This is a genomic window from Polycladidibacter stylochi (genome assembly GCF_001562055.1).
Classification (GTDB): domain Bacteria; phylum Pseudomonadota; class Alphaproteobacteria; order Rhizobiales; family Stappiaceae; genus Pseudovibrio; species Pseudovibrio stylochi.
The window spans coordinates 1-57671 of record NZ_LLWE01000041.1 but is presented as its reverse complement, the minus strand read 5'-3'; the positions used below and the strand labels follow the sequence as shown (position 1 = coordinate 57671).

Annotated in this window: 49 protein-coding genes (1 of these 49 running past the window's edge); 28 read left to right on the top strand and 21 right to left on the bottom strand. The window is 46.0% G+C overall.

All coding sequences use genetic code 11. The features are described 5' to 3' along the window. Positions 1-267, top strand: the end of a protein-coding gene (locus AYK67_RS15445) for a glycoside hydrolase 64/thaumatin family protein (protein WP_068088886.1). Its footprint begins 846 nt before the window's first position; 267 of the gene's 1113 nt are visible here — the last part of the coding sequence; its start codon lies off the left edge, out of view; it ends in the stop codon at positions 265-267. Between the two features lie 261 nt (positions 268-528). On the opposite strand, the gene AYK67_RS15435 is transcribed toward AYK67_RS15445, so the two are convergent. The 3 genes from AYK67_RS15435 to AYK67_RS15425 form a co-directional block, all read right to left on the bottom strand. Beyond that, entirely contained in the window at positions 529-2343 is a 1815-nt protein-coding gene (locus AYK67_RS15435) for an ABC transporter ATP-binding protein (protein ID WP_208976317.1), read from the bottom strand. A gap of 47 nt (positions 2344-2390) precedes the next feature. Further along, positions 2391-3413, bottom strand: coding sequence for a glycosyltransferase family 4 protein (locus tag AYK67_RS15430; protein ID WP_068088880.1), 1023 nt, complete (start codon positions 3411-3413; stop codon positions 2391-2393). A 278-nt stretch (positions 3414-3691) separates the two neighbouring features. Beyond that, entirely contained in the window at positions 3692-5152 is a 1461-nt protein-coding gene (locus AYK67_RS15425; protein ID WP_068088878.1) for an NAD-dependent succinate-semialdehyde dehydrogenase, read from the bottom strand. A gap of 432 nt (positions 5153-5584) precedes the next feature. On the opposite strand from AYK67_RS15425, the gene AYK67_RS15420 reads away from it, so the two are divergent. From AYK67_RS15420 to AYK67_RS15390, 7 genes are all read left to right on the top strand, one after another. Then, entirely contained in the window at positions 5585-6568 is a 984-nt protein-coding gene (locus AYK67_RS15420) for a TRAP transporter substrate-binding protein (RefSeq protein ID WP_068088875.1), read from the top strand. A 385-nt stretch (positions 6569-6953) separates the two neighbouring features. Then, positions 6954-8054: an efflux RND transporter periplasmic adaptor subunit gene (locus AYK67_RS15415; protein ID WP_068088872.1), complete on the top strand. Its 1101-nt coding sequence runs from the start codon at positions 6954-6956 to the stop codon at positions 8052-8054. A 36-nt stretch (positions 8055-8090) separates the two neighbouring features. Further along, positions 8091-8792, top strand: coding sequence for an ABC transporter ATP-binding protein (locus AYK67_RS15410; protein WP_068088869.1), 702 nt, complete (start codon positions 8091-8093; stop codon positions 8790-8792). After that, positions 8789-9943 carry an ABC transporter permease gene (locus tag AYK67_RS15405; RefSeq protein ID WP_068088866.1) on the top strand — a complete coding sequence of 385 codons (1155 nt, stop codon included), beginning with the start codon at positions 8789-8791 and terminating at the stop codon, positions 9941-9943. The genes AYK67_RS15410 and AYK67_RS15405 overlap by 4 nt, the downstream gene beginning before the upstream one ends. Positions 9944-9955: 12 nt before the next feature. Next, a complete protein-coding gene (locus tag AYK67_RS15400) occupies positions 9956-11146 on the top strand; it encodes an ABC transporter permease (protein WP_068088863.1) in 1191 nt (396 codons plus the stop codon). A 173-nt stretch (positions 11147-11319) separates the two neighbouring features. Further along, positions 11320-11562 carry a transposase gene (locus tag AYK67_RS15395; protein WP_068088860.1) on the top strand — a complete coding sequence of 81 codons (243 nt, stop codon included), beginning with the start codon at positions 11320-11322 and terminating at the stop codon, positions 11560-11562. 180 nt (positions 11563-11742) lie between these two features. Continuing rightward, on the top strand, positions 11743-12801 hold the full coding sequence (locus AYK67_RS15390; protein WP_068088859.1) for a helix-turn-helix domain-containing protein: 1059 nt from the start codon (positions 11743-11745) through the stop codon (positions 12799-12801). Between the two features lie 132 nt (positions 12802-12933). On the opposite strand, the gene AYK67_RS15385 is transcribed toward AYK67_RS15390, so the two are convergent. From AYK67_RS15385 to AYK67_RS15355, 7 genes are all read right to left on the bottom strand, one after another. Then, positions 12934-14079: an iron-containing alcohol dehydrogenase gene (locus tag AYK67_RS15385; RefSeq protein WP_068088856.1), complete on the bottom strand. Its 1146-nt coding sequence runs from the start codon at positions 14077-14079 to the stop codon at positions 12934-12936. Between the two features lie 2 nt (positions 14080-14081). Further along, on the bottom strand, positions 14082-15458 hold the full coding sequence (locus AYK67_RS15380; protein ID WP_068088852.1) for an aldehyde dehydrogenase family protein: 1377 nt from the start codon (positions 15456-15458) through the stop codon (positions 14082-14084). A gap of 9 nt (positions 15459-15467) precedes the next feature. Next, the gene (locus tag AYK67_RS15375; protein WP_068088850.1) at positions 15468-16904 is read right to left on the bottom strand and encodes an amidase; all 1437 of its coding nucleotides are present in this window, start codon (positions 16902-16904) and stop codon (positions 15468-15470) included. A 42-nt stretch (positions 16905-16946) separates the two neighbouring features. Next, complete coding sequence (locus AYK67_RS15370) at positions 16947-17732, bottom strand: ABC transporter permease (protein WP_068088849.1); 786 nt, start codon at positions 17730-17732, stop codon at positions 16947-16949. Between the two features lie 3 nt (positions 17733-17735). Then, entirely contained in the window at positions 17736-18623 is an 888-nt protein-coding gene (locus AYK67_RS15365; protein ID WP_082735870.1) for an ABC transporter permease, read from the bottom strand. Then, complete coding sequence (locus AYK67_RS15360; protein WP_068088848.1) at positions 18620-19705, bottom strand: ABC transporter ATP-binding protein; 1086 nt, start codon at positions 19703-19705, stop codon at positions 18620-18622. The genes AYK67_RS15365 and AYK67_RS15360 overlap by 4 nt, the downstream gene beginning before the upstream one ends. An 85-nt stretch (positions 19706-19790) precedes the next feature. Beyond that, the gene (locus AYK67_RS15355) at positions 19791-20882 is read right to left on the bottom strand and encodes an ABC transporter substrate-binding protein (protein ID WP_068088847.1); all 1092 of its coding nucleotides are present in this window, start codon (positions 20880-20882) and stop codon (positions 19791-19793) included. A 115-nt stretch (positions 20883-20997) separates the two neighbouring features. Here AYK67_RS15355 and AYK67_RS15350 point away from each other — a divergent pair, with 115 nt between their 5' ends. Then, positions 20998-21804: an IclR family transcriptional regulator gene (locus tag AYK67_RS15350; protein ID WP_068088844.1), complete on the top strand. Its 807-nt coding sequence runs from the start codon at positions 20998-21000 to the stop codon at positions 21802-21804. Positions 21805-21819: 15 nt separating this feature from the next. Here AYK67_RS15350 and AYK67_RS15345 read toward each other — a convergent pair whose 3' ends face one another. Then, on the bottom strand, positions 21820-22593 hold the full coding sequence (locus AYK67_RS15345; protein ID WP_068088841.1) for an IclR family transcriptional regulator: 774 nt from the start codon (positions 22591-22593) through the stop codon (positions 21820-21822). Positions 22594-22815: 222 nt separating this feature from the next. Between AYK67_RS15345 and AYK67_RS15340 the strand changes: the two genes are divergently transcribed. The 5 genes from AYK67_RS15340 (at position 22816) to AYK67_RS15320 (ending at position 28541) form a co-directional block, all read left to right on the top strand. After that, positions 22816-23703, top strand: coding sequence for a dihydrodipicolinate synthase family protein (locus tag AYK67_RS15340; RefSeq protein ID WP_068088839.1), 888 nt, complete (start codon positions 22816-22818; stop codon positions 23701-23703). Between the two features lie 259 nt (positions 23704-23962). Then, positions 23963-25537 (top strand): BCCT family transporter, encoded by a 1575-nt coding sequence (locus tag AYK67_RS15335; protein WP_068088838.1) that lies wholly within the window; start codon positions 23963-23965, stop codon positions 25535-25537. A 50-nt stretch (positions 25538-25587) separates the two neighbouring features. Next, positions 25588-26853, top strand: coding sequence for an aconitase X catalytic domain-containing protein (locus tag AYK67_RS15330; RefSeq protein ID WP_068088835.1), 1266 nt, complete (start codon positions 25588-25590; stop codon positions 26851-26853). Next, complete coding sequence (locus AYK67_RS15325; RefSeq protein ID WP_068088832.1) at positions 26841-27257, top strand: aconitase X swivel domain-containing protein; 417 nt, start codon at positions 26841-26843, stop codon at positions 27255-27257. The genes AYK67_RS15330 and AYK67_RS15325 overlap by 13 nt, the downstream gene beginning before the upstream one ends. A gap of 114 nt (positions 27258-27371) precedes the next feature. Further along, positions 27372-28541, top strand: a complete 1170-nt coding sequence (locus AYK67_RS15320) for an iron-containing alcohol dehydrogenase (protein ID WP_206597552.1) — start codon at positions 27372-27374, stop codon at positions 28539-28541. Between the two features lie 214 nt (positions 28542-28755). Here the strand turns inward: AYK67_RS15320 and AYK67_RS15315 are convergent, their stop codons facing one another. The 5 genes from AYK67_RS15315 to AYK67_RS15295 all read right to left on the bottom strand — a co-directional run bounded on the left by AYK67_RS15315 (position 28756) and on the right by AYK67_RS15295 (position 33559). Then, positions 28756-29358: a copper chaperone PCu(A)C gene (locus AYK67_RS15315; protein ID WP_068088829.1), complete on the bottom strand. Its 603-nt coding sequence runs from the start codon at positions 29356-29358 to the stop codon at positions 28756-28758. 70 nt (positions 29359-29428) lie between these two features. Then, the gene (locus AYK67_RS15310; protein WP_068088826.1) at positions 29429-30766 is read right to left on the bottom strand and encodes an FtsX-like permease family protein; all 1338 of its coding nucleotides are present in this window, start codon (positions 30764-30766) and stop codon (positions 29429-29431) included. Further along, positions 30763-31536 carry an ABC transporter ATP-binding protein gene (locus AYK67_RS15305; protein WP_082735869.1) on the bottom strand — a complete coding sequence of 258 codons (774 nt, stop codon included), beginning with the start codon at positions 31534-31536 and terminating at the stop codon, positions 30763-30765. Before AYK67_RS15305 ends, AYK67_RS15310 begins: the two co-directional genes overlap by 4 nt. A 2-nt stretch (positions 31537-31538) precedes the next feature. Next, the gene (locus AYK67_RS15300) at positions 31539-31982 is read right to left on the bottom strand and encodes a hypothetical protein (protein ID WP_068088822.1); all 444 of its coding nucleotides are present in this window, start codon (positions 31980-31982) and stop codon (positions 31539-31541) included. Between the two features lie 89 nt (positions 31983-32071). Further along, positions 32072-33559 carry an alkaline phosphatase gene (locus AYK67_RS15295; protein ID WP_068088820.1) on the bottom strand — a complete coding sequence of 496 codons (1488 nt, stop codon included), beginning with the start codon at positions 33557-33559 and terminating at the stop codon, positions 32072-32074. 315 nt (positions 33560-33874) lie between these two features. Here AYK67_RS15295 and repA point away from each other — a divergent pair, with 315 nt between their 5' ends. Beyond that, complete coding sequence (repA, locus tag AYK67_RS15290) at positions 33875-35095, top strand: plasmid partitioning protein RepA (RefSeq protein WP_068088817.1); 1221 nt, start codon at positions 33875-33877, stop codon at positions 35093-35095. Further along, positions 35092-36156, top strand: a complete 1065-nt coding sequence (repB, locus tag AYK67_RS15285; protein ID WP_068088814.1) for a plasmid partitioning protein RepB — start codon at positions 35092-35094, stop codon at positions 36154-36156. The genes repA and repB overlap by 4 nt, the downstream gene beginning before the upstream one ends. 422 nt (positions 36157-36578) lie before the next feature. Here repB and AYK67_RS15280 read toward each other — a convergent pair whose 3' ends face one another. Beyond that, positions 36579-37523 (bottom strand): LysR family transcriptional regulator, encoded by a 945-nt coding sequence (locus tag AYK67_RS15280; protein ID WP_068088811.1) that lies wholly within the window; start codon positions 37521-37523, stop codon positions 36579-36581. Positions 37524-37570: 47 nt separating this feature from the next. On the opposite strand from AYK67_RS15280, the gene AYK67_RS15275 reads away from it, so the two are divergent. Genes AYK67_RS15275 through AYK67_RS15265 form a run of 3 tightly spaced genes read left to right on the top strand, consistent with a single transcriptional unit; the run spans position 37571 to position 40144 of the window. After that, positions 37571-38554 carry an aldo/keto reductase gene (locus AYK67_RS15275; protein WP_068088806.1) on the top strand — a complete coding sequence of 328 codons (984 nt, stop codon included), beginning with the start codon at positions 37571-37573 and terminating at the stop codon, positions 38552-38554. After that, entirely contained in the window at positions 38551-38940 is a 390-nt protein-coding gene (locus AYK67_RS15270) for a carboxymuconolactone decarboxylase family protein (RefSeq protein WP_068088801.1), read from the top strand. The genes AYK67_RS15275 and AYK67_RS15270 overlap by 4 nt, the downstream gene beginning before the upstream one ends. A gap of 19 nt (positions 38941-38959) precedes the next feature. Further along, entirely contained in the window at positions 38960-40144 is a 1185-nt protein-coding gene (locus tag AYK67_RS15265) for an MFS transporter (protein WP_068088799.1), read from the top strand. A gap of 395 nt (positions 40145-40539) precedes the next feature. Here the strand turns inward: AYK67_RS15265 and AYK67_RS15260 are convergent, their stop codons facing one another. Together AYK67_RS15260 and AYK67_RS15255 are read right to left on the bottom strand one after the other, a co-directional pair. Next, complete coding sequence (locus AYK67_RS15260; protein ID WP_082735868.1) at positions 40540-41865, bottom strand: type II toxin-antitoxin system HipA family toxin; 1326 nt, start codon at positions 41863-41865, stop codon at positions 40540-40542. Continuing rightward, entirely contained in the window at positions 41862-42158 is a 297-nt protein-coding gene (locus AYK67_RS15255) for a helix-turn-helix domain-containing protein (protein ID WP_068088797.1), read from the bottom strand. The genes AYK67_RS15260 and AYK67_RS15255 overlap by 4 nt, the downstream gene beginning before the upstream one ends. 1208 nt (positions 42159-43366) lie before the next feature. On the opposite strand from AYK67_RS15255, the gene AYK67_RS15245 reads away from it, so the two are divergent. The 5 genes from AYK67_RS15245 to AYK67_RS15225 all read left to right on the top strand — a co-directional run bounded on the left by AYK67_RS15245 (position 43367) and on the right by AYK67_RS15225 (position 48158). Continuing rightward, on the top strand, positions 43367-44422 hold the full coding sequence (locus AYK67_RS15245) for a mandelate racemase/muconate lactonizing enzyme family protein (protein ID WP_068088793.1): 1056 nt from the start codon (positions 43367-43369) through the stop codon (positions 44420-44422). A gap of 56 nt (positions 44423-44478) precedes the next feature. After that, complete coding sequence (locus tag AYK67_RS15240) at positions 44479-45477, top strand: TRAP transporter substrate-binding protein (RefSeq protein ID WP_068088790.1); 999 nt, start codon at positions 44479-44481, stop codon at positions 45475-45477. Positions 45478-45501: 24 nt separating this feature from the next. Continuing rightward, entirely contained in the window at positions 45502-46077 is a 576-nt protein-coding gene (locus AYK67_RS15235) for a TRAP transporter small permease (RefSeq protein ID WP_068088788.1), read from the top strand. Further along, positions 46074-47360 (top strand): TRAP transporter large permease, encoded by a 1287-nt coding sequence (locus AYK67_RS15230; protein ID WP_068088786.1) that lies wholly within the window; start codon positions 46074-46076, stop codon positions 47358-47360. The genes AYK67_RS15235 and AYK67_RS15230 overlap by 4 nt, the downstream gene beginning before the upstream one ends. A 75-nt stretch (positions 47361-47435) precedes the next feature. Then, positions 47436-48158 carry a FadR/GntR family transcriptional regulator gene (locus tag AYK67_RS15225; protein ID WP_068088783.1) on the top strand — a complete coding sequence of 241 codons (723 nt, stop codon included), beginning with the start codon at positions 47436-47438 and terminating at the stop codon, positions 48156-48158. 478 nt (positions 48159-48636) lie between these two features. Here the strand turns inward: AYK67_RS15225 and AYK67_RS15220 are convergent, their stop codons facing one another. Both AYK67_RS15220 and AYK67_RS15215 read right to left on the bottom strand, forming a co-directional pair. Next, positions 48637-49347, bottom strand: a complete 711-nt coding sequence (locus AYK67_RS15220; RefSeq protein WP_068088776.1) for a GntR family transcriptional regulator — start codon at positions 49345-49347, stop codon at positions 48637-48639. A 903-nt stretch (positions 49348-50250) separates the two neighbouring features. After that, complete coding sequence (locus AYK67_RS15215) at positions 50251-50970, bottom strand: FCD domain-containing protein (protein ID WP_068088774.1); 720 nt, start codon at positions 50968-50970, stop codon at positions 50251-50253. Between the two features lie 434 nt (positions 50971-51404). Here AYK67_RS15215 and AYK67_RS15210 point away from each other — a divergent pair, with 434 nt between their 5' ends. From AYK67_RS15210 to AYK67_RS15195, 4 genes are all read left to right on the top strand, one after another. Then, entirely contained in the window at positions 51405-52322 is a 918-nt protein-coding gene (locus tag AYK67_RS15210; RefSeq protein ID WP_068088772.1) for an ROK family protein, read from the top strand. A gap of 1180 nt (positions 52323-53502) precedes the next feature. After that, the gene (locus AYK67_RS15205) at positions 53503-54423 is read left to right on the top strand and encodes an N-acetylneuraminate synthase family protein (protein WP_068088770.1); all 921 of its coding nucleotides are present in this window, start codon (positions 53503-53505) and stop codon (positions 54421-54423) included. After that, positions 54424-55578: an acylneuraminate cytidylyltransferase gene (locus tag AYK67_RS15200; protein ID WP_068088768.1), complete on the top strand. Its 1155-nt coding sequence runs from the start codon at positions 54424-54426 to the stop codon at positions 55576-55578. A 120-nt stretch (positions 55579-55698) separates the two neighbouring features. After that, positions 55699-56886, top strand: coding sequence for a DUF6716 putative glycosyltransferase (locus tag AYK67_RS15195; protein WP_068088762.1), 1188 nt, complete (start codon positions 55699-55701; stop codon positions 56884-56886). Positions 56887-57671 lie beyond the last annotated feature (785 nt).

Below are 57671 nucleotides of genomic sequence, written 5' to 3'. Positions count from 1 at the left end.
AATTCGGTGCTGCGCAATATATTCCTTGGTTTTAACGAGGGCTATTTTAGTAGGAACGGCCCGAACGACAGCAGCAATTTTGTGAAGCAAAAACCTTTTGAGAATGGCGGCAACGGGTATGCCAAGGTCATTCACGAAAACTCCAACTCCTATGGATATCCCTATGCAGACGCCAATTTGAAAACGCAATTGGTTGCAAACCCGGAGCTGGCCACCACGATCCACATTCTGGGAGATCAAGAAACCGGCTATTATACAGCCCCCTAATGAGGGCGGTTAAAGACACGCCAAACAACGGCCGGCTGAACCAAAAAAAACAGCCCGCCAACTTTGAAGCGCATGCTGCTTGATTGGCTGAAACCAGACGAAAGGGCCGTGCATCACATAGTAAAGTGAGGTGTGGTGAGGCGAGGTTTGAATGCAAATGAGCGCATCATTCTTAAAAGAGCAACCGGCTTTGGCGTTGAACAGAAAGAGCCACGGCATATAACCGTCAACTACTGTGGCCAAACGCAACCGGCTTAAGCCCTATGACAGTTTGCGCTGCAGTACTGCCGCCTCCTCGCGTGAAAACTGCATGCCGTAAAGCGCCGCATAAGGCCCATTGTTGGCCATAAGCGTGCTATGATTACCTGCTTCAACCAGACTGCCGTTTTTAATCAGGCAAATGGTGTCGGCATGACGAATGGTGGAAAGCCTGTGGGCGATAACCAGCGTTGTGCGCCCGCGCATGAGATGCTCCAAAGCCTTTTGCAGCTTGGCTTCGGTTTCATTATCAAGCGCAGATGTGGCCTCATCCAGCAAAAGGATTGGCGCATTTTTCAAAATCGCCCGCGCAATCGCCAATCGTTGGCGCTGCCCGCCCGAAAGGCTGATACCCGCCTCGCCAATTCGCGTTTCATAACCGTTTGCAAATGATTCAATAAACTCGTCTGCCAATGCGCTTTTCGCGGCCTGCTTGATTTGCTCAAAACTGGCATCAGGGCGGCCAAATGCAATATTGTCTTTGATGGTACCCGTAAACAAAACCGTATCTTGCGTGACCAGTGATATGGCTTCATGCAAAGAAGAGAGCTGAACGTCTTTAACGTTTTGCCCATCAATTGAAACACTGCCGCTATTCACATCATAAAGCCGTTGCACCAGCGCTAATATGGTTGATTTCCCGCCGCCAGAGGGGCCGACAAGGGCCGTAACCTCACCCGCTTTCACATGCAAATCAAGCTCATGCAAAACAGGATAGCCCGAAATATAGCAAAACCCGGTATTGTGAAGCACAATTTCACCCCTACCCACTTTGAGTTGGGGGGCCTTTTCCTGATCTACAACATTGGGCTTTTTCTCAAGGATTTCATAGATCATTCGACCACCAATCAGCCCTGTTTCCAAATGGACTTGCAACCGGCTGATACGTTTTGCAGGCTCGTAGGCCAGTAATAAGGCAGTGAGGAACGAAATAAACTCGCCCGGACTTTTGCCAAGCAAAATACTTTGCCAGCCACTATACAAAATAACCGTTGCAAACGCACAGCCTCCCAAGGTTTCCATTAGGGGGCTGGAGCGCGCGCCCAACTCGGAAATCTTGTTGGCTCTGGCCTCAACGTCACCAATTGCCTTGTTCATTTCCCGCTTCATGTGGGGCTGTATGCCAAAACTTTGGATGATGCGGATACCGATAGCGGTTTCTTGCATGACCTGCACAATACGGGCCAGCGATAGCACCTCGGCACGTGCCAGTGCGCGCACCCGGCGCACCAGATAGGCGATGCCCAATATGGCCGGTGGGGCAATAACCATCGATATGAGCGAGAGCAACGGGTCTTGAAGTACCATGACCGTAACCAGACCGATAAGCGAGAGCAAATCACGGCCGATACTGGTTACCAGCAAATTGATAACCTCGCGGACAGCATTGGCACTATGGGAAATTCGGGTAATTAAATCGCTCGCACCATGTTGCTGGAAAAAGGCCGCATCACAGATGAGCAAATGAGCATAGAGCCGCTTTTGATTTTTAGCCACAATGGCATTGCCCACCCGGCTTAGGGTGACCATTTGCCCATAGCTGGCAACCCCTTTAACGGCAAAAATTGTGATAATGGCCAGCGTGACTTGTAATAGGCGGCTAAAATCTTTTGCAACGAATATCTCATTCACAACGTCGCGCATAATCCAGGCACTTAGCGATGTTGTTGCTGCCACAGCCGCCATAAAAGCAAACGCTATGGCGTATTTGGGGGCGAATTCCAAGAAGTTATCGGCAAAAATACGAGCAATGATACCGCGGGTTGTCGAGCGATCTGCACCAGCTTTATCCAGCTTTGCCTGAATCCAGTGTTTCAATTCGGCCCCCTTGCGCTGGCTTGACGTTTGCACAACAACACATTTGATTATGCAACGCAGCCTTCAATAATCACATCTAATTTTTCACTTAGTGATTTTATCGGGTAATGCTTGAGTGCATGGTTGCGCCCCGCTTGGGCAAGACCGACTCGCACCTGATCATTTTCCATTAAAATCAATGTATTACGCGCTATGGTTTCCGGTTCGAGGTTTTCTAGATACAATACATTGTCTCCGCAGACTTCACGCAGCCCCCCCGTGCCTGAGGTGATAAGGGCCGCACCACCGGCAAAGGCCTCGATGGCCGTACGCCCGAAAGGCTCTTCAAATTTTGACGGGACCAACGCAATGGCCGCTTGCTCATATGCCTGCTTAACCTTTTCGAATGGCAGGTTTTCCTGATAATCGACCTGATCCTTAACAGGCTCAAGCGCGGTAAAAACGCGCTCGCGATACTCCCTATCTTTTTCTTGACAAGCACAGATCAGCCGCAGTGTCCAATCTGGGTGCTGGGGTAGGAATAACGATGCCGCTTGAGCCAGCTCTAAAACCCCTTTATCTGGCGACATACGCCCGGCGAACAGCACGGATTTTTGCTTTTGCGATTGTGCTTGCCATTGTGAAAAATCCAGACCGTTATGCACGACATATCGCGGGGTTTTAATTTGCGGCCAGTGCTTTTCAAAGTGGTCTTTACAAGCATTACTGACAAAAACAACCGCCGCCAAATTGCGGTATCTTACCCCCACCAGAAACCGCTTGAGCCACATGCGTTTGGGTTTTACAAAATTATGCCGATGCACAATAACAGGAGTGTCAGGCAATTTACGCGCCAAATAGGCGGCCAAGGCGACCCTTTGGTGCACCACAATCACATCCGGCTGCGCTTTTTTAAGTTGCACTGCCAACTGTGCACGTTTGCCAACCGGATAGGGAATGCAATTGAAGCCGGCAAAATACTGCGCTTCTGCGCCACAAAAAACAGTGGTTGTATCTTTATAATTGCTGTTCTGGATAAAATCACGGGCACATAGATCGATAGAGGTGGCTCCCTCTTCGGTAAAATGCATGCCTTTACTCATCACAGTGGCTATATGATAGTGCATCTAAAAAAGTACCATTTTGTTTGTAGCAACCGGTACATTTCGCCACACAAATGAACCTTTGGCACCTCGCGTAATGTAGGTAGTGAAAAAGCATCTTATATTATTAATAGAAATAATTCTTAGGGCGCTGAGATGGACAGCGCACTATATCTTAAAACAACTTTATCTATGAATAGAACGACAATAAAATTACATTCAGTTATTATTATGTAAGAATGAAGCTACCTAAAAAGCAAAAGGTTTCAAATTCCGCCCATACACACATACTTAAGCTCTTCAAACTCCTCTAGGCCAGTGCTTGCCCCTTCACGCCCAATGCCGGAGAGCTTGACCCCGCCAAATGGGGCAACTTCAGTAGAAATAATTCCGCTATTAACTCCGACCATACCATAGTCAAGCGCTTCACTCACCCGAAAGCATCGCGCGAGATCTTTTGAATAAAAGTAGGAAGCCAAGCCGTATTCGCTATCATTCGCCCGCTTTATAACTTCCTCTTCACTTTCAAAGCGGAAGATAGGCGCAACAGGACCAAATGTTTCTTCACGCGCAATCAGCATCGTATCCAGACTGTTTGAAAGCACTGTTGGCTCAAAGAAAGTACCGCCGAGTTGGTGGCGCTTTCCGCCCAGTTCTACCTTTGCTCCTTTGGCCACTGCATCGGCAATATGCTCTTCAACCTTTTCCAGGGCTGCTTGATCTATCAAGGGTCCAAAGGCAACCCCCGCTTCAAAGCCATTACCAGTTTTTTCTTTTGCCAAGCGCGCGGTCAACTTTTGCAAGAACGCATCATAAATGCCCGCTTGGACATAAATCCGGTTTGCACAAACGCAGGTTTGTCCATTATTACGAAATTTAGCAATCAACCCGCCCTCAACCGCTGCGTCTATATCTGCATCATCAAAAACGATGAAGGGGGCATTGCCGCCCAACTCCAGACTCACTTTTTTAATTGTTGGTGCGCAAGCGGCGTATAACTTGGCCCCCACAGCGGTGGAGCCGGTAAATGTGAGCTTGCGGACGATAGGATTGGAGGTGAGCTCATTACCAATGGGAGCTGCATCACCCGTGACAACCGAAAAAAGCCCTGCCGGTAAGCCTGCCTGTTGTGCCAGTACAGCAAGAGCTAGGGCAGAATAGGGTGTTTGCGCGGCTGGTTTTAATACCACAGCACAACCTGCAGCAAGCGCAGGGGCAACCTTGCGGGTTATCATCGCATTGGGGAAATTCCATGGTGTTATGGCACCAACAACACCAATGGGCTGCCTCATGACGAGCAAACGTTTATCATTTTGAAATGTCGGTATAATTTGACCAGATGCGCGGCGGCACTCTTCAGCAAACCAACGAATAAAGCTGGCACCATAGGCAATTTCGCCGCGTGCTTCGGGCAATGGTTTTCCCTGTTCTGCGGTTAGCAAGCATGCAAGGTCTTCTTGCGCTGACATGATAAGATCATACCAGTTTAATAAAATATTGGCGCGCTCAATTGCTGCTCTTTTTGCCCAGTGTTTTTGTGCCTGTTGTGCACTATCAATGGCTTGGCGGGTTTCATGCGCATCGCAATTGGGCACAAAGCCTATGAGCTCATCATTCGCAGGGTTTCGTACCTCTATGTTTTTGCATGAGGCTGCTTGTACAAAGGCACCATCAATAAACGCAGCTTGCTGAAAGAGCTCTGTATTCGCTAATTGCGTGTTTAACATGGTGCCCCCTTGGAATGCCTTTGTATGCTGTTGAAGCTGTGATCATAGCATATAGGGGATATAGCCAATTTTAAATTATACCATACTATAGTTTAGCAAGATCACCTTCATTGATGAAAATTACCTTGTGTTTTGAATGGGGTACACATGATTTCAATATCGAGTAATTTCAAATTACTTTGGCCGGCCAATATTATGGATGCCAAAAGGCATAAATCAGGTGAACACAAAGCAGGTGATTGTTAGCATTGTTGGCAGGACAAAAGTTTTCAGTTAACCAATTTTGGAGGGTTGGCCTATGTGTCAATACATAATCCGTAATTTTTGGTTGACCAATTTATTTTTTGGTTCATTATCCAGATACGCAGGCCCTGCAAATTTGGTCCTGCACACCAATAATTGGCAGAACAATCTGTAGTCTGGGAGAATATTATGTTCCGTAATAAACATATGTTAGGCGCATTGTTAACGTCGGCACTCATGGTGGGAGCAACAGTGGCCGAAGCGAAGTCATTGCGTTTAAGTCATAACTTGCCAACCGATAACCCTGCCCATATCTCTCTAGAGTTCATGGCCAAACGGGTGAAAGAAATCACCGATGGCAAATTGCGCATAAGAGTTTTCCCAAATGCACAACTTGGCTCACAGCGTGAGTCGGTAGAGCTGATGCAAAACGGCCTACTAGATATGGCCCGCTCGAACGCAAGTGAAATGGAAGCCTTTGACAGTGCTTATTCGGCTCTCACACTGCCCTACATCTTTACCAGTGAGCCACATTATTACAAAGTTCTCACCAGCGACATTGCCGAGGATATTTATCAATCAAGCTACAAAAAAGGCTTTATTGGTCTGGCATTCATGGTGGATGGATCGCGCTCCTTCTATGCCAACAAAGCAATCAATACACCCGCTGATCTGAAAGGCATGAAAATCCGCGTCCAACCAAGCCCATCAGCCATTAAAATGGTCGAGCTGCTGGGTGGTAACCCAACACCTATCGCCTTTGGCGAGCTGTACTCGGCATTACAACAAGGTGTTGTTGATGGCGCAGAAAATAACCCGCAAGCACTTGTCGATGTGCGCCATGGTGAAGTGGCAAAAATCTACTCTAAAGATGAGCACACTATGATACCGGGTGTGCTCATGATATCGGCTCAAAGTTGGGACGCATTGCCAGAAGACCAACAGAAAGCTTTGAAAACCGCTGCCCGTGAAATGATGGACTTCCACCGTAAGCTCTACAATGAGCAAACACTGGAAGCCATTGAAACAGCGAAGACGACTCTTGGTGTTAAGTTTATTGATGTCAAAAAAGAACCTTTCATTGAAAAAGTAATGCCGATGCATGAAGAAGCGGCAAAAGCAGACCCCAAAGTGGCTGATTTGATTAAACGCATTAAAGCAATAGCTGACTAACCAGCCCCATCACCTTTAAGGCGGCAAAGAAACGCCAATGAATGCCAAAGGCCCCAATCCGGGGCCTTTGGTTTAGGTTGTGTTACTATGTGTTTGATAGCTGTAGGCATAGGGAACATAAACTCAGCAGCTTCGCTTTTTTGGTTTTGGCTTTTTCAAGAAGACTCGAAAACTAAATTACATAACTGTTTTTACTCATCAAATTTCTCACCACTGTTCATCAATATACCACCTATCTGAATTAAAGTTGGTCCCAAAAGTAACCAACTAATCTCCCTAGATTGCAATCAAGGACGACCTGTAACGCAATATGGGTCGCACAAAAGGTCATTCGTTTCCATAGTTTGTAAATGCTTTCAAAGAGCCCCGAACTTGGAAAAACACCGTGTTACACAAAGCAGAACTTTCAGATAAGCTGAAAAGCTTACAGATAGATAGAAATGAAGCGCCGCAGCCGTCAGCACGAAAACAAGGTGCAAAATGGCATTCACCAGTGGTAAGCGCTGTCATTGTTATGTGCTTGGCAGGTATTTCCTATGCCTATTTTGATGGAGCAAAGTACTTCTTCCCAGCAGAGCAACCCGAGCAAGCAGTCGTTTCTATTAGGGCACCAGCCGATAGGACACAAACTGAAAGAACTGCAAAGTCGCTCCACAACACATCAGTATCCGACGTACTCAATGATAATGAAGAGATGGCAATTACGTCACAAACCATAGTTGGCTCCGGTTATGTGGTAGCGGATCATGTGGTGACAATAAAGCCCGAAATTAGCGGACGCATTATCCTCTTCGAGGTTGAGCCGGGCGATATTGTCAAGAAGGGACAAATGCTGGCTCAATTTGATAGCACATTACTTGTAATGTCTTTGAATATTGCCAGATCGAAAGTGAATAAGGCTGCAGCTGAGGTTATAGAAGCTCAAGCAGCTCTTGCCGAAGCGCAAGAGCCTGTAGAGCGTCTTTCGATTTTGCATCAAAAAGGCGTAGTGAGCAAAGCAATGTTCAATGCGGCGTTACTAAAAAAAGAGCGTATGCATAGCGCTCTTGTTCGTGCTCGACGGGCCTTAGCTACTGAAGAACTTGAAGTTGAAAAGCTTTCGCAACAGCTACACTATTATACAATCCGCGCTCCGTTTGATGGGGTTGTTGTTACAAGATTGAGCGAAGTTGGCGAAGTTTTACAGTCTGGACTTGACGGTGGACCGGCTAACGCAGGGCTTGTACAGGTTATTGATCCGCAACAACTGCGTATTGATATTGATATTGCTGAAGTAAATATAGCTCAACTTCAGCAAGGCCAAAAGGGTATAGCCCGACTGGATGCTTATCCTGAAATGCAAATACCAGTCACCGTTAGCGCTATTATACCTTTTGCCTCTAGGCAGAAGGGCACTGTTGCTGTCCGGCTTGCCATTGCAAAGCCGCTACCCAGTATGTTCCCTAATATGTCGGCAAAAGTCACTTTTAAACTGCCTGCAAATTAATAACTGTAACGCTTTATTAAAAAAGAGACTGTTCACATGACGTTAGATACAAGCATTCATCTTAAAGAAATTTCGAAATGCTATCAGCTCGGGAAAAATGAAATAACTATTTTTGATGAGGTCACACTGAATATTCCAACGGGTGATTTCTTGGCAATTATGGGACCATCCGGCTCTGGCAAGTCTACAATCTTGAATTTGATTGGCGGTATAGATCGTATTTCCAGTGGTCAAATTACAGTGGGTTCTTTGCGCATCGACCAAATGTCCGAGGCTAAGCTGAGCCAATGGCGCTCTACGCATATTGGCTTTGTGTTCCAGTTCTATAACTTGTTGCCAATGCTTACAGCTGCGCAAAATATTGAACTGCCATTGCTGTTAACATCGTTGAGCCGTTATGAAAGGGCCGAACGGGTTAAAACCATTCTCGATATAGTTGGACTGTCCAAACGGGGCAAGCATTTACCTTCAGAACTATCTGGAGGCCAGCAGCAGCGCGTTGGCATCGCGCGTGCAATCGCAATGGATCCGCAGGTACTGCTTTGCGATGAACCAACTGGAGATTTAGATCGCCAATCGGCTGAGGAAATCCTAGATATCCTAAAAATCCTGAACACTGAAATGGGCAAAACAATCGTCATGGTCACCCATGACCCCAGCGCCACAGCATACGCAAAGCGGACCCTTCATTTGGATAAGGGCCAATTTGTGCGTAAAGAGCTGGAGGCAGCCCAATGAGCTATGCTTCTTTGATATTTAAAAATCTTAGTCGTAAAATGCTTCGCAGCGTATTGCTTGTCCTTTGTATTATGAATGCCTTTCTTATTTACGGCGTTCTTTCCAGCTTTCAAAAAAGTTTCGAAGGAGCTGAAGCTATTGCCGAACGCTTGGTTGTAACCAATAAGATTGGTAGTAATGAAGTACTTCCGCTTAGCTATTGGAATAAAATTAGGCAAATTGAAGGGGTGCAGGAGGCCACGCACATGACGCGCCTGCGCGCCTATTATAAGAACGAATATAATATTCTTGGCGCCAATGCTGTCGATATTCCCAGCTACTATCGTATTTTTCTAAACACGTACAGTATCACAGAGAACTTAGTGCGCATGATGGGGCAAAAGCGTGATGGGGCTTTAGTCGGCCGTACATTGGCGATGAAAGAAGGCTGGCAAGTTGGACAGAAAATAACGCTCACCAGCTTCCGTCACTTTAATCAAGATGGTACGCATGATTGGTCGTTTGAGGTGGCTGGTATTTTTGATGGGCTGAAACCCAATGTTGATACTGCCTTCTTGGTGGTAAACTATGATTATTTCAACGAAGCATTAGTGCATGGTCAGGATACTGTCTCACTATTGGGCGTGCTGCCGAATGATACAGAATCAATCGATGTGGTTGCAAAACGTATTGATGAAGGCTTTGCAAATTCAAGTCATGAAACGCGTAGTCAATCTGAAATCGCTTTTATGAAAGCCTTCATGAACCAATTTGCCAATGTGGAACTACTCGTCGGAGTTATTGTTTCAGCATCATTCATTACAATTTTGATGATTGTTGCTAACACGATGACTTTCGCCATACGTGAACGCATTTCTGAAATAGGTATCTTAAAAGTACTTGGGTTTTCGGGCACTATTATTATGCTCAGTATTTTTGCAGAAACCTTGATTATTTTTGCAATGGGAACATTGGCTGCCGTTGGATTAACCGCTTTACTAATGCCTGTTTTGAATGAGCTACTTTCCAGTGTTGTTCCTGGTATAAGTTTATCATTACAAACTGTTCTACAGCTTCTAGGTTTTGCGCTCCTGTTGAGTTTTCTTACCGGCTTTCTACCCGCGTACCGCGCTTTTCGCCAACCAATTGCCAATGCTCTCAAGCATAGTTAAATAGGTGATTTTATGAATTTACTTCGTCAATGTGTTGCTATCACAAACGCAAATTTGCGTAGTCTTGGCCGGCGTCAATGGATTTCCATATCTCTTGTATTTTCTGTGACTCTGGTAACTATGATATTGCTTGGCTTTCTTGCAATGGCAAATGGATTTAACAAAACCCTAACACAAATGGGGAGCGAAGACGTAGCAATTGTTATGGGGCTGGGTGCGCGATCTGAGCTCGGAAGCAGCATTGCTCCACCGCACATCCATTTACTGGAAGAAGCGCCAGGCCTTGTCAAAAATCCTCAGGGAACAACTGTATTATCTGCAGAAACAATTGTTCCAGTTGATGTGTTAGGCAAACAGGATCACCTGCCCGCAACAGTTTCGCTACGTGGTATCGGGGCTCATGGGTTGACGTTGCGTCCATCTATAAAACTTGTTTCTGGTAGACTATTTACACTAGGTGCTAATGAGTTGATCGTCGGCCAGCGCCTCTCTCAAGAGTACGAGGGGCTAACTTTGAATGATACAATAGAGTTTGGCCGCTCACGTTGGAAAATTGTTGGTATTTTTGAAGCAAATGGATCGGTCTTCGAGTCTGAATTACTTAGCGATGTGAAAGTAGTTCAAATATTATTTAATCGTCCGAACCAAGTTCAAAGCTTGCGTGCACAATTAGCTGGACCAAATAGCTTAGAACAGCTTACTTCTTATATCGATGCCAACCCACGTCTACCGGTTCGAGTACTTTCAGAAAAGCAGTATTTTTCAGCACAATCAGAACGGGTCAGCCAAATAATTTTATGGCTTGGATGGCCAATATCACTGGTAATGGCACTGGGGGCAATTATTGGCGCTCTAACAACATTGTACAGCTCTGTTTCTGATCGGCAGGTAGAAATAGCTACGGTGCGTGCATTAGGGTTTAGCCGGATTTCAGCTTTTGTGGGCACGTGGCTGGAAGGACTGCTCCTCACATTGGTCGGCTGTTTTATAGGCTTATGTGCCGCACTATTGCTACTAGATGGTTGGGCCGCTTCAACAGTTGGTACAGATAACACACAAATTGCATTTGAACTTAAGCTATCATTTTCTATGGCCGCCAACGCTGTTTTATTGGCCTTACTGGTGGGTGCTATTGGCGGAGGACTGCCTGCTCTACATGCAACACGAATTCCACTCCGCCTAGCTATGACAAGGCGAAGTTAAGTCTCCGTATTGGATCTAATACGGCGGAGACACGAAGCCTGTTTGCAGAACGTTTGGAGCTCAAACAGTCTTTCCTCTTATCGGCTCTAATGTTGGCTAGGCAGCAATGAAGTATTTATGCAAACAATGAAAATCTGGAGAGCTTTGAGGTAAACTAATTATGGGAGAGTTTTATGTGTCAACCAATAGATGCAGAAGTGTTTAAGAGAGAAGCTGTGCGGCTGGTTGAAGTGAGCGGGCGCAAAGTCGACGAAATAGCCGGAGAGTTAGGTATTGCAACCGTAATTTTAGAGTCCTGGCAACGAGAATTGCAAGGTGGGGGGGTAACAGAAGTTACACATAAGGCTACAGTAATAGAGTTGCCCCGTAGCCTGCGGTTGTTAGCCTTTGCATCAAGTGAACATTTTATAGAATGAATTTTAAAAAATCAGTAAATCTTAACTCAGGGTGGAAGTGGTAACTCAAACATGAAGTGGAAATGTTGAAATATTCCACCTTATTGAATGTTTACAGTCTACTAATATTCAACTGATAATTGTTATCTATATCTGATAGTATTAATAGTTATTAATTAATAGATCATTCAGGAAAGTTGAATGCTTACAATTCCGCTCCCCTTTGTTGTTACATTGATGCTATTATTGCTGTTTGTGAAAATATTGCGGGCAGGTGATCAAAAACTTACTGAAAAAATATTTTTTCTGCTTCTATTTATTGTTTGTATCACACAAACGATTTTGAGTGGCTTACGTTGGAATTATCATTTAACAGAGGCCAAGTATTTACAGCCATTGGTAGCAGCAAGCTTACCTGTTTTAACTTGGGCTGCATTTACACATATTCGCCCGCAATCCGTGCAGATTAAAGACTGGAAAGTCTGGCTCCATCTTTTACCAGTTCCGCTTATTGGTCTCTTATTAGTTGTTGATGCAAATTTGATAGATTATGTACTCATAGCTTTGAGTTTTGGTTATAGCATTGCATTATTTCACACTGTTCGAATTGGACCCTCTGCATTACACAGAGTTTCTTTAAATGGTGTTTTACCCGCTTACACAGCTTTAAAAGTCGCTGCCTACTTGTTGTTAAGTACTGGGATTATAGATGCTCTGGTACTCCTTGACTTCATACAGTGGCAAGGAGCTCATGTTGCTACTATTCTATCCGCTTCCAATCTACTGATTTTACTTTGCCTTTGTATTGCTGCAACAACAGCCGGAGAGAATACAGATACTTCGAGCAATGATGAGATAGAGATAGAAACAAAAGAGGCAAGTAACATCTTGAGTGCAGATGATGTTATACTTGACACTGAGATTTTGAGTGCAATTGACACCTTGCTACAAAATAAAGGGCTTTTTAAAGACCCGAATTTAAGTTTAAGCAGATTGGCAAGGCGTGCAGGTGTACCTTCCCGACAAATATCGATTGCAGTAAACCGCAGTCGTTCTATGAACGTTTCACAATATGTCAACCAGTTTCGTATTGAAGAGGCTTGTCGGTTACTTGCTACTACAGAGTATTCAGTGACCCGAATAATAGATGAAACCGGTTTTCAAAGTAAATCAAACTTCAATAGAGAATTTCTTCGCATTACCGGAAAAAACCCAACAGAATGGCGAGCAACTAACCAATACAGGGGTGAAGTTGCCTAGGCTTTATCAATTAATTGGCTAAGAGCGCTGGTTACAACACAATCTCGCTCTTTCCATGCGTAGATTTTTCATAGTTATAAAAAGGCGAGGTTATGAAAAGGCGAGAGTGCCCGCCTTTTCATTTGCAGGCTTTTACAAAGAGTTTTCAATCAATTGGCGGACATTATCATGCGTCAGTTCAACCGGGTTACCTTCGCAACAAGGGTCGGCAAGAACCATTTCAATGAGTTTATCCATTTCAACATCTTTCACGCCCAAGTCGGTTAATGACTTTGGAATACTGAAATGATCGTTAAACTCTTGCACAAACTGGCAGAAGCCATCGAAACCACCGTCAATACCCAAGTAACGCGCTGCAGTGTCGAAACGCTCTCTGATCACAGGCTCATTGAGGCGCAGAACAGGCAACATAACAACGGCATTGGTCGTGCCATGATGCGTGTTGTAGAGTGCACCAACCGGGTGGCTAAGTGCATGAATAGCGCCAAGACCCTTTTGGAAAGCTGTTGCTCCCATCGCTGCCGCACTCATCATATGCGCGCGTGCTTCGATATCTGTTCCATCTGCATAAGCACGTGGAAGATAATCTTTAACCAGACGCATACCCTCCAAGGCCACACCCTGGCTCATTGGATGATAGAAAGGTGAGGAGAACGCTTCGACACAATGCGCAAAGGCATCCAACCCTGTACCAGCTGTGATGAATTTTGGCATGCCCACTGTCAATACCGGATCACAAATCACAATTTTTGGAAGAACATCAGGATGGAAGATAATTTTCTTCTCGTGCGTCTGCGAATTGGTAATAACAGAAGCGCGGCCAACTTCAGAGCCGGTGCCTGCGGTTGTTGGTACCGCAATAATTGGCGCAATACCTGTCGGGTCTGCACGCATCCAGCGGTCTTCACCTTCTTCAAAGTCCCATACAGGCCGTGATTGGCCAGACATAAAGGCGACCATCTTACCCAAATCGAGGCCAGAACCACCACCAAAGGCAATGACACCATCGTGACCACCTTGATTAAATGCCTGTACACCTGCTGTCAGGTTGATGTCTGTCGGATTTGGGTCAACCTCACCAAATAAACCACACTCAATCCCGGCATCTGCAAGAATTGCGAGTGTTTGTTCCGTGATCGGCAGTTTAGCGAGCCCACGATCTGTGACTAGCAAAGGTTTCTTAATTCCAGCTGCTTGGCAAACCTCGGGTAATTCTGAGATACGCCCCTCGCCAAAACGAATTTTTGTTGGATAGTTCCAGTTGCCGTTGAGTTGCATTATTAGACTTTCTTTAGATAGTAGGATTTTGGACGTGTCAGGTTTTGAAAACCGATTGCAGAAAGTGCGCCACCGCGACCGGTATCTTTACTGCCCGTCCAGCACAGTGCAGGGTCAACATGATCTGCGCGGTTGATAAGAACAGTCCCGGTTTCCAGCTGGTCGCCAATCGCCTCGGCCTGTTTCATGTCATTGGTCCAGACAGAACAGGTAAGACCAAACTCGCTATCATTCATCAGCGTAATGGCTTCCTGGTCATCTCGGACTTTCATGATGCCGACCACCGGACCAAAGCTTTCTTCTTGCATGATCCGCATGTCATGGGTGACATCTGTCAATACCTGAGGCGACAAATAGGTTTTGCCATCATCTTCGGGGAATGTATCTATATGTGCGGTTGCGCCCGTTTCCAGTGCATCAGTTATTTGTTCGCGCACTTCATGCGCAAAGCGTTCATGTGCCATCGGCCCTAAAGTGGTGGCTTCATCAAGTGGATTTCCAAGCTGGTACTGCTTGACCAGATCAACAATTTTCTCAACTGCTTCGTCATAGCGGCTTTCGTGCACGTAAATACGCTCGATACCACAGCAACACTGACCGGAGTTGAACATAGCGCCATCGACCAAGCTCGCCACAGCGGCATCCAAATCGGCATTTTGGGTAATGTAGCCCGGGTCTTTACCGCCGAGTTCCAAGCCGATCGCGGTGAAAGTTCCTGCAGCTGCTTTTTCCATTGCCCGGCCGCCACCAACAGAACCGGTGAAGTTGACCAGGTTAAATGCGCCCTCAGCAATCAATGTAGAAGTGGTATCATGATCAAGGAAAACATTTTGGAAAACACCAGCGGGAATGCCGGCAGCATCAAACGCTTGTTGGAACCGTTCCCCAACCAGCAAGGTTTGTGAAGCGTGCTTGAGCACAACCGTGTTACCGGCAATCAGGCCAGGCACGATAGTGTTTATGGCCGTGAGATACGGATAGTTCCACGGGGCAACTACCAGCAATGTACCAAGAGGAACACGCTTGATTTTTCGGTCTGCTCCATCGTCCAAGTCGATGATTTGATCCGCAAGCGCGTCCTTTGCAATACCTGCCATATACACAGAGCGGCTTTTAACTCCGGCATACTCGCCGCCAAAACGCACGGGACGCCCCATCATAACCGCAAGTTCTTTGACGATTTCATCATCGTAATCGGCAAGTTTATCGACAGCAGCTAGAACCATCGAAATACGCTCTTCAAGCGTACGCGCCTGCCATTCTATCTGGGCCTTTTGTGCAGCTTTAACAACTTGGCGGGCATCTTCAAGGCTACTGCATGTTCTCTCCACACACACCGACTGATCTATCGGAGAAATGCATTTAAGTGTTTCTACCATTTTATTGTCCTAGGAGTTTAAAACAAGGTCTGGTGCCCGATGGGCCCATGGCTGTGCTTGTTCCAGCTGAGCTGCCAAGAGCAGCAGAGTTTTTTCATCGCCATATCTTCCGGCAAACTGCACACCAACCGGTAAGCCACCATCATTCCAGTGCATTGGAACAGACATGGCCGGCTGACCGCTCATGTTGTAGGGCCAGCAGAATGGAGAGTGATCGAAGATTCTTCGGAAATATGCTGCAACATCATCGCAGCCTGCTTCATAGGTTCCCAGTTTCCAGGCAGGACGGGACAGTACTGGCGACAATACAACGTCGTAAGTTTCAAACAGGGCAGCTATCTTGCGGCTGGTACGGTGCATTTTCTGAACCGCCTGAATGTAATCGGTCCCACTGGTTGCGAGCCCTAACTCGACCATATTCCAAGTGTTTTTCTCCATGTACTGCGGTGATGGCGCTATGCCTTTTGCCGCAAACAAGGACTTGGCCGTATTGGCCAGATTTACACTCCACAGAACGCTATTGACGGCCATTTCTTCATCGCCGTTAATATCTGGCTGCCCCTCCTCAACAATATGCCCCAGACTCTCGCAAAGCTTGGCAGTTTGTTGCACTGCCTCAATGCAAGAGTGATCAATTGCAACATTGTGATAAGGTTCGGTATGCACTGCGATACGTAGTTTCCGCGTGAGCGGCGAGGCAAGAGCCTTTAAAAAACCATTTGTACCCGGTGCCGTATATGCATCACCTGTTGCGGGGCCGGCAGATGCATCTAGAAACGCAGCGCTATCGCGTACACTTCTTGTGATCACATGCTGAATGGACAAGCCTCCACTACCTTCGGAGATGAGAGGGCCCAACGGCGTGCGGGCACGCGTGGTTTTAAGGCCAAAGACGCCGCAAACCGAAGAGGGGTTACGAATGGAGCCGCCGGCGTCAGATGCATGGGCCACCGGCGTCAACCTTGCAGCAACTGCTGCGGCTGCCCCGCCGCTGGAGCCGCCTGCACTGCGGCTCGTATCCCATGGGTTTTTGCAGGGGCCTAGTAGCTCCGACTCTGTGGAGCCGGATACCCCGAATTCGGGGCTATTGCTTTTTCCAAGAATAACAGCGCCAGCTTGCATATACCTTTGCGTCAGCGTGCTGTGATGATCTGCAACCGCATCTGCACATAAGCGACTACCCGCAGATGTAACAACACCCTTATATTGAATAGCTAAATCTTTCAGAAGCAGTGGCACACCGGCTAATGGGCCATCGCCAAGTCCTTTGGCAATTTGTGCTCTCGCTTCATCATAGGTTTTAGTAGTTACGGCGTTGATAGCTGGGTTTCTTGTTTCAATTGTCTCAATCGCACTTTCTAACAGCTCTGTCGGGCTGATAGCCTTGGCGTGCACAAGCTCAGACATCTCCACCGCGTCCCACTGATCATACTCGCGGAACTTCATGGTTGTTTTCCTATTATTATTTATGAAAGCCAATTGGCGTTATTAATGGGTTTTCTCTTCCGATTCCCTGCTGAAGAACTGGTAGAGCAGCATCAGAGCGACAGTCAGAGCGATCACTATTGTTGAAGCCGCGTGGATTTTCGGGCTTACCTCGAAACGCAGCATCGAATAGATCTTGATCGGAATCGTGACGGTTCCCGAACCTGCTGTCATGTAGGTAACCAAGAAGTTGTCGAATGAGATCGTAAAGGCAAGAACAAGCCCTGCTATGACGCCCGGCATTGCCAAAGGCAATGTCACCTTAAAAAAGGTTTGTACCTCATTCGCACCCAAGTCCATTGCGGCTTCTTCGACGTCCACACCAAGACCATGCAACCTTGCCGAGACAACTGTGAGCACAAATGGTAGGCCGATAAGAACATGACCGGCGATGACAATTGGCAGGCCGCCTTGCAAGTTCAAGTTGGCAGACAATGCTAACAATGCCACTGCAATCACCACCTCGGGTATAATCAGCGGGGCCATGAATGTGGCACGAAAGAACTCGTGTAGGCGGAAAGAATAGCGGGAAATCGCCACCGCTGCCAAAGTACCAATAATGGTTGCAAGACTAGCAGCAACAATTGCAATAAAGGCACTGGTCAAGATTGCCTGTACAATCGCCGGGTCTTCAAATGCATCTACATACCAATCCAGTGTATACCCGGTAGGCGGGTATTTGGAAAAGCGAGAGGCATTAAACGACATCAACGTTACTGCCAAAATAGGAGCAAACAAGAACAGGTAAACCAGCATTGACCAGGTTTTTTGTGTTACGCGTCCAAGCATGGTCTAGCCTTTCTGTTCGCGGTTAAAAAACTTGTTGTAGACCGCTACGAAAAGTAACGAGAACAACAAGAAGCTGATGGCAAGTGCACTACCGAATGGCCAGTTAAAGGTGCCGAAAAACTCAGACTGAATGATGTTTGAGATCATGGCATTTCCTGCTCCGCCCAAAAGATCCGGCGTGAGGAATGAGCTAACGGTCATAATGAAAACAAGCATACAACCGGTGGTAACGCCGGGGAGCGTGAGAGGGAGTGTTACCTTGAAGAAGGTCTGGACAGCATTTGCACCGAGGTCCTGCGAGGCTTCTTCAAGACTGGCATCAAGCTTTTCAATCGATGCATAAAGCGGCAAGATCATAAATGGCAAAAACACATGAACCAAGCCAACAACAACAGCACCTGTTGTGAATAGCATGCGCAATGGCGTATCGATAATACCCAATTGCATAAGGTGATAGTTCACGACACCGTTGGTCCCCAGCAGTAGTTTCCATGCATACGTGCGTACAACCAGACTGGTCCAAAACGGGATCACCAGGCCGATAAGCAGGAGATTACGTTTTTTGCCCGTGCTTCGCGCAATTAAGTGCGCCACTGGATAGCCGATAACCAGGCACGAGACAGTCACGAACAAACCCGTCAACAAGCTTTTAAACAAAACTTGAATATAAAGGGGTTCGGTGAATATTCTCGCATAGTTTTGCAAAGTGAAATCGGAGGTCATGACGCCGCCGGCAAAACTATCAAAACTACTACGCAGTACAAAGAACATTGGCAGCGCAAAGAACACTAAGAGCCACAATAAGCCCGGGCTCAATAACATCGCTATACGTTTGCGAAGCTGTATCGCCTCTGAATTGTACTCAGGGCGCATGGGCATAGCACCACTCATTGTACTTCTCCAGGCAATAGAACCCCAAGGTCTGCAGACCAAGCAATGTGTACGCTTTCGCCAATTGATTTGCGCTCGCAATGGGTTGCGTTTTGCACATCAATTCCAAGCTTAAGGCCTTGGCCAAGATGCATTTGATAGTGCGTGTAGTTACCCATGTAGATGGCGTTATCAATTACCGCTTCAAAGTGGTTGCAGCTATCGGCATCAATTGCATCGAAGATGATTTTCTCAGGGCGTACAGAAACATGAGCTTTTTGGCCAACATGGGCACCAGCTACCGATTTTACCTTGATTGGCACGCCTTCAACGACAACAACAGTTGCATCACCGTTGATTGAAGCAATTTCGCCCTCAAGCAGGTTGGTCTCACCAATAAAGTTGGCGACGAAGGCAGACTGGGGTTTTTCATAGATGGTGGTTGCATCCGCCATCTGCTCAATCTTACCCTTATTTACTACGGCGATTACATCGGACATGGTAATCGCTTCGCTTTGGTCATGGGTTACATAAATGAAAGTGGTACCAATTTCACTTTGAATGCGCTTCAATTCCAACTGCATTTGTTCACGCAGTTTAAGATCAAGTGCTGCAAGTGGCTCGTCTAGCAATAGAACAGCCGGTCTGTTTACCAATGCGCGGGCAATGGCAATACGCTGCTTTTGCCCACCGGAAAGCTGGGAGATCTTACGGTTGCCAAGCCCTGGTAGACGCACCAGCTCCAGCATCTCGTCCACACGGCGGTCAATTTCGCCGTTACTCAGTTTCTTCAGGCGGAGACCAAAGGCAATGTTTTCTGCAATTGTTAGATGGGGAAACAATGCCAAATGCTGAAAAACAAGGTTTGTAGGACGCTCATATGGACGATCGTGGGTCACGTCTTTTCCGGAGATTCTTATGGTTCCCTCGCTAGGTGCTTCGAAACCAGAAATCATCCGCATGAGTGTTGTTTTGCCACAACCACTCGGCCCTAGAAGGGAGAAGAATTCGCCCTTGTTAATTTTGAAGTTAACATTGTCGACGGCAGTGAACTCACCGAAACGCTTGGATACATTATCCAGTTCGACGTCAAATTTTGTCATTTTTATTTCCTGCTAGACCAATACGTAAGAAACCGGCGACCTACTAGGCCGTTGGGGTGGTGTAAGTCACCGGCTTTCTAAACCCCTATGATTTCAAACGGTTTAGAACCAAATTCCAATCATTGGCCTGGCTTGCAACGTAGGCAGCATCAGCGAAAATGGCGGTATCGAAAATATTTTCAGATGCACCCAAGCGAATTTTTTCATTCTCAGTGAGCTTTGTTTCAATGTTACTTGGCGCATAGTTAATACCATGAAGCACAAATTGCCTTTGAATTTCTGCGTCAAGCATTGTGTTAATGAAAGCTTCTGCAGCAGGCACGTTTTGACAGGTTTTCGGAACAACCATGGTGTCTACCCACGAAGGAGCACCTTCTTGCGGAACAACATAATCAACTGGAAGACCTTGCTCTTTCATTGTGTTCACACGGCCGCGCCAGAAGTCGGAAATTGCGACCTCACCCATAGCAAACAGTTGGGTCAGCTCGGAACCGCTGCTCCACCACTTGAGCAAGTTGCCTTTTAGCTCCATCAGTTTTTTCTCGATCGCATCAAGATCACTAATGTTGTTCATGTCCTGGCCAAGAACCAGCGCACCAATTTCAATTGGACCCGGGAAAGGCAAATAAGCAGAAGAGATGCCAGCAAAACGCGGGTCCCATAATGCTTCCCAAGATGTGGGCGCTTCATCAATACTATCAAAATTATAAGCAATTGCGCGGTCACCCCAAACAAGACCCGCACTAAAGTTATTCGTATCGCCCAGTTCATAATTTGGTTTGCGGAACTTATCGTGTTGCTGCGCAAAATTGGGAATATTGCTCAAGTTGAGCGGTCGCAAAATTTTGTTTTTCGCAGCTAGGTATACTTCTCCCCCCCCTAGCGTTGAAACATCAACCCGCGAATTCCCGGCTTGTAGTTTTGCAAGTACTTCAGCGTTATTACCAAACTGCGAAATGTGAACCTTAACGCCGTAGCGCTCCTCAAAAGGCTTCACAATAATGTTGGTAACAGCTTCAGCATAACTTCCGCCAAATGTTTCCAAGTATAACTCGCCGCCAATTTTAGTTTCAGCCCTCAATATACTTGGCGCGGCCAAGGCACCGAGAGCAGCACCGCCGGTAAGTGTGAGCATACTACGTCGTGTTAAACCACGTTGTGTCTTTTGATCAATCATATTAAAATTCCCCTCTTGTGTTGTAATATTTAATATGTGATATTAGATATCATTATTCGTATTGCATTATTAGTCAATAACCCCTACTGGTTGTACAGCAGGAAAAAATTAAAAAATGTCACATATCGTTGAAAAAAAAGAGAAAAAAAATCTGAGCTCCTCACCAATGTTCGTTGGCTCACTTGCCAAGGGGCTTAAAGTGCTTGAGTGCTTCGGCAATAGGCGTAGAGATTTAGGAATCACTGATATTTCTCGAATCACGGGTCTAGAAAAAAGCGGTGCACAACGCTTAGTGAATACTTTGTTTGAACTTGGTTTCTTGAAAAAAGATTCTAAAACCAGGCGATATTCATTGACGCCGCGTGCACTTTGTTTCGGTTTCAACTACTTAAATGCAAATCCATTACTTAGTGTAGCAATGCCAAACCTTGTTGAACTGAGTGAAAAGCTCAACAGGTCAGTTGCTCTCGTTGAGCTGGATAGTGCCGATATTGTTTATATCGCTCGCTTGAAAAGGGGGGAGTTCTATTATCCCAACGCTTATATGGGAGAACGCCAACCCGCTTTTTGTACTTCGGGCGGACGTGCTATTCTATCCCAAATGCCAATTAGTGATGTTCAAAAGCTATTGCATGAAAATCCGAGACCGCAACTAACCCCGAAGACAGCAACGAATGTTGAAGACATCATCGAAAAGCTCAAAGAAGCCAGAATTGCAGGTTACGCGCTTCAAAGGGACGAGTTCATTCCCGGTGAGCTGAATTTCGCGGCACCTATTTGTACATCTGAAGGTGATTGCACCGCTGCCATAGTTGTTAATATGCTATGGGGTAAGGGCGACCCAAGCACCATTGAAGATGAAATATGCCCTCACTTACTCCATGCTGCTCGCAATATTAGCCGCTCTCTAGGCCATGGTTAGGAAGTGAAGAGTTAATTAAGATAATTCCGCACCCAGCTGGTTCGAGAGCTCTCTTGCCTTGGTGATCACCAGGCTGCGGAATTGTGATATTTTTTCTTCTTTTAAGCGTACGGTGGGAGTCGCGATGCCCAAAGTACCAATAGCGCGACCTGTATGATCAAACAAAGGCGAGGCAATACAACCCACGCCTTTGATATGCTCTTCAATTTCCAGGGCAACACCCTCCCGGCGAATATTTGCCAGCCTATCTTCAAAACTCAGAATATCCGAGATTGAGCCATCATTATAAAGACGCTCGATGATTCCGCGGCGCATTTCCTGATTACAGTGCGCCAAATAGGCGCGGCCATTTGCAGAATCATGGAATGGTAAGCGTTGACCTATTGGCTGGGAAGGGCGTAACGAGTAATTGCTTTCGCGCTTGGAAACGATTACCAAAACATTTCCATCGGGCAGGCAGAGGTTTATGTTCTCGTTGGTAATTGTCTCCATTTCTTCCAGAATCGCTTTTGCGGCTAAAACGATTGTGTTTTTTCCCACTATTTTGGAACCAAGGTTCAAAATGCGGAACGTACAACCATATTTATTTGTTTCTGAAAACTGCTTGACATAACCAAGCTCTATCAGCGTCAATAGTATTCTATGAACAGTAGATTTCGGATATCCCGTCTTCTTAACAATATAAGTAAGCTCGCATGATTGGTAATTGGATAGAGCCTCTAGTACATTAAATGTTTTAACTACAGATCCCATTGCGTTTGTAGCTTTTTTATTATCATCTGCTGTCATTTGCTTATCTATCCTTATCTTTTATATCTAATATATATATCAATTATATTCAATATTCACATTATTACGGCAAGCGTTTATCGCTTTTATTTCATTTAAGCCATGACCTAGCCCTTAGCACAATACTAAATTTAACTTATTGACGAATTATGTGTTATAGCGTTTAAATCATAATATGGAACACGGTTCTGCAATATGGAACTACTGCTAGGGAAATAAATTATGAGCAAGTTGCAAGGTGTTTTCGTCGTATTATCGACACCAATGCACTCAGATGGCTCCATCAATTATGACGGGGTAGAAAGTAACCTGAAGCACTTACTCGAACAGAATGTTCAAGGCATTATGGTGTGTGGTGCATTGGGTGAGTATCTCACTCTCGACTACAAAGAGCGCAAAGAACTGAGTGCATTTGTGCTTGAAAAAGTAGCTGGCAAAGTGCCGGTAATTGTCGGCACCATTACAGCGCGCGCCGATTTAACCATCGAGCTATCCAATCATGTTGCCGATCTTGGTGCCGCTGGCGTTATGGTGTTATCGCCTCCAGGCTCCGGTATTGAGCAAGAAGAAATCTACGCCTATTACAAGCAAGTCGCCGAAAACGTGCGCCTGCCTATTATGGTCTATAACAATCCAGGTAGCTCGGGTCTGGATATTGAAGTTGACACATTGGCACGCATCGCTGATTTGCCAAATGTTGAGTGCATCAAAGAATCTTCCGGTGACGTGAAACGGGTTTCACAAATTGTGGCCGAGCTCTCCGACAAAATCACCGTATTTTGTGGTTGGGAAGATATGTGCTTTGAGTCTTTTGCAGCTGGTGCCAAAGGCTGGGTCTGCATGGGCGGCAACTTCGCACCAAATATGACACGCGACATTTTCACAACTGCCGTTGAAAAAGGCGATTGGGACGGTGCCCGCAAGCTGTATCACGGCTACCTACCAGTAGCTCGCTACTTGGAAACTGCTGGCAAAGTTGTGCAAACAACCAAGTATTTCCAAGAGAAAATGGGCTTAACCGGCGGTACAGCCAGAAGTCCGCGGCAACCTTTAACCAATGATGAAAAAGCGGCAATCGAGAAACTTATTGCATCGGTAGATTTACGCTAATTCATGCTGGCTGATGTTCCCCCATCAGCCACTCCCCCAACATTTGGCAGAGGTTTTAAGAGGAGGAAACTACGGATTCCAATAACTGATTGAAACACACAATATTTTGTTGTTCCAAGACAAACTGCCACAACAAAATAACTACTGACCTAGATGTTAAGTGCCATGTGTTTGGAGGACGCGACTTAACGTCAACGTAAATCCTAAAATAAAAGCCTCATTCGGGTAACAAAAGCATTTGAGGCGCGGGAGAAATACAATGAAAAACGGGCAAGACAAAACGAGTATTCAGCCGTTGTCTTTCTGGCCTGCATTTATCTGCATGGCAGTATTCATTTTTGCCGGTATTATGTTTACCGACCAAATGGGCGGCTTCCTAAATGGTGTTTTGGACACGATTTCGGCACGCTTCGGCTGGCTATTTATGATTTCCGGTCTCATAGCCTTCTTTACTATCATTTACCTGTTATTCTCAAAATACGGTGATATCCGCCTTGGTGGTAAAGACGCCAAACCAGATTTATCACTCTGGCAATGGTTTAGTATCTGCCTTTGCTCTGGCATCGGTACCGGTTTGCTGTTCTGGGCATCAGCTGAACCTATGTTCTTCTTCGCTGAACCAGCACAAGCTTGGAACGTAGAACCGTTTAGCCGCGAAGCTGGCATTACCGCAATTTCGCAGACTGCATTCCACTGGACCATCATGCAATATTCTATGTACACAATTTGTGCATTGGCCGTTGCCATGGTTGTTTACAGCCGCGATGAATCTTACTCAGTCAGTACAACACTTTATGGCCTGCTTGGCAAAAAGCACTCGGGTGTTGTTGGTACAATCATCAATGCTGTTTGTATCTTTACTCTTGGTGGTGCCGTTGCCAGTTCTTTAGGTGGTGCTTTGCTACTCATCGCATCTGGTCTGGAAAATGTCTTCGGTATTGAATCCGGCAATTTTGTATGGCTGATTACAGCGGTTGTCATCACGGTTGTGTTCACAACATCCAGTATTTCAGGCATGAAAAAAGGCCTGAGTATGATTGCTGATGCCAACACCAAAATCTTCATTGGTCTGGCCATCTTCGTACTTATCTTTGGTCCTTCAATCTTCATTGCTGATATTGGTGTAACTGCTTTTGGCGATTTCCTCACCAAGTTCTTCAATAAAGCAACCATCACCAATGCAATGACAACAGACGAGTGGGCAAAAGGCTGGACAGTACAGTTCTGGGCATCCTTCTTCGTTGTTGCTCCTTTGATTGGTCTGTTTTATGCCCGTTTGGGACGTGGACGTACAGTACGTGAATTCATTGCCATGACACTGTTCGGCCCAAGCTTGTTCTGTTTTGTTTGGATTGCGATCTTCGGTGGTTCTGCAATTCACCTGCAATCAACAGGTACGCTGGATATCTGGGCAAACATTCAGACTAACGGTATGGCTTCTACTGTGTTCGCTATTTTCGGTAGCTTGCCACTTGCCAAAGTAACCATGGTTATCTTCATTATTGCCATTATTGCGTCACTGGTAACATATGCTGACCCAATGACTTCTGTTTTGGCCACACTGAGCTGCAAAAGCTCCAGTGTTGATGAAGAAGCTCCGAAATATCTCAAACTGATCTGGGGTCCAGCAATTGGTACTGTAGGTTACATCATTATCGCCACAGGTGGTATCGATGGTATCCGCGGTATGTTCACCCTCATCGGTTTCCCGCTCATGTTCCTCGTGCTTGCTATTTGCGTCTCTGCTGTAAAGACCGCTCGTATGCTTGTTGCAAAGGAAGAGCCAGGTTCTGCAGCATCAGAAAACGCTTCTGATGCGAGCCAAGCCAAATAGCAGACTAAATCTTAGCGGCCTTCTTTAAGAAGGCCGCCCAGGAGGACAACATGCACTTAACAGACTATGAAAAAGCACTTTTACAAGGCGATCATGGCGAAGCCCGCCGCATGGCCATGAATGTGCTCTACGATATGGCACAGTATTATGAAGTGGATCGCTTTGTAGAAATTGTTTCGTGCCACGATGACAGCACCGTTTACTTCGGCGAGGCGCAAGTTGCTTTTACCGAACACCTGGTAGACATTGGCGGCAAGTTCGCCGTCCCAACCTCGACCAATGCTTGCGCGCTGGACATGAATAAGTGGAAAGAACAGCGCCACGACCGTTCCTGGATGACCGCAACCCGCAGAATTGAAGCCTCACACCTGCAACTGGGTGCCGCTGCAAACTGGACCTGCGCCCCCTATCAGGCAGGTTTTGCCCCAAGCTTTGGCCAACAAGTGGCCTGCGCGGAATCCAACGTTATCAATTATGTGAATTCAATCATTGGTGCGCGTACCAACCGTTATGCCGGCCCGCTGGAGCTTTTGGCAGGTATCGCCGGTCGTGTGCCATACTTTGGCTTACACAAAACAGAAAACCGTAAAGCTGTAAGCCTTATGCGTCTTGCCGATGACATTACCCCGGATATGTTCGAGGATAATGACATCTATAACCTCATCTCGCACCTTTATGGTAAAATTGCCGGTGATCAGATTTGGGCGTTAGAGGGTATGCCAACCAATGTTACCCTTGATAACTTGAAACAGTTTTCTTCTACTGCTGCGTCTTCTGGTGGCATTGCCCTATTCCACTTGATTGGCCTCACACCTGAAGCCCACACCTTGGAAATGGCTTTCCAAGGGGGTAAGCCGGAGAAAGAAGTCCTCATTACCAAAGAAATGCTCCGTGAAGCCGAGCAGGATTTGTGTAACTTCGAGCATGAAGGCAAAGTGGACCTGATTTCAATAGGTTGCCCGCACTTCTCCTATGCCGAATTTGAAGCTTTGGAACAGGCTTTTGCCGGACGCAAGCTGCCTAGTGACACTGAGTTTTGGGTATTCACCAGCCGCTGCACCCAGCAAAGCACCACAGATAGTGGCTTGCTTGATCGTATCAAAGCACTGGGCGTTAAAGTATTTCTGGATGGTTGTACAATGGAATACCCAATCGACAAGTGGGACACCAAGTCAATCATGACCAACTCGGGTAAATTTGCAAACTATTGCTACTCGAAAATTGGCATTCATCCAGTATTTGGCAACTATAAAGACTGTGTTGAAACAGCTATTGCTGGTAAAGTTGTAAGGGCGAAGAAAAAATGGTGGAATTAAACTGTAAAAACGTCATTTCTGACGATATCACAGCAGAATTGGTTTACGCCGATAAACCATTTAGCTTCGTTGGTGGTGTTTGTATTCAAGACGGTATCGTACAAGATTACCGCCACCCGGCCTTTAAAAAGCAAATCACCGGTAAAATATTTGCATTTCCTTTCGGGAAAGGTTCAAGCGGTGCCGGTCTTGTGCTGATGGAAATGCTGCGGGTGGGTACAGCACCTGCCGGCATCATTAATATCCGTACTGATCCTGTTATCTTAACCGGGCCATTGATTGCGAAACACTTTTACAATCAACTGCTGCCGGTGATTAACCTGAGCGAAGAGGATTTCGCCTCACTTTCAGGTCATAAGACCATACAGATCTTTAAGGATAAAGAAGTTCTGATCGCAAACTAAAGCTGCCAACAATAAGCGATCAGGTTGAGTGCCGAAGCTCAACAGGCCAGTTTCTAATTCTCCTGGGAAACTGGCCGCTCCCCCATAATAATAAAGAACATGCAAGGATCGATCATGTACAATATCGATAGTTATATTCCAACTCGAGTTATCTTCGGCGCTGGACGTCTTAATGAATTAAACAAACTACAATTGCCTGGTAAAAAAGCCCTTATCTGTGTGACCAGCGATGGCTTAATGGAAAAATTGGGCATTCAAGGCCGTGTGCTGAAGCTACTGGAAGAAAATGGCGTTGAAGCCGTAGTTTTCGACGAAGTCAGCCCAAACCCAACCCGCACCGGTGTTATGAACGCTGCTAAACTGGCGCTGGATAATGGCTGCGATTTCACCATTGGCCTTGGCGGTGGTAGCTCCACAGATACTGCAAAAGCAACAGCTGCAATGCTGGTTAATCCGGGCGATCTTTGGGATTATGCTTATACCGGAACGGGTGGACGGCGCGAAATAACCAAAGCTGCGCCCATTGTTACCATTACAACCACGGCTGGTACGGGCACAGAAACCGACCCGTTCTGTGTTATTACCAACGAAGATACCGCAGAAAAGCTGGATTTTGCCTGTGATGCCTTGTTCCCGGCGATTTCTATCATCGACCCTGAATTGATGTTGTCGTTGCCAAAGCTTTTGACAATATACCAAGGTTTCGATGCTTTGTTCCACGCGCTGGAATGCTACATCACCAACCGTGGTGAAAACCGCTTGGTTGACCTGTATGCAGAAGATTCTATCCGCCATGTGGCCAAGTGGTTGCCGGTGGTTATTGCCGAGCCGAACAATTTGGAAGCCCGTGTTAATATTTCTTATGCGGCGAATATCTTGAGTGGCTACACACAGGCACTTTGTACCGTAACTTCGCATCACATTATCGGTCAGACTATTGGCGGTATTGCGCCAACCTTTGCACACGGCGCAACGCTTATTGTGCTCGCTGAAGAGTACTACAAGCGGATTAAAGAGTTTGTCCCGCAACTGCTGGAAGATATCGGCATCATGATGGGTGCAACCCCGGTTGCAGGTGATAAAGGGCAGTGCTTTATTAACGCTCTGATTGAACTCATGGACCAAACCGGCATGCGCAAACTTGCCATGAGCGATTATGGCATTAGCTATGAAGACTGCCAGCGTATTGCCGACATTACCTACGATGTTGTGGGCATTGATCTGGATAAATACACCTTAAGCAAACAGGATATTTTGGAAATTACCCAAAAATCATACCGTTAAAAATGCCTCTGACCTATTGAATAGCAATTGTGTCTAACATTTTAGTATAGGAGCTGACCAAGTAAGTATTGTAGAAATGCTGATAACGGTTAGTTACATGAAGTAAAAGGGCGAAAACAAATTGTTTTCGCCCCATCATTATTATCATCTACAAATAGAACAATACCGGTGCATGATTAGTTTTATGTTGGTGGATTAAAAACCATCATTTCTATCAATGTTGGTGCCCTGCATGGCTGTGCTGTGTAGCTCCTTGTGCTTCCACGGCCACATGAATATCCATGTGGTGATTATCAATATGCAGCTCAAGTTCGAAAGAATCGCCTTGGTGTAGCGGCTTTTTCAAACCATCCAATAATACCGCCAGCTCATTGGGGGCAAATTCCATATGCTGGCCAGCACCTAATGGCAGCACGTTAATACTGTCATAGCCACCTTCGCCATTCTTAAAGCGAAAACCAACGATTTGCGCAGAAGTTGCAATGGCACTTTCTGCACCTTTTAACTCTTTGGTTTGCTTGCTCTCGTTTTCGAGCTCAAAATACACGAGTGCATGGTCTTCTTTGGTCGCCGGTGTCCAGGCATGCACCACACGCAATCCATCATGTACACTTAAATGTTCACTATGTTCTGCGTGGTCGTGCTCTGCACCTTCTTTATGGGCTTCGTGGCTCTCATGGCCTTTGTGCGTTTCATGCTCCTTGTGTCCGTGCTCCTTGTGCCCGTGCCCATGATTATCGGCAAAGCTTGGAGCGCTCATACCAACTGCGAGAAGCAAGCCCATCGATATGGTTGTGAAGCTCTTTTTAAAAGTCATTTTACAAATCCTTAGAGATTAAGTTTGGATCACATCTTTCATTTGGCTGCGGAGTAATAAGCCCCGCTGGCTAACCTCTTAAGTCCTTCAAAACCGGACGGCGTAGTGCTGCCCAGCCACAGGTCAAGCTGATCGTAAGTGCCAACGAGACAAATCCGGCCACCAAGTGCAGCTCACTCATACCCATTTGTGCTTCCACCAAAATATTGGTGTGCGCCGTAATGAGCGTTGATATCACCATTGTGGCAGCCATACCCACCAACAGCCCCAATAGTGCGCCTACAATAATCAATAGGGCTGCGTAAGCCCAAACCACAGCAAATACAAAGCGTTGTGGAGCCCCCAAGGCACGGAGCAAGGCAAGCCGACGTGCAAAGAGTTGGAGTAAAGTGGCAAGACCTGCCAAAACGCCCGCTGCGACCAACACCTCTGTTATGCCAGCAAGTGCCGACATCAGTTGGCGGACATCTCCGAGCAAGCGGTGCATTTGCGCCAACACAGTGCCCGGAAAGAATGCCATTGATTGCGCACTGGTGAACTGCGATTTAAGCGCGTAATTGGCCCATATTTTTTTTGCATGCACCATAATAGCGGGCGTACCTGGAAAGTGAGCGGGGTCAAATGGGGGGCCGATTTGTATATCCGCCCCTGCCCTGCTCGTTGTGGGCGCATGGCCAACTGGCAAGTTGTGCGCTTGCCATACGGCTTCAACCGGCACCACAATTGCTTTATCCCACGGGCTACCGGTGGCCTGCATGCGCCCGGTAACTGTGTAAACAATACCTGCATGAGTGTCAGCTTTGGCAGCCTTGCCATGGCCATGCGCCGGGGTGAATTGCGCCCCCATAGCCAAAGGCACTTGTGCGCCCACAACCGCCTCGCCAATACGCCCGAATATCTGCCCTTTTTGCAGTGAGCCGCTTAAATGCTGCACAAAAGCGGCGGTAGAACCCACCACGGGTGAACCGTTGTAGCTATCGCCATAGGCTAATGGCGCGGCAATATCCACATCCTTATGGTTGGCGATTTCATCATAGAGTGCACCAGAAAGCAGCGGGGCATCACTTGGCTGTAAATATACACTTGCCAAGGTCATGGTCACCTCACTACCCGGTGCCGTTATCACCAAATCAAATTTTTCGGCCGCGCGGGCCGAACCACGGCGCAAGCCGCGCTCCTGGGCAATCAACCCCACACCCAGACCGACAGAAACTGCGATAAGGGCGATAAACAACAGGTTGGTCCAGCGAAAGCGCCACAATAACGCACGCACCAGTTTGCCGGGTTTACTGGCACGTACCACAAAATACCCCAGTATTAGAGCTGGCAATAACAGCAGCAATAACAACAAGATATCTTCCACTTGAGCAGATAGTGACAGACCAAAAGAACTTAAAAGCGCACTCATAAGCCAAGTCCTTCCGATTCATTTATAACTGCCTGCGCATCAGCGGGGCGATAGTTTGCCAAAGATGCCGCGTCGTGCAAATTGTCTTGCACAATACGTCCCTCTTCCACATGCAAGCGTCGTTGCAGCAAGCGGATGAGCTGGCTATCATGACTCACCACCAGCAATGTTTTGCCTTGGCATTCGGTCAGGCTCAGTAAATCTTCTATCAATCGGTCTGCCGTTGTGCGGTCCAGGCTGGCAGTTGGTTCGTCAGCCAGCAAAACAGCCGGATCGTGTGAAAGTGCCCGTGCCACAGAAACCCGCTGGCGCTCTCCACCGGAGAAGCTGGCAACACTGCGGCGCATGGTATCTTTCAGGCCCAACAGTTCCAAAAGGTGCGCGGCGCGTTCATATATTTCTGCCCGCCGAGCTTTGGGTGCATAGCATGCGTCAATCGCCGCGTTATCAAGCGCGCTGAGCTCTTCGAACAATAAATAATCTTGAAAAACAAAGCCCATGAGCGTGCGACGTAGTCGCGCTTTTTCACGCTCACTACACGCAATAATGTCGCTTGCTCCCCATTGAACTGTGCCACTTGTGTGTTTGGTTAGCCCGGCAAGCGCCATTAACAATGTGGATTTGCCCGCACCAGAGGGACCGGAAATCGCAATGGACTGCCCTGCCCTTACGGTGAGTTGGGCCACATCCAACAGTGTGCGCCCTTTGGCTGCCTGCACTTTGAGCCCCTCAATGGCGAGCTGTGGTGGTTTGGCATGCAATAAAGCCATGCTCACACCTCAAAGTAACTGGCACCGCGCAGGCGCACCCGGCTTAAAAAGCCGGTTTCATAATCTTCAAAACTGCCAATTTCCAATAGCCCTTCAACCACAATCGGCACATTAAAGCTGACAACTTCGATGGGGCGTTTGGTGTAAACAACCAAAATGTCGTCGGGCCACTCGGCTTCAGTTTCGCAAAACGGACAAACCGACATGGGCCGCGTTGTGAGCACAAAAAACATGGCATCGGCTTTTAAGGGCGGAGCCATGAAGCCTTCAATCGCCACAGCCTGGCCATTCATTTTGTTGGCGTAGGGGGTAAAACTCATGTCTTTGTTATAGAGATCGCGCAATCGTACAGCGTTGCTACGTGCAAAGACGGGGGTGGTAAATAGCGGCACGGCAGAGCAAGCCAGCGCCCCCATACTGGTGCCTAAAAATGCTCGGCGGTCCATGGAAGTCGCTCCAAACTAGCAAAAGCCCCGTAGGGCGAAAAGGCCAGGGGAACGCTTGCGCCCCCCTGCACTCTATTCGTTATTGATGATTACTTGCCGGTCGCGGCGTAGTGCATCACGTGGAAGATGTAGTTTTGCTCTACAGTACCATCTACAAGGTGTGCCCATGGGCCACGTGCGTAAATGGCAACGTCTTCACCCGAGTGGGTTTCAGAAGAGCTTGGGTTTAAAGACTGCTGCAAGAAATCAGGGTCAATAGCCTGTTCTTGTGTCAGCTCGGCGCGGGTGCCGGTCCAGTCTTTATCTTCGCGCATGACAGAGCCAGGGCCGTTCAGGTAACCCACAACGGTGTATGGCTTGCCATCCTTGAAGGTTTTCAACTTGTCTGTGTGCTTGGTGCCTTTCGGGTCGATATCATAGCAAAGGCCATGGATCGGTGTACCGCGGCCACAATAGCCGTTAAAGGCAATGGCGTGCTCGTGGTCGGCTGTCACAATAATCAAGGTGTCTTCAGCGGAGGTCATTTCCGCAGCCTTGGCAACTGCATCAGCAAAAGCCACACCGTCAGTCAATACGCGGTAAAGGTTACCGGCATGGTTAGCATGATCAACGCGGCCCGCTTCCACTTGCAAGAAGAAGCCGTTTTCGTTGTCTTTCAACGCGTTGATAGAAGCTTCGACCATTTCAGCAAGAGAAGGCTCGCCAGTACGATCATACTCGTACTTCATGTGGGAAGATTCAAATAGACCCAGAACCGGACCCTTTTTCAAGTCAACAGCACCAAGGGTCTCGTCATTCCATACATAAGAAATACCAGCTGATTTGGCTTCCTCAATAAGGTTACGGCCATCGGTACGCTTACCACCCTTGCCTTCTTCACCTTTAACATCTTTAGGCAGGAAGTGACGGCGACCACCGCCCATAGCCAAATCAACAACACCGGCTTTCATCTGTTCGATCAGCTGGTCGGCAATATCTTTTTGCGCACAGCCTTCTGGCAGTTTTGAGTTATCTTCAAAGTTACGATCAGCCGAGTGGGCATAACCGGAAGCAGGCGTGGCGTGGGTAATACGCGCGGTAGAAACGAAGCCAATGGACTTGCCTTCAGCAGCGAGTAACTCGCCAATCGTGGCAACAGAACCTTTGGTAACAGCAGCACAGTCACCGCGGTTCACGCTTTCGTCAACGCCAATAACGCCGGCTTTTGTTTTGATACCGGTTTGCATTGCGGTACCTGTGCCAGCAGAATCCGGGGTCTGAGCGTTGGAGTTGTAAGTTTTGGAAAGTGCGATGTAAGGGAATTTTTCGTAGGAAAGTACGTGTTCTTCGCCCAATTTACCCTCTTGCTGTCCCTGCCAAATACGCGTTGCATAGTTGGTACCAACACCGTTACCATCGGCGATCAGGATGATAACGTTTTTTGCCCGGTTCGTGTTAGGCGTGCGCGCAAGTTTTTGTTGCAATTCTTTTTGCGCGTCCTTGTACCAACTACTGTTGGCTTGTGGTAAATTTTCGCCAGCAAACGCAGCTGTTGAGCAAACAGAAGCCATAAGCAAGGCTTGAACGACACGTTTCATAATAAACGCTCCTTAGGTTCTAGTAGTATTCCCTAGGAAGTTCATTAGTTACTTGTGATGACGTTTTTATTACAAGAGTCTTAGATTCAAGAATTAAATTACATAATGATTTCGGGTAGTTATGAGATATTATAACATCACTGTAAAAGAATGAAGACAGTCCGGAGCACTTAAATGAACGGCGGTTTTTGAGCTAAAATGATAATTGCCCCCGTTTTTATGGTTAATTTCTATTGTTTTTTGACTCAGGTAATGTACCATCTAGACGCAATATTCGGCATTTATTGGCAATATTCCGTTTAAGGACACATCAAAGTGCAATACAGTGACACCACTTTATCTCTAGAGGAATCTCCTTCCGAGCGTATTTCGCGCTATTCGCAGCTGTTATCCGGACAGCTTCAACGCCTGCGGCAAGAGTTATACCCGCCGGAAGCGCACAAAAACCTGCGTGGCTTTTCCTCTGTAGATGTTGCACGCCTTATCGGTGTATCTGAATCCACCATTCGGCAAATGGACCTAGATGGCGAAGGCCCTTCCCCTACCCGCCTGTCGAATGGACGGCGCAGTTATACGCTTGCTCAAATAAACGATATTCGCCGTGTTCTTGCTACGCGTAAAAAAGGCGACGAAGTGGTGAACGTTCTTCCGCAACGGCGCGAGGGAGAGCGTATGCAGGTCATCGCCTGTGCCAATTTTAAAGGCGGCTCGGCAAAAACCACCACCTCTACCCACCTGGTGCATTATTTGGCCTTACGGGGGTATCGCGTACTGGCGATTGATTTGGACCCGCAAGCATCGCTCTCGGCCATGTTTGGCATTCAACCGGAATTTGACGTGGAGCCCAACAGCACTTTGTTCGGTGCTTTGCGTTACGATGACGAGCGCCGCCCGCTGGAAGAAGTCATCCGCCCCACATACTTTGATAGCCTTGATTTGGTGCCCGCCAATCTCGAGCTTGCCGAATTTGAACATATTGTTCCAACGGCGATTGCCACTGGTGCCTCAACGGGCGAGAATATCTTTTTCCGCCGTATTAAAAGCGTACTGGCTGAAGTTGAGGGCAATTATGATGTGGTGGTGATTGATTGTCCGCCGCAGCTGGGTTTTTTAACTCTGGGTGCCTTGTTTGCAGCCACAGGACTGCTGATAACTCTACATCCGCAAATGCTGGATTTGGCCAGTTGTAACCAGTTTCTTGGCATGAGTTCGGACCTGATGGCGGTTATTGAAAACAATGGCGGCGAAATGGATCTGGACTGGATGCGCTTTTTAATCACCCGTCATAACCCCAATGATAGCCCGCAAACCCGCGTGGTTGGCTTACTACGGGCACTTTTTGGCGAAGATGTTATGACAGCTCCTGCTCTGGAATCTACCGCCGTTGCCAACGCTGGCTTGGAAAAGAAATCGCTTTACGAACTTGAGCCTGGTGCCATAGGTCGCGAAACACTAAAACGCGCTTTGGAATCAATGGATTCGGTGAATAAAGAAATCGAGGATTTAATGTGGGCATCGTGGGGGCGTGGACAATGACGAAGGCAAAAGACCGTAAGAACGCGCTTGATTCATTGTTCGCCAGTGGTCCCATGTCTCCTATGGGGGCAAGCGGTGCTGTGCAGCGGCCTCGCCTTTCTTCCGGTGCCATTGGCGCGGCCGAAATCAATTTGATTAAGGATGAGCGCGACAAACTGAAAGAAGAGTTAAAACAGCTCAGCTCTAAAGTTGAGGGCAGCGCACAAATAGTAGAGTTGGATACGCAAAAGGTTCTGCCCTCATTTATTGCCGATCGTATGGAAGTTGCGTTTGATCCCGCCTTTGAAGCCCTCAAAGAATCCATTAGTGAGACCGGCCAGCAGGTGCCGATTTTGGTGCGCCCTGCCCCCAAGCAGGAAGGATGCTATCAAATTGCCTATGGCCATCGTCGCTGGCGGGCCTGTCAGGCACTTGGTATTGCTGTTAAAGGCACCATTCGCGAGCTAACAGACGAAGAGCTGTTGATTGCGCAAGGTCAAGAAAACCACGAGCGTAAAGACTTAAGTTTTATCGAGACCTGCCTTTTTGTACGCCGCTTGGCACAAGACTACCCGCAATCGTTAATTGTTAAAGCCATCGGTAAAGACAAATCGCTGGTCTCTAAATATCGTCGTTTGGCTGAAACGGTGCCCGAGCTTTATTTGCGCTCTATTGGACCTGCACCAAAAATCGGCCGCCCTCGCTGGGAAGAATTGGCAAGCTTTTTTCAAAACGGCTTGTTACCGGAAGCCTATCAAAGCGCAGTAGACAAAAGCATTGAGAGCGAGGCATTTGTTCAGGCTGCCTCTGACGACCGGTTTGTTATGCTCTTGCAGCTGTTGCAAAAATTAAAATCTGACGGTGATCCGCAAGAAAACAAGAGTAAAAAGGAAAAAGCTGAGAGCAAAGCATTCGAGCTTCCCAAGAGCTGGAGCAAGATCGATAGTGTTGCAGTGAAAAGCAGCGAGACAACCACCAGCTTTACCATTAACCACAGGCAGACACCGGGCCTAAAAGAGTTTTTACTCGACCAACTACCCGAACTGCTGCAACAGTTTGATGATAAAGCACAGAAGAATTGAAGGGAAGTTTTGAAGTCGTCAACTTAGCTCTCGAACCGGGTGGATCTGATAGGTTGTGATTATGGCCTCCGCTCTGCTCAGTTATAAACACCAGTATTATCTTGAGCTATCAACGTAACCAGATTGAGGTTACAGCAGCCATTTCTGGGCGCACTTACGGTGCCATGCGTGGCAGTTGTTTCCATTAGGCAAGGCAATGATGTTTGAAGAACCTTTGCATAAGAATATTATGCCTGCTCTAGGTTAAGCTGATGACATCGTCTTTTGCAAAGCGCTGGTTTTCTTCGAGCGCTTTGAACTCTTCATCAATAATACAGGAATAGTATCCATTATAAAATCTATCTAGTCTCTACAGTTCACCATTCAAACAAGTATAACTATAATTTTAACATTGGTGTTAACCTATGAATTCTTCTAGTAATTTAATAGCCGCGTAGCGAGTGACGATTGTCAACAACAAGTTCTGCGAGGAAGTCAGCCAAAGCGCGGATACGGCGTGACTGTGCCAAGTCTGACTGAATAACCAAATATATAGGCTGATCGATACCAATATCAGAGTCAATACATACCAAATTAGCTTTTTTAGCCAAAAAATGCGGTATTAAAGCAAGCCCGAGCCCGGCAGAAGCGGCTGCAATTTGGGTGGAAAGCGATGTTGTTGTAATTGCTGGTTGGCGGCCACGCAAAATACGCTCAACCCATTGTGCTGCTGGCAAGTGTGCTTGCACTTCACCCCAAGTAATAAACTGGTCGGTTTCATAGGAGCCAAGATTATCACTTGCTTGCCGTTTTTGCACATAATCAGCACTCGCATAGAGCCCGTAACCTAAAATGCCCAAGCGGCGCAAAGTCACGTTGCCTCGCTCTGGTTTGACCATTCGTATAGCAAGGTCAGCATCTCTTCGGTGCACATTAACCGTGCTCACATCGGTAATGATTTCAATCATAAGCGAGGGGTGTTTTTCGTTGAATTGGTGCAGCGCAGGAACAATTAAATCACTTGCCAGGTTTTCCGCGGTTGCTAAACGCACCTTTCCTGTTAATTGGGTTTGCGCCATACCGCCCATACTAAAAGCAATGGCGGCAGCCTCCAGTTCCTCGGCTTTTTCAACGAGATTTGTACCATCCTCCGTCAACTGGTAGCCGCTTTGCTGACGAATAAACAACGGAATTCCCAAGGCTTCTTCGAGGCGGTCGACGCGGCGCGACAATGTTGCAATTCCGATGTTCAATGAAGATGCAGCAGCACTTAGGGTGCCCGTACGTGCCACCGCCAAAAAGGCCCGTGCATCATCCCAAACCAGTTTTTGCAAATTCTGATTTCCGATATTGGAAACCAAGTTCTCGGAATTCTCTAGTTTTTTCATTCTTCCAACATGCCACATTGTATCTAGAATAAACAGGGAGACGAGCAATGAATAAACGCAGACTAGGCCAAGGCCTTGAAGTATCTGCAATTGGGCTTGGCTGTATGGGAATGAGCGAGTTCTATGGACCGCGCGATGATGCAGAATCATTAAATGTTTTGGCCAAAGCCTATGAACTCGGCATCAATTTTTTTGATACTGCAGATATGTACGGCCCGCACCATAATGAGGAGCTCATCGGTAGATTCTTGCGCGAAAGTGGCGCGGATATTCGCATCGCAACCAAGTTCGGCATACTGCGTAATGCGGGAGAATATAAACGCTCCATAGACAATAGCCCCCAATATGCCCGCACGGCGTGCGAGGCTTCTCTCAAACGCCTTGGTGTCGATTACATTGATTTATACTACGTGCATCGGATCAACCCCGACCAGCCGATCGAAGAAACGATGGAAGGGCTGGCCCAGCTGGTGAAAGAGGGCAAAATTGGTCATATTGGCCTTAGTGAAGTGAGCGCTAAAACCCTACAACGGGCCCATGCAGTACATCCAGTTACAGCCGTTCAAACCGAGTACTCGTTATGGTCTCGCCAAGCGGAGGAAGATATCCTGCCCACCTGCCAAAAGCTTCGTATTGGTTTCGTTCCCTACTCACCGCTCGGAAGAGGCTTTTTAACCGGCCGTTTCCAAAGTGCCGATGAATTTTCAAAAGGCGATTTTCGTGCCACGTTGCCACGTTTTGCCGAAGGCGCGATCACGCAGAACAATAGAATTGCCGATGTGATTGCCGATATCTCCCGCCAGAAAGGCTGCACACCAGCCCAGCTCTCACTCGCCTGGATATTAGCAAAGGGCGACTATCTCGTTCCAATTCCAGGCACAAAGAACCCCAAGTACCTGATTGAAAATACAAAAGCTGTCGATATTCAATTGAGTGCCCAAGAGTGCGAACAGCTGGAAAGCGCTGTCAGCCAACTACCTGTGATTGGCGAAAGATATACAGCAGAAGGTATGAAAGGGGTCAACGCATGAACCAGAAAAGCAACTCACCGCGCCTTGAAAAAGCGCTCGAAGTGTTGGCCCGCTTGGAAGAGGGGGCCCCGCAAAGAGTGACCGAGAACTTGGGCAAGTTCGCCCCGGATGCCGCAGAAGTTATTCTTGGTTTTGCCTTTACTGATGTGCTGAGCCGTGACGGCATTGATTTAAAAACCCGCGAAATGCTCACAGTGGCTATGTTGGGTGCAATGGGTACCGCACCAGAACAACTGGATTTCCATATGCGCGCCGCCATGAATTGTGGTGTGAGCCGTGAGGAAATTATTGAAATAATCTATCAAATCTCGGTTTATGCCGGTGTTCCTGCCGCCATGAACGCAATCACCTCCGCTAAAAAGGCGTTTGCCAAGGCAGATGCTTAAGATCTAAGAGGAGTTATAGATGAATTCACAAAACCAGCACGCCGGTTGGCGTGCTTGGCTTGCTGTCACGGCCCTTGGAATTGGCAGCTTTGCAATTGTTACCGCTGAGCTTGCACCCATCGGTTTGCTTTCACAAATAAGTGCCGATGTGATGCGACCCACGTCACAAGTGGGTTTAATCGTAACACTATACGCCTGGATAGCAGCCGGTGCTGCTATTGCCTCGGCCGTCTGGCTGGGCGGATTACCGCGCCGCCCCATATTAATTACACTGATGTGCGTGTTGGCCATATCGAGCTGCCTATCTGCGCTGGCCGAAAACTACGCATGGCTCATGAGTGCACGCATCGTCGGCGCATTTGCCCATGGTGCCTTTTGGGCTATGATCGGAACATTGGGAGCGCAATTGGTGCCAGCAAGGCAAGTCGGTTTGGCAACCTCAATTATTTTTGGCGGTGTTTCTGTTGCCAGTGTGCTTGGTGTGCCCCTTTCTAACTACATTGGCTATTATAGCGGATGGCGTACAGCCTTTATGATTATAGGCATTCTATCGGTTTTCGTGGCAATTGCAGTGCGTATAACACTACCCAAAGTAGCCGGCTCTGGCCGTATTGGCAGTAAATCCCTTTTAAATGTGCTTGCAAACAGACGTTTACAACGAATTTTCTGGGCGACATTATTCACGGTAACGGCACATTTTATGGCCTTTACATATGTGGAGCCCTTTTTATCTGAAAGCGCATCAATGCCAAAGGAAATGATCGCACCTTTGCTTTTGGTTTTTGGAGCCGCCGGAATTGCAGCCAATGTTTTAACCGGTGCACTAATTGACAATCAACTGAAAGCGATCTTAACCACTTCGCTTGCGATTGCATTTGGCTCGCTTCTACTGTTAGCGATTTGGGGCAATGCCCTGGGGCTTTTCGGTGTGATAATCGCACTTATTTTGTGGGGCGGTGCAATTGCGGCAATACTGGTGGGGCTACAAACGTGGGTGCTCATTGAAGCGGGCGAGGAAGCATTGCAGGCATCTGCCGTATATGTGGCGCTGTTTAATGGCGCTATTGGCCTTGGCGCTGCAATTGGCGGCGGCTTGCTAGGCTCCACCGGTTTAACGGGCCTGTTTATCGCAGCAGCTATATTTGTGTGCTTTGGCTTGGCAGCAATTCTGGTTCTTCGCGAACCCGCGTTGGCACAATCATGAAGGTGTTATTTATCGCCTAGGATTAAATTGACCCAGCAGTAACCCCTGTTGGTGAATTTTGACGAATATTCAAGAAGTGCCAGTTTGATGACTGTATCCAATCCGTGGTTGGTGGAACAAAGGTGCTTCACTTCAATCACCTCTTTGAGCTTCACGCCTGAATTGCGTTTAGGGAAACGCTATTGTGCCTGCAAACAACAGATGGAACCGGGCTAACCCTTTTTTAATGTTAGGGAGTATTTTTCGCAGCATGTTTTGGCTTGGGTGGCTTCTTACCAAGCTATTTGCGCATCGCTCCTTTCGCTTTATGTTGAGTGAACGAACCTAACTGTGAATAGATACGTGATGTTTTTATCCAAATTGCCGTAAACCCCCATCGTTCGGGGTGAGGGTAGTCATCTGCTCAAGGATGGTTTCAAACTCGGGCCAGACTGGTCAGGTAACACTGTGCTGCGCTCTGCTTGTCTAGAAGCACGGGGCCCATTTAAGGCGGTATCAACGGCATGAGCTCTTTGATTTGACAGGCCTGCTTCTTGTGCAAACTTTGGCCAGCCATCGACTGCGCAACGAACCTCATCAACGATTTGTTTCGCCTGCTTTTCAGCAATAGAGGCACTTTTGGCAACACGCATAATGTGTTCTTCACCAGGCTTTAAGCCCTCATTGGCGATCGAAGTGGTATGTTCACCATTAATCCCATCCGAGAGGGTTAAATCATAGGTAGGTGATAAATACCACTGGCCTGTGCCACCCATTAAAAAAGCATGGTTTTTTGCATGGTCATCTCTATTTTGAGCAAAAACATTAAAGACCATCCTTTTAAACATTTGCGATACTTCGCCCTGATCACGAGTCATCATTCTTGTTAGCTTGAGAAGCTCTGTGTAATCTAGCGTGGGAGCTGTATGCGCTGCGTTTACAAGCCCACTCGCAGTATGCATGTGTAGGCGTCCCGATGGCACGCGATCAAACCGTTTGGTGGCAAACAGTCTATTGCCCTTCGAGGTTTCAATAACGGTTGTATCAGCCATCTGCACTCCAGCGGCTTTTGCCATTAAAGCATAGGCGTGCTCTTCTACACCAATCTCATGGGGGTCATATTGGCTAGCAAACTTGACCATCCAGTGCTCATAGCCACAGGGCAGAGGCTTGCCAAAGTCCAAACGGACACCATCTGTTTCCCGGTTAATCCCAACCATAATTTTAGGGCGCGCCCCTCCTGAGCTGCCTTGAGCTTTTTGTAAAAAATCCAATTCAGCGCTTGGGATGTCTTGTTGGATTTTTTTAATTTCATCAGCGATCCAATCAAGATTAGATCGGCCCATGATCTGTTCATCACCTTCTAAAACAGGCTGATAGGTGAGTGCTCCCATACCACTTTCACCAACAGCAGCAAGCCGTTCGAGCGGTGAAAACCGGCGGTAATCAAACCCCATGTTCTGTAGTTTTTTATTGAGAAGTAGCCGTCCCCAGCCATCTGGCAGACTGTCGTTAAACAACCCATGTAGACCGCTAAATGGATCTTGAGTTGCTTGATGCAAACCTGGTTTGACAGGCAAATGAAAGGGAGAGATCAGTAGAGGCTTTTCAATGAAGTCATTTGAAAACTGAAAGTAGGCGCATCGCTCCTTTTTACTCCAAGCTAATTCACCCAGTTTTCTGAATTGTCCTTCAAGCTCTAAGCCAACGGATAATCGATTGATCTCTTGATGAACTTTCATTTTCGAACCCTTTTGCGTTCGCTATTTTCAACCACTTCCTCAATGCTACTGGGCTCCGGTGTTGGGAAAAGCATGTCAAATTCGTGATCTGCATCAAGGACAAAGGCGACGAGTAAAAAGGCCTCTAAAGCGCCTTTGCCTTCATTTTCCATCAAACGCAACGAGCTATAAGAAACACCACTTTTGGCAGCAAGCTCTCTTTGTGTGAGGTTTTCACGTATCCGGCGACGCTTGAGTCGTGCGCCGATCTCAAGCGTGACTTCTGACGGCGATTTTAACTTAAATGCTTCCATATTGGCATATATCTCGAATATTCCGCATTAATGCCATTATATTGTACATTATATTCAAAGGCAATTTATAAATAAGCATCTCTTTGAGTGTTGTCCAGTAATCATTCGGGCCTGTTTGATAGGATAGCAGAGGCGGTAAATTCTGGGGCTAGTAATTGATCCGGTAATCCCCCCAATCATTTTCTATCGTAGTTTTCATCACGAGATGACGAATCCATTCTTGAAAATATATTTTGTTAATTTATACTTGAAAACTGTTAGATTTAAGTTCTTATGTTTAATCAATATACTAGGTTTTTATTAGGATGAATTATCGAAAATCAAAATACGTTGTTTTAATTCTAGGCATACTTGTATTCATTATTGGCCTATTTTACTTTACTTTCATACGAAATAAAGCCAACGGTCTGGATGCAAGCATAAGGTCAAAAATCATAGAAGCGCAGCGCTCAGGAATACAGCATACAAATATTTCCAATATGATTTCTCGCTACTGCGGGAATGATTACGGTAAATTCTCAGTTATATTGAAAGAAAATGGCTTCGTTGAAAGTATAAAATCAAGAAACAGAAGTGATTTACTGGAGAAATACGAGGCAAATCAGTACAGTTTTTTTGCAAAAAACTTCCATATGAAAATGTATAGCTATTGGGAAGTGTGGGTAGAAGCTTATAGTACAAACAGTAAATCGTGCAATGTTGTCTCGTATTTAACTTACAGAGCGCTGTAGGTTTATTATCTTAATGTTTGTATAGCCAATTTAACCTGATTGAGGCCACAGTAGCACTTTGTGGGCGCACTTCAGCCCTCAAGCATTGTAGTTTTTCTCCGCCTAGCAAAAACGTAGAGACACAGTAAGCGAATGACGATTACACAGCGTTGTTGGTTAGGAAGAACAGCCCTAACACCACGTAAATAAAACAAGCTAACAACAGCGCAATAATAGCACCAGCTTATACCAACTTCAGACTCTATTAATGTTCTTAATGAGTTATTCAACAAACAAATAAATTACCTAATAAATCCTATTATATGTATTTATACACTAGTATCTCCCTGATAATCATGTGCTTATCAACCTCATTAGATAACTGCGAAGATAAATAAGCTAAATAAACGAACATCATTCGCGGTTTTCCAAAATCTCAATCGAGAAAAGTAACTGGTGAGCGTAATGGCAATACAAAACGTATAAGTTGATCATTTTATGATCCCACTCCCCACAGTACTGTCGGATTCTACCCATGGGATTATGACCCATTTTGGTATGGTGACTGTCCGCATTACCGACGATGAAGGCAATGAGGGGCTTGGTTATACCTACACAGTAAATGCCGGCTCAAAAGCTGTTGCTTGTTTGATTGAAGAAGATATTAAGCCAATTTTGCTTAATGCTGATGAAGATTGCATTGAAAACCTTTGGCAGAAAAGCTGGTGGCATCTGCATTTTGTGGGCCGCGGCGGTATTGCTGCATTTGCCATTGCAGCTGTTGATGTTGCCCTGTGGGATTTAAAAGCACGCAGCTTTAAAACTCCACTTTGGAAACTGATGGGTGGCAACAATCCTAAAGTTAAGGCCTATGCCGGCGGTATTGATTTGCAAATGCCGATTGACCAGTTGTTGCAACAAACACAAGACAATTTGGCAAAGGGCTTGAAAGCCATCAAAATGAAGGTTGGCCGTGAAAAGCTTTCCGAAGATATCGACCGGGTGCGCGCTGTACGTGAACTCATTGGCGACGATATCACCTTTATGGTTGATGCCAACATGATCTGGCCGGTAGATGTGGCCATTCAAGCGGCACGAAAAATGGCCGACTACAACATTCATTGGCTTGAAGAACCAACCAATCCGGATGACATTACAGGCTATGCCCGCATCCAGCGCGAGGGCGGTGTGCCAATTGCAGCCGGCGAGAACTTCCATAACCTTGAAGAGTTCCGCCATCTCATTAGTGCCGAGGGTGTTACCTTTGTAGAGCCGGACGTTGCCACTTGTGGTGGTATTACGCCATGGCTGAAAATCGCAAGACTGGCAGAATCCTACAATCTTCAAGTGACATCGCATGGCGTGCATGACCTGAACCTGCAGCTGTTGGCCGCGATACCGAATGGTAGCTTGCTGGAAATTCACGGCTTTGGCCTTGAGCGCTTCTTGAAAAACCCGATCACGTTTGTTGATGGCTACACCACAGCTTCTGAGCGCCCCGGTCACGGCGTAGAGCTCGATTTTGAACTGCTCGCCCAATACCAAACAAAATAAATAAAACAAATTTGCCTGCGGGTCCGGGAGACCCGCAGGTTCTAACGGAGGAAAAAATGAAGAAAATTCTCGCACTGGCACCAGCCCTATTAATGGCAACAACGGCCCTCAGCCAAGCCGCCGACTACACTTTATCTATGGCCCATGCGGCAATTGGTGAAGAAAACCCAATTAACCTTGCAGCGATCTACTTCAAGAACGAACTTGAAAAGCGCACCAATGGCCAGGTAGAAGTAACACTTTACCCAGGCGGACAAATGGGTAACGACCGTGAGCTGGTTGAACTGGTTCAAGATGGTACGCTTGATTTGGCGATGCCAACCGTTTCCAAGCTTGCGCCATGGGATAAAGCATTCTCAGCACCGGGTATTCCTTACATTTTCCCGGACCGGAATGTCGCCCTTGAAGTGCTCAATGGTGAATTCGGTGATTACTTGAACACACGTCTTGAGCCAATGGGCCTGACTTCTATTGGCTGGTTCGAAGGTGGTTTCCGCCAAATCACCAACAATGTGCGCCCAATCACCAAACCGGATGATTTGAAAGGCATTAAAATCCGCACGATGCCGGTTGATGCCCACATTGCCGTGTTCAAGCATTTGGGTGCCAACCCAACTCCAATGGCATTTTCCGAGCTATATTCGGCACTGCAACAAAAAGTTGTCGATGGTCAGGAAAACCCGCTCATCAACATCGTAGCGAACCGCATGTATGAAGTACAAGATTACGTTTCGCTAACAAACCACGTTTACAGTGCATACATTGTGTTGGCCAACCCGGAATCTATGGAAAATCTTCCAACAGAAATTCAGGGTGAAGTCAAAGCGACCTTGCAAGATGCGCTGCGCTACCAGCTTGATGTGATCGACAAGGAAGAAGCTGGCTACGTGAAACAAATCGAAGAAACCGGTACGAAAGTCAATGCGCTTTCTCCGCAGCAAATCGGTGCGTTCCAAGCCAAGATCTCTGAAATTGAAGGTGAGCTGGCTGCAATGATTGGCGAAGAAACCTACAAGGTTTTGAAAGATGCAGTCGCCAAGGCTTCTAGCAACTAAGAGCTGAAGAACAAAACGGGGGCCATGGTTAAAATATGGCCCCCTCTGGTCTTTTTCTCCAAAGAAAAGCAAGCGAGTTCTAACATGCGCTTTTTAAAACTACTTGATGAGAACCTGGAGAGGTGGTTCATTGCCGCCGCCATGGCCAGTATGGTTATTTTCATCGGCCTTCAGGTGTTTATGCGTTATGCCCTGCAAAATTCACTTGTCTGGTCGGAAGAATTTGTGCGCTGGACATTCATTTGGACAATCTGGATAGGTATTGCATACGCTTTCAAAACTAGACAACACATTCGCATAACGGTTGTGGTTGATTTGTTTTCAGACTTAAGAAAAACACAAATCAATATCGCTATTCAAATTGTTATGCTCCTGTTTTTCCTTTGGATCGGCTACTTGGGCTATGAGCAAGTCACCAAGCCTTTTATTTTGCGCCAAACCTCGGTTGTTATGAGCTGGCCAATTATTGGCGGACAAGTTGGCCAGGGCTGGATGTATGCAACGCTCCCCATTGGCTCAGCGCTTTCTGCCTACCGCTTATTGCAAAATATCCTGGAAGATTTGAAAAACATCCGTAACATGAAAGGTCAGGAACAATGAGCACGCTTGTCCTTTTTGGCGTTTTCTTCATCGCAATTATTCTGGGCACTCCCTTGGGGGTCTCAATCGGTCTGGCCACATTGGTGGTCATGGAGTTTGTTGCCGGTACGCCTAAATCAACACTGTTGATTAAAAATGCTATCGTTGGCGCCGATAATTTTCCCCTTGTTGCGGTGCCCATGTTTATTCTGGCAGGTGAAATCATGCTTGCCGGTGGTCTCTCCAAGCGCATTGTGGCTGCTGCCAACTCTTTGGTAGGTAATGTGCGCGCTGGCCTTGCCTATGTGAACGTGCTTTCCTCCATGTTCTTTGCGGCAATCTCCGGCTCATCGCCTGCCACAGTTGCCGCGATTGGCTCCAACATGATACCCGAGATGGAAAAACGCGGTTATCGGCGCGATTTTTCAGCGGCGCTCACAGCGGCCTCGGGCATGCTCGGTGTTATGATACCGCCTTCCATTCCCCTTATCATCTACGGTGTTACGGCCAATGTTTCCTTGGGAAGTTTGTTCCTAGCCGGTATCTTGCCCGGGATATTGTTTGGTCTTAGCTATATGGTAGTCGCCCGCCTGATTGTGCATAAAAACTATCAGGCCCCGACCCGGCTCCAGCAAGATGATAGCATCATGGAAGTTGGTGATGGCAAAAGCGGCATATGGGCGCTTATTGTTCCCGTCATCATTCTTGGTGGTATTTACGGCGGTGTTTTCACACCAACTGAAGCGGCAGGTGTTGCAGTTATTTACGCGTTGTTCGTCTCCATATTCATTTATAAGGAGATAAAACTACAGGATTTAACCGGAATTTTTGTCAAAAGCGGCATGGTTTCGGCAACAGTTATGATTATGGTGGTTATGGCCTTTGCGTTTGGCCGGTTGTTGACCATTCAGCAAGTTCCGGTACAATTGGCCGACTGGATTGCCGGCATTTCCAACAGCATGGTTGTGATTATGATGCTAGTGAATTTGCTGCTGCTTGTGGTGGGCATGTTTATGGAGCCGGTTGCAGCTATCATCATTCTGGCACCGATTTTACTCCCTGTTGTTGAAGCTGTTGGTATTGACCCGTTGCATTTTGGTATTATCATGACATGTAATCTTGCAATCGGTTTTTGTACGCCGCCCGTTGGTATCAACTTGTTTGTTGCAAGTACAATTTCGGAGGTCAAAGTTGAAGCTATCATCAAGAAAGTTATACCCTTCTTGTTTGCAATGCTTGTGTCGATGGCTCTGATTACATATGTACCAACCATATCAACTTTCCTGCCATCTCTTGCGCAGTGATTTCGGTTGAAATCTGATAGTAATGCAAAGGCCCCTATCTTATGGGGGGCTTTTCCGTAGTAAACAGGCCTTATTGTGGTTCGACCAGCGAAACTCTCTCACAAAGTATACCAGGAAATTGCAGGGCTCATTGATGCAGGAGAGTTCCCGGAAGGGTTAAAACTGCCGACCGAAATAGAGCTTAGCCAGCAATTTGGCGTTTCCAGATCGGTTATCCGCCGTGTAATGGAGCAGTTGCGCGATAATGGTCGTATTGAAACCATTCGCGGCTCGGGAAGTTTCGTTATCAAAGGGCGTGCGGGCGAGAATGTTGTCCAAACGCCGCTTGGCCCCATTCATGACTTTCAAATCACCGGCATGAGCGATGTTTTAAAGTGCCATGAAGCCCGTATGTTATTTGAAGGTGAAATGGCAGCACTCGCGGCGCAGCGCTGGGAACCAAGCGACATGGAAGCAATGGAAGCCGCACTGGCCCAAATTGTGAAAGACGGGCCGCACTCTTTGGGCACTGTTGAGGATGACCTTGATTTTCACCGTGCCATTATGAAAGCTTCTAAAAACGAATTTGCAGTTGCTATTTTCGAAGCGATACAGCCGCAGATACTAATAGGTATCAACCTTGTACGGGGCCTTTATAATTTGCTGCCGAATGTTGCTGTCGAAAAGGGACTCAAAGAGCATCGCCACGTGCTGGAGGCCATTCGCTCACGCGATCCTGAACTTGCCAGAGAGGCCATGCGCGGTCACATTACCTTCTTCGAGGACGATATTCGCAGCAAAGCAAAAATCGGGCTTTAATGGATATTCTGTTTTCGTAAGTGTGACGAAACATATGTAAAGATTGCGAGTCAAGGGAAATGCTAGTATCGGATCATTGATAAGCGTGGCGATACGATTGTTTTCTGTTTAATTCCAAAAGTGGCAGAAAAACGGCAAACGCTTGCTTGCCGGAGCCTTGAGGCGCTCAAAGCAAACTGAAATCGCGATCAAGCCGATACAGGATTTTAAGTCCCTACAGACCGAAGCTACAAGCCTTAAGGGCTTTGAAATTATGCGCATGTTTACGAAGGGCAAGCGTCATGACTGGATCCAATCAGTGGAACGGAAGTGCCCTCCATCCCCACTTCTATGAACTCCGAGCCTGAATTGCTCCTTAGATAAACTATATGTTCCTACATACAACAGGATCACTACAGTTTTTTCCTCCTAAGAGCCTCAGACCCCAAGCACGATGCAGAAACACTTTCCGTAGCAATCAAAAATTAAAAATAAACTGTCAGTCGAGATGTTTTATACTACTCGTATGCTTTGATAAAGCTTCTTGTGCGCGGTCTTTTAACTCTGTAATATAAGCGCTGAGAGCTTCTTCTCCTTGGTTAACATTGTTTTCCATTATAGCATCCATGATTTTACAGTTTAAATCTAGTATAACTTCTGGGATGAAGAAATGGGGCTCAATACAAGCAATGTACTTTTCGCACTGATCCAGTAATATACCAAGAAACTTCTTTTGCCAAACTGAGTTGCTTCCACTAATCATGGTCTTGTGAAAGCGACGGTTCATCTGTAACCATTCGCTCCAAAAGTTACGGCGAGACATTTGCCATAGGTCTTCTATTTTTAAAAGCTCTTGGTAGGCAATTCTAACTTCCTCACGCCATTCGGGGTCATTTTGCATCATTGCCAGGCGCAATGCAGCTGCTTGCAATAAACATCGCTGATCTAGGATATCGTGTGCATCCGTAACTGTTAATTCAGGCAGATAAAACCCTCGATGACTTTGAGTCGCGACAAGCCCTTCTGCAACCAGTCTTGATAAGGCTTCACGCATTGGTGTCGGACCGATATCGAATGCGTTACACATCTCCCGAATTCGTAACTTCTGCCCTGGTTTCAACTCAGCTATTAAAATGCTAGTTCTAAGTTTAGAGTAGGCTATATCTATTAGAGAAGCGCCTTGCTGCTCGTTACTACTATGCTGCTTCATCTTCAAATCAATGCATCTGCTTGTATAGTTGAATACTCGTCAATGTCTCGAATCAAGTAACTTGTATTCACATAATTTCTATTCAATTAAACGACGTAGTGTCTCTTCATATCAGTAATAATATATAAGTTATCAATTTATATCAATAGTTGTATTAATTAATCAGTGATTACATAAAATTGCATTTGATTTAATCGGGTTGGATTTTTAGGCTTGCGAATGGCAAAGGTTTAATCCTAAGTTTATCGAGCTTAGGCTTTTTGCTGTGTTTGCAACCTTGTTATATCATTTTTTAAATTGCCTAAGTACATATATAATCTACAGGATGTTACCAACTTAACCTGATTGAGATCACAACAGACCTAACGGTGGGAAATAAGGCGTCAAGCATTGCGCCTTAGCTCCAGCTAGCGAAAGCGTTGAGGCACTGCGCACAAATATCGATTGTACTAGGTTGGTGACGAGGGGAAACGAAATGATTGCGATGCTGCGATATGGCTGATGGAAACCTTTTAAGCTGGCCCGGAAACTAGAACTACCGCATGGATTGCTCGCGTAATCGCTAGGTAAAATGTACTTTTCTGTACGATTATTGAGGCCTTTGTGGCTGCTGTGCTCTACCTTTCAGCCCCACGCAGGTTGAGTGAAAAGCTATGGTAAAGCCAAACCAGAGAACGATAATCTGAGGTGGAAAACAATGAAGCTTGTAGATAATCCTAGACTTTGTCATAGACAAGCCAATAGATAATCAATCTGATCCAAAATTTAACTGGCAGCACCACTTTGCGTTAGGTTATTAATTGCCAATCGTGTTCTACCGACAGCTTGAAAAATTGAGGCATGGTCACCCCACATTTCTTAGGTTTGTCCAAAATATAAGTATGCTCGTTTTATGCGGATTACTTATGCTTTTAAAGGTGTTGGAGCCAAAAGGCGGGCTCGATAAGAACGTTCTAAGTGTTTACGCATCAGCTCGGAAGCTTCAATTCCATTACCATTTAAAATAGCTTCATACATAGCTAGATGCTCTTGATAAACAACGCGCTCGTGTTCTAGGCGTGCATCCCCCTCGGGCCGTGAGGCGATCATTTTTTCTAAAAAATTATCATAAACGGCTAGAATAAACGGATTGCTGACGACCTCAATAATCGCACGGTGAAAAGCTACATCAGTCTTAACAAAGTTGTCATTACCTAATGCCTGATAGTTTTCCTCTAGAGCTTGTTTTATGCGAGCGATTTGCAAGTTCGTTGCTCGCCCTGTAACTTCTCTGATCGCACCGCATTCCAAAAATAAACGTAACTGCTCTAATTGCGCAGCAGCTTCTGATTGGCCAACAATATTTGTCATTAGCTCTGTAATTGATTTAACTACAGTTTCAAGTGATGGCTTGGTAACCCTAGGTCGCCGACCAGAGCCTACGTCCATATAACCCTTTAGTTGTAATGTTAGTAATGCTTCTCTTACTACTGTTCTGGAAGCATCAAAACGTTCACATAGTTCGCGCTCTGTAGGCATAGGGTGCCCGTCCGCTAACAAGTTATTATTAATATCACTAATCAAGGCTGCAACGATACTTCCAGAGGCACGTGTGCTTTCACCTTGTTCTTGTTTTTCTATCATTTGAAGCCCTTTTTAATCGCAATCATTTTATTAAAACAGTTGATGCAATTCTTTGTTATATTTGTACAACAAACTCACCATTTTGTACAACCGTACCTCTTCATAAAAAAAAATCCTTCATGTGACAAAATAGCTGTTGTTAATATCAACACGTTACGAATTGTAGTACAAATATATTCATTTTGTATGCTAAAAGATTATAGTTGTGAACTGTCGCCCTATCTTTGCGTGTTCAAATTCTTTCGGGTAAGCCTTTATCGGCTTTGTCATCCCCCGAAACTTGCTTTTTGGATCCCCAATCCTCCCTAGTAACACTGGGGTTAAACACAAAGAGCAAGAGTTCCCTGCCTTCGTCAAGATACAGCTTGGCGAGGTCATAGGGAACATATAATCTGGCAAACAAAGAAGGCGAGCAAAATATATGGTGATTGGCAATGGAAGCAAATAACGGGCAGCTTAAACTCGGTATAGACTGGGGGGGCACAAAGCTGGAAATCATCGCTCTTTCCTCACATGGAGAGGAGTTGTTTCGTAAGCGCGTTCCAACACCGAAAGGTGACTACAATCAAGCGATTGCCGAGGTCTGTGGCCTAGTGGAAGCAGCTGAGAGCTATTGCAAGGCAGAAGGCACCTTAGGGCTAGGTATTCCCGGCTCGATATCGCCCTCATCCGGTCTCGTCAAAAATGCCAATACAACATGGTTGAACGGTAAGCCACTAGATAAAGACTTGGCGCAGGCACTAAGCCGCGAGGTCCGTATTCAAAACGACGCCAATTGTATGGCGGTATCTGAGGCCACCGATGGTGCTGGTGCCGGCTTTCATGTAGTTCATGCAATTATTATTGGCACTGGTTGTGGTTCCGGTATCGTTGTTGGTGGCAAGGTATTGCGCGGTGCCAATGGCATCTCAGGGGAATGGGGCAGCACCTCGTTACCTTGGCTGCGTGAAGATGAATTCCCTGGTCCGACAAACTGGACAAATGCCAACAGCCCTATCGATTTGCTATGTTCGGGAACAGGTCTACGCTGGGACTATGAGCACAACTATGGCAAACACTTGAGCGGCCAAGAAATTATTGCTGCAATGGAATCTGGTGAGGCAGCAGCAACAGCTACCTATCAACGTTATGTAAGCCGCCTTGCCCGCGCCTTGGCCATGTCTGCCAACCTTATTGACCCAGATTGTTTTGTTCTTGCGGGCGGTATGTCTAATGTCGGTCGGTTATATGAGGATCTGCCAAAAGCAATGCGCCCTTACATCATGTCGGATGGTTACGCAGTGACAATTCGTAAGGCGAAACATGGTGACAGCTCTGGGGTACGGGGTGCCGCTTGGCTTTGGAATGATTAGAATTACTCAATTTTAGTATCCTAAAGTTAACTGTTTCAACCATGGCTTAGTCAAAGCAGTAGCCCTTAACCTTCTAGGAAGGAGTTTTGCTTTGTTTCTTCAATCGCTTTGATAGATGTCGAGGCAATACAGGCTCCTCCTGTCACTGTGAGAGATGGGTAGTCAATCGTCAGCACCGCTTAAGTGCTGTTAGTGCCAGGCTTTCTTCAAACGGTTGCTGGTACGACAGAATGAAACAACCTGTTACATCTCACCCATAACGCGTGCGTATTCTATAAAAACATCTTTTGCCCAAAAAAGAAGATCGGTGCAAATGGCAAAAGCACGAGCAAGGTTACTCTATACCAAGTAAGCAAAGATAGATATCGATCTCGGTTCTAGCGTCCGCCTTATCTTTGCTTTTCATTAGACATGATTTGCATGTGTTTGCTAGGAAACATTTCCTCGTACCAAGCTAGGAAGTGTTGGAGCACTTGGGGAAAAGCGAAAGGACCTTTGATAAATAAAACGGACGGACTTTATAGGGTGAGCAAATTTTACACAAAAATTTAAACAAGAAATGGTGTAGTTATTGAAGCAAGCGGCGGCTACGTTAATGAAATAGCAGTGAATTTTGAGGTGGCATGTACCAGCCTGAAGCTATGGCTTCTTTAGCTGAGGGAGTACGACTTGCTAGATGATCCGCTTGAGTAGGTCAGCAAAAAGTAGCCCGATTGCACAATAAAGATAAACTTTTGCGTTAGTTGTAGTGGTTATTTTACTTGGTAGAAGGGCCCAGACAAGAACGGCCGGGAGAAGACATGGTGCTCCTAGTTCATATCAAGGGTAGGTTAGAATCTTCAAACAGAACTCATGGCGCGTAACACTTTACCGCTGATCTTTCAAAGGAAGGTTCGACCGTCGGTAGGCATCATGTGCCCACCTAATGCATGATAATTGTCTGAGGTGAGTACACTTAAAATGTATCCTCAAAAGGTTCTAGATAAGTCACAAATTCCAAGAATATGTAATACATTTTTTAGAAATAATTGCATTTTCTAGCCTCTTGATAGACACTACAATAATACAGCATTTCAAATGGGGATAAGATAATATATCTATCGATTATAACTATTAACTTAAAGTAGCGGGCACTATAAAATTTTACAGTATATAGTGATACTTTAAAGGACGCTTAGTAATGGTAAAAGTAATTGCAGAAATTGGATGCAATTATATGGGTAGCATGGATATTGCTAAGGAGCTCATTCAAGTTGCCGCACATGTATGTAAAGCCGATGTAGCGAAATTTCAAAAACGAAGCCCCAAAGAGCTTCTAACGACTGAAGAGTATAATGCACCACATCCAGTTCCTGCAAATGCGTATGGAGCAACATATGGTGAGCATCGAGAATTCCTTGAACTGAATGCGGGTCAACATAAAGAACTAGCAGAAGAATGTCGCATAAATGGTATTGAGTATTCAACATCTGTTTGGGACATGACATCAGCCATTGAAATCGCTGCTCTGAAGCCATCGTTGATTAAAATTCCTTCGGCAACTAATCAGCATTATGCTCTGCAAGATTACTTGTGCAAAAACTATGATGGTGAAATTCACGTTTCGACTGGTATGACCACGAAAGATGAAATCGATAGGATGATCAAATTCTACGAGGATCGTGGCCGCGCCAAAGACCTAGTAGTTTATGCTTGTACATCGGGCTATCCAGTCGCTTTTGAAGATATCTGTCTGTATGAAATCACTGCATTGCAAGAGCAGTATGGAGAACGGATTAAATCAATTGCATTTTCTGGACATCATTTAGGCATTGCAGCAGATGTGGCTGCTCTTGCGCTTGGTCTCTCTAATAGAGAGCGCCTTGGTTATGGCGACTTCGGTTACATTGAGCGCCACTTCACTCTTGATCGCACATGGAAAGGCACGGACCACGCGGCAAGTTTAGAACCAGATGGAATGCGCAAATTGTGTCGTGATCTAAAAAACATAACTAAATCCCTGAGCTTCAAAAAAACAGAATTATTAGATGTTGAGATTGTACAGCGCAATAAATTGAAATGGCGTGAAGAAAAGCATGGTAAGCTTAAAGAGATAGCATAAATGAGTGTAATAGCGATTGTGCCTGCACGCGGGGGGTCCGTTGGACTCCCCCGCAAAAATATTTTACCTTTTCATGGTGTGCCTTTAGTTGCAAGAACAGTTAAGGCAGCGATTGGGGCTAAAAAAGTTGATCGAGTACTCGTTTCTAGTGACAGTTTAGAAATACTTGCTGCTGCTGAGGCTGCCGGAGCCGAGCCAATCTTGCGTCCAAAAGCAATCTCTGATTCTCATGCTAGTTCAGAGTCTGCACTTGAGCATGCCTTGATAAACATAGAGGCATCGGAAAACGACACTCTGGTTTTTTTGCAATGTACATCGCCTTTTACATCTTCAGATGAAATCGACACGGTTGTTTCTGCACTTGATAAGCCAAACGTCCATTCCGCGTTTAGTGCCTCAGAGGACCATGGTTTCATTTGGGAAGTGGGTGAAGCTGGTCTCGCAGAAGGCGTTACTCACGATCACACGAAACAACGTCAGCTTCGTCAAGAAATGACACCACGCTACAGAGAAAACGGCGCAATTTATGCAGCAAATGTTGGAAAATTCCTAGCCGCTAAAAATCGTTTTTGTGGGAATACGGTCCTAGTTCCCGTATCAAGTCCTAGCCTAGAAATTGATACACCTGAAGATTGGCAAATAGCAGACGCCGTTTATGGGGCCATTTCTTATTCGCAAAAAATGGCTTCTGTTGATAGCAGTTTGATTAAAGCCGTGATCACAGATTTTGATGGTGTCCATACTGATGACAGTGTTTATGTGGATCAAGAAGGCATAGAAGTCGTTAAATGCAGTCGCTCTGACGGTTTTGGTTTAGAAATACTTCGTAAAAATGGCTTGAAATTACTGGTCTTGTCTAAAGAATCTAATCCAGTAGTACAGGCTAGAGCTGCAAAACTAAAAATGGAAGTATTGCAAAATATTGGCGATAAGGTTTCGACACTTGATAAATGGCTGAAATCTAACAATTTGCAATGGTGCGACGTTGCATATATTGGTAATGATTTGAACGATTTAGGTTGTATTCAAAAGGCCGGCCTAGGCTTTGCACCTGCCAATGCTGTTGAAGCCGTCAAAAGTGCAGCAGATGTTTGCTTGATATCAAAAGGAGGGCAAGGTGCTCTAAGAGAGATGGCAAATATATTAATAGATTGAGACAAAGTAATTTTGCCATTAAATCACTATCTGCCCCTTTAATTCAAGATAATGCTAGTGTTAATGGGCCATGCTTAATATACTGGAATTCAAAAGCATGGTTCATTAATAAAAAAGCCTATGAAAAAAGTAATACTAATTGCAGCCTTTGACTCACAACTAAAATGGTGCAAAAAAATTAGTGATGAGTTCGAAAATCGTAACTACCAATGCAGAATTATTATTCCGAAAATACGATCAGCTTTATCAGAAAAGCAAATACACGATGCTGGATTTTCTGATGTAGAAAGAGTAAGTTGGAATGAAACAGTATCAATCGCAACAAATGCGGATATTGTTGTCACTGCCTTATCTGGCCCAAAAGTTATTGAGTTTCTTTTTAAGATATCTGATTACTATAATAATAGAAATGAATTATCACCAATTATAATTAGTGGATGGGTTGGTGTAATTTTTGAGAAACAGATTGAAGGTTACCTTGATCGTTTTGCTTGCGATATTGTTGTTGTGAATTCTGTAGATGATTACAATAACTTCAAAGAGATAGCATGGCGTCTTAATTTACCCGAAGAACCTCTTACCTTAGCTGGTTTGCCGTTTTTACCTTCTTACCCTTTGCAAGGTAAAGAAAAGCCAATACAAAGGGTCCTGTTTGCTGATCAACCAACAGTACCGTCTATGAAAAAAGAAAGATTGTACTTGTATGATAAGCTAATTGCATACGCACAAGCTTATCCAGATCGTGAAGTTATACTCAAGCCCAGACACAAAAAGGGAGAAGATACTTTTCACAAGATGGCTTTCCATCCAGAAGACTTAATAGATACGAAAAGAATACCTAAAAATTTTAAAATCGATTACACGCCAATATCTGAAATTTTGCATACTGTTGATTTACTCATAACAATGAGCTCTACTGCAAGTCTTGAAGCAATTGCATCAGGATGTCGTGTTGCTTTGCCTTTGGACCTTGGCGTTAATGAAAAATATGGGAACCATGTTTTTTTAAATAGCGGTCTTTTAAAGTCTTTCTCTCAAATTAGCAAAGATGATATAGGAAACGTGACTACAGAATTTTTAAATAACTACTTTTTAAAAAAAGAGCAGAACTCCTATGAAATCATAGTGGATAAATGTGAAGTACTTCTAGAAAGCGATATGCGGTACTCAAAAAAGGCTTGGTCTACAGATTACTTTTTAAACAGAAGAAAATCGTCCTTAGGCATTGAAATAATAAAAAATAAAATGAAACAACAGAAATGGAAGATGGTTTTTAAATACATAGGTAAAAAATTGTACATTCTATGAGTTGACAATTACTCTATTTGTACTCAGCATTGTCAACTTAACCTTATTGAGGTCTCAGTAGAGCTTTCATGGCGCACTTCAGGCATGGCGGCTTTGCACCACTTAGCCGAAGGGTTGACACAGCATTGGTGAAAACCAATTACACAGCCTTGGTGGCGAGGGAAAACGATAAGTTTACGCAGGCCAGCAAACTTTGCAGTTGAACTGCAGCAAGACCCGTTCTCGGAATCAAAATAAATTAAGAATTTTCTCAGGAGAATAAAGACCCTTTTGTCTTGGTTATTCAACTGCTACCATAACATTGTGCTTTGTGTGGTAGTTCATGAAGAAAAGCTTTACTAATCGTACCTCCCCCACTTTTTGATGTTCATATAGGCCCCATCGGAAGGTTTCTTTGTTAAAGCACGCTACGAAAGAACGAACAAAGAACAATTTCAATGTTCAGTTTCTCTCATCAACCTGTAAGCCGTTGACCTGCCTATTCTAAGGTGTTTTGCCGCTTGAGGGGTCGATGTACCAGCCTTAACAAGGTTTTGAACCGCTGAGCTTGTTTCTGGTTTTAGCGGTGGGCGGCCTGGGGTCTGTCCGTGTTTTCTGGCCGCTGCCAGTCCGTCTTGGACTTGCTTAAGAATAGTGGAGAGCTTCTGTCTCAATTTTTCTACGTTGTCTCTCGAACGCGCTTGGCGATATGTAATGATGTGCTCCCTGAAAAGTCCCTCGATTTGAGTTAGAATTTTCTGTGACGAATTTCCTGGCTGGGAAGGAGCAGAATATGAAAGCATCGA

Bases quoted from the DNA above. Each gene is read 5' to 3' on its own strand.
- AYK67_RS15270 (WP_068088801.1), top strand. From the start codon at position 38,551: ATGAACCAGAAAAGCAACTCACCGCGCCTTGAAAAAGCGCTCGAAGTG.
- AYK67_RS15280 (WP_068088811.1), bottom strand. From the start codon at position 37,523: ATGAAAAAACTAGAGAATTCCGAGAACTTGGTTTCCAATATCGGAAAT.
- AYK67_RS15220 (WP_068088776.1), bottom strand. From the start codon at position 49,347: ATGAAGCAGCATAGTAGTAACGAGCAGCAAGGCGCTTCTCTAATAGAT.
- AYK67_RS15330 (WP_068088835.1), top strand. From the start codon at position 25,588: ATGCACTTAACAGACTATGAAAAAGCACTTTTACAAGGCGATCATGGC.
- AYK67_RS15215 (WP_068088774.1), bottom strand. From the start codon at position 50,970: ATGATAGAAAAACAAGAACAAGGTGAAAGCACACGTGCCTCTGGAAGT.
- AYK67_RS15230 (WP_068088786.1), top strand. From the start codon at position 46,074: ATGAGCACGCTTGTCCTTTTTGGCGTTTTCTTCATCGCAATTATTCTG.
- AYK67_RS15245 (WP_068088793.1), top strand. From the start codon at position 43,367: ATGATCCCACTCCCCACAGTACTGTCGGATTCTACCCATGGGATTATG.
- AYK67_RS15335 (WP_068088838.1), top strand. From the start codon at position 23,963: ATGAAAAACGGGCAAGACAAAACGAGTATTCAGCCGTTGTCTTTCTGG.
- AYK67_RS15200 (WP_068088768.1), top strand. From the start codon at position 54,424: ATGAGTGTAATAGCGATTGTGCCTGCACGCGGGGGGTCCGTTGGACTC.
- AYK67_RS15400 (WP_068088863.1), top strand. From the start codon at position 9,956: ATGAATTTACTTCGTCAATGTGTTGCTATCACAAACGCAAATTTGCGT.
- AYK67_RS15430 (WP_068088880.1), bottom strand. From the start codon at position 3,413: ATGCATTTTACCGAAGAGGGAGCCACCTCTATCGATCTATGTGCCCGT.
- AYK67_RS15360 (WP_068088848.1), bottom strand. From the start codon at position 19,705: ATGACAAAATTTGACGTCGAACTGGATAATGTATCCAAGCGTTTCGGT.
- AYK67_RS15405 (WP_068088866.1), top strand. From the start codon at position 8,789: ATGAGCTATGCTTCTTTGATATTTAAAAATCTTAGTCGTAAAATGCTT.
- AYK67_RS15365 (WP_082735870.1), bottom strand. From the start codon at position 18,623: ATGAGTGGTGCTATGCCCATGCGCCCTGAGTACAATTCAGAGGCGATA.
- AYK67_RS15295 (WP_068088820.1), bottom strand. From the start codon at position 33,559: ATGAAACGTGTCGTTCAAGCCTTGCTTATGGCTTCTGTTTGCTCAACA.
- AYK67_RS15340 (WP_068088839.1), top strand. From the start codon at position 22,816: ATGAGCAAGTTGCAAGGTGTTTTCGTCGTATTATCGACACCAATGCAC.
- AYK67_RS15260 (WP_082735868.1), bottom strand. From the start codon at position 41,865: ATGAAAGTTCATCAAGAGATCAATCGATTATCCGTTGGCTTAGAGCTT.
- AYK67_RS15370 (WP_068088849.1), bottom strand. From the start codon at position 17,732: ATGCTTGGACGCGTAACACAAAAAACCTGGTCAATGCTGGTTTACCTG.
- AYK67_RS15410 (WP_068088869.1), top strand. From the start codon at position 8,091: ATGACGTTAGATACAAGCATTCATCTTAAAGAAATTTCGAAATGCTAT.
- AYK67_RS15310 (WP_068088826.1), bottom strand. From the start codon at position 30,766: ATGAGTGCGCTTTTAAGTTCTTTTGGTCTGTCACTATCTGCTCAAGTG.
- AYK67_RS15355 (WP_068088847.1), bottom strand. From the start codon at position 20,882: ATGATTGATCAAAAGACACAACGTGGTTTAACACGACGTAGTATGCTC.
- repB (WP_068088814.1), top strand. From the start codon at position 35,092: ATGACGAAGGCAAAAGACCGTAAGAACGCGCTTGATTCATTGTTCGCC.
- AYK67_RS15195 (WP_068088762.1), top strand. From the start codon at position 55,699: ATGAAAAAAGTAATACTAATTGCAGCCTTTGACTCACAACTAAAATGG.
- AYK67_RS15380 (WP_068088852.1), bottom strand. From the start codon at position 15,458: ATGGTAGAAACACTTAAATGCATTTCTCCGATAGATCAGTCGGTGTGT.
- AYK67_RS15425 (WP_068088878.1), bottom strand. From the start codon at position 5,152: ATGTTAAACACGCAATTAGCGAATACAGAGCTCTTTCAGCAAGCTGCG.
- AYK67_RS15320 (WP_206597552.1), top strand. From the start codon at position 27,372: ATGTACAATATCGATAGTTATATTCCAACTCGAGTTATCTTCGGCGCT.
- AYK67_RS15210 (WP_068088772.1), top strand. From the start codon at position 51,405: ATGGAAGCAAATAACGGGCAGCTTAAACTCGGTATAGACTGGGGGGGC.
- AYK67_RS15265 (WP_068088799.1), top strand. From the start codon at position 38,960: ATGAATTCACAAAACCAGCACGCCGGTTGGCGTGCTTGGCTTGCTGTC.
- AYK67_RS15420 (WP_068088875.1), top strand. From the start codon at position 5,585: ATGTTCCGTAATAAACATATGTTAGGCGCATTGTTAACGTCGGCACTC.
- AYK67_RS15385 (WP_068088856.1), bottom strand. From the start codon at position 14,079: ATGCAACTCAACGGCAACTGGAACTATCCAACAAAAATTCGTTTTGGC.
- AYK67_RS15345 (WP_068088841.1), bottom strand. From the start codon at position 22,593: ATGACAGCAGATGATAATAAAAAAGCTACAAACGCAATGGGATCTGTA.
- AYK67_RS15375 (WP_068088850.1), bottom strand. From the start codon at position 16,904: ATGAAGTTCCGCGAGTATGATCAGTGGGACGCGGTGGAGATGTCTGAG.
- AYK67_RS15255 (WP_068088797.1), bottom strand. From the start codon at position 42,158: ATGGAAGCATTTAAGTTAAAATCGCCGTCAGAAGTCACGCTTGAGATC.
- AYK67_RS15205 (WP_068088770.1), top strand. From the start codon at position 53,503: ATGGTAAAAGTAATTGCAGAAATTGGATGCAATTATATGGGTAGCATG.
- AYK67_RS15315 (WP_068088829.1), bottom strand. From the start codon at position 29,358: ATGACTTTTAAAAAGAGCTTCACAACCATATCGATGGGCTTGCTTCTC.
- AYK67_RS15395 (WP_068088860.1), top strand. From the start codon at position 11,320: ATGTGTCAACCAATAGATGCAGAAGTGTTTAAGAGAGAAGCTGTGCGG.
- AYK67_RS15275 (WP_068088806.1), top strand. From the start codon at position 37,571: ATGAATAAACGCAGACTAGGCCAAGGCCTTGAAGTATCTGCAATTGGG.
- AYK67_RS15240 (WP_068088790.1), top strand. From the start codon at position 44,479: ATGAAGAAAATTCTCGCACTGGCACCAGCCCTATTAATGGCAACAACG.
- AYK67_RS15300 (WP_068088822.1), bottom strand. From the start codon at position 31,982: ATGGACCGCCGAGCATTTTTAGGCACCAGTATGGGGGCGCTGGCTTGC.
- AYK67_RS15325 (WP_068088832.1), top strand. From the start codon at position 26,841: ATGGTGGAATTAAACTGTAAAAACGTCATTTCTGACGATATCACAGCA.
- AYK67_RS15235 (WP_068088788.1), top strand. From the start codon at position 45,502: ATGGTTAAAATATGGCCCCCTCTGGTCTTTTTCTCCAAAGAAAAGCAA.
- AYK67_RS15390 (WP_068088859.1), top strand. From the start codon at position 11,743: ATGCTTACAATTCCGCTCCCCTTTGTTGTTACATTGATGCTATTATTG.
- AYK67_RS15350 (WP_068088844.1), top strand. From the start codon at position 20,998: ATGTCACATATCGTTGAAAAAAAAGAGAAAAAAAATCTGAGCTCCTCA.
- AYK67_RS15305 (WP_082735869.1), bottom strand. From the start codon at position 31,536: ATGGCTTTATTGCATGCCAAACCACCACAGCTCGCCATTGAGGGGCTC.